General features: G+C 56.5%; 46 protein-coding genes. 18 read left to right on the top strand and 28 right to left on the bottom strand.

Features of this window, described 5'->3' with window-relative positions; translation table 11 throughout:
• Window positions 1–108 precede the first annotated feature (108 nt).
• The 4 genes from rplM (at window position 109) to ACOVRA_RS09045 (ending at window position 3,981) form a co-directional block, all read left to right on the top strand.
• Entirely contained in the window at window positions 109–576 is a 468-nt protein-coding gene (gene rplM, locus ACOVRA_RS09060; protein WP_290808187.1) for a 50S ribosomal protein L13, read from the top strand.
• Window positions 576–1,058, top strand: a complete 483-nt coding sequence (gene rpsI, locus ACOVRA_RS09055) for a 30S ribosomal protein S9 (protein WP_290808189.1) — start codon at window positions 576–578, stop codon at window positions 1,056–1,058. The genes rplM and rpsI overlap by 1 nt, the downstream gene beginning before the upstream one ends.
• An 87-nt stretch (window positions 1,059–1,145) precedes the next feature.
• Window positions 1,146–2,195, top strand: a complete 1,050-nt coding sequence (gene argC / locus ACOVRA_RS09050; RefSeq protein WP_421720005.1) for an N-acetyl-gamma-glutamyl-phosphate reductase — start codon at window positions 1,146–1,148, stop codon at window positions 2,193–2,195.
• Window positions 2,196–2,292: 97 nt separating this feature from the next.
• Window positions 2,293–3,981: a hypothetical protein gene (locus tag ACOVRA_RS09045; protein WP_421720004.1), complete on the top strand. Its 1,689-nt coding sequence runs from the start codon at window positions 2,293–2,295 to the stop codon at window positions 3,979–3,981.
• 10 nt (window positions 3,982–3,991) lie between these two features.
• Here ACOVRA_RS09045 and ACOVRA_RS09040 read toward each other — a convergent pair whose 3' ends face one another.
• The 8 genes from ACOVRA_RS09040 to ACOVRA_RS09005 all read right to left on the bottom strand — a co-directional run bounded on the left by ACOVRA_RS09040 (window position 3,992) and on the right by ACOVRA_RS09005 (window position 10,347).
• Window positions 3,992–4,837: a phytoene/squalene synthase family protein gene (locus ACOVRA_RS09040; protein WP_421720003.1), complete on the bottom strand. Its 846-nt coding sequence runs from the start codon at window positions 4,835–4,837 to the stop codon at window positions 3,992–3,994.
• Between the two features lie 63 nt (window positions 4,838–4,900).
• The gene (locus ACOVRA_RS09035; RefSeq protein ID WP_421720002.1) at window positions 4,901–5,521 is read right to left on the bottom strand and encodes a urate hydroxylase PuuD; all 621 of its coding nucleotides are present in this window, start codon (window positions 5,519–5,521) and stop codon (window positions 4,901–4,903) included.
• A 61-nt stretch (window positions 5,522–5,582) separates the two neighbouring features.
• On the bottom strand, window positions 5,583–5,984 hold the full coding sequence (locus tag ACOVRA_RS09030) for an Mth938-like domain-containing protein (RefSeq protein ID WP_421720001.1): 402 nt from the start codon (window positions 5,982–5,984) through the stop codon (window positions 5,583–5,585).
• A 5-nt stretch (window positions 5,985–5,989) separates the two neighbouring features.
• On the bottom strand, window positions 5,990–6,934 hold the full coding sequence (secF, locus tag ACOVRA_RS09025) for a protein translocase subunit SecF (protein ID WP_421720000.1): 945 nt from the start codon (window positions 6,932–6,934) through the stop codon (window positions 5,990–5,992).
• Between the two features lie 11 nt (window positions 6,935–6,945).
• Complete coding sequence (gene secD, locus ACOVRA_RS09020; protein WP_421719999.1) at window positions 6,946–8,595, bottom strand: protein translocase subunit SecD; 1,650 nt, start codon at window positions 8,593–8,595, stop codon at window positions 6,946–6,948.
• A gap of 59 nt (window positions 8,596–8,654) precedes the next feature.
• Complete coding sequence (yajC, locus tag ACOVRA_RS09015; RefSeq protein WP_290807642.1) at window positions 8,655–9,005, bottom strand: preprotein translocase subunit YajC; 351 nt, start codon at window positions 9,003–9,005, stop codon at window positions 8,655–8,657.
• A 186-nt stretch (window positions 9,006–9,191) separates the two neighbouring features.
• Window positions 9,192–9,743: a histidine phosphatase family protein gene (locus ACOVRA_RS09010; protein WP_421719998.1), complete on the bottom strand. Its 552-nt coding sequence runs from the start codon at window positions 9,741–9,743 to the stop codon at window positions 9,192–9,194.
• Window positions 9,744–9,765: 22 nt separating this feature from the next.
• The gene (locus ACOVRA_RS09005) at window positions 9,766–10,347 is read right to left on the bottom strand and encodes a VOC family protein (RefSeq protein ID WP_421719997.1); all 582 of its coding nucleotides are present in this window, start codon (window positions 10,345–10,347) and stop codon (window positions 9,766–9,768) included.
• A 141-nt stretch (window positions 10,348–10,488) separates the two neighbouring features.
• On the opposite strand from ACOVRA_RS09005, the gene ACOVRA_RS09000 reads away from it, so the two are divergent.
• Window positions 10,489–11,844 carry an amidohydrolase gene (locus ACOVRA_RS09000; protein WP_421719996.1) on the top strand — a complete coding sequence of 452 codons (1,356 nt, stop codon included), beginning with the start codon at window positions 10,489–10,491 and terminating at the stop codon, window positions 11,842–11,844.
• Window positions 11,845–11,851: 7 nt separating this feature from the next.
• On the opposite strand, the gene ACOVRA_RS08995 is transcribed toward ACOVRA_RS09000, so the two are convergent.
• The 4 genes from ACOVRA_RS08995 to miaA all read right to left on the bottom strand — a co-directional run bounded on the left by ACOVRA_RS08995 (window position 11,852) and on the right by miaA (window position 15,337).
• Window positions 11,852–12,607: a histidine phosphatase family protein gene (locus ACOVRA_RS08995; RefSeq protein ID WP_421719995.1), complete on the bottom strand. Its 756-nt coding sequence runs from the start codon at window positions 12,605–12,607 to the stop codon at window positions 11,852–11,854.
• Complete coding sequence (locus ACOVRA_RS08990; RefSeq protein ID WP_421719994.1) at window positions 12,604–13,698, bottom strand: CaiB/BaiF CoA transferase family protein; 1,095 nt, start codon at window positions 13,696–13,698, stop codon at window positions 12,604–12,606. Before ACOVRA_RS08990 ends, ACOVRA_RS08995 begins: the two co-directional genes overlap by 4 nt.
• A 95-nt stretch (window positions 13,699–13,793) precedes the next feature.
• Window positions 13,794–14,471 carry a class I SAM-dependent DNA methyltransferase gene (locus ACOVRA_RS08985; protein WP_421719993.1) on the bottom strand — a complete coding sequence of 226 codons (678 nt, stop codon included), beginning with the start codon at window positions 14,469–14,471 and terminating at the stop codon, window positions 13,794–13,796.
• Window positions 14,468–15,337: a tRNA (adenosine(37)-N6)-dimethylallyltransferase MiaA gene (miaA, locus tag ACOVRA_RS08980; RefSeq protein ID WP_421719992.1), complete on the bottom strand. Its 870-nt coding sequence runs from the start codon at window positions 15,335–15,337 to the stop codon at window positions 14,468–14,470. Before miaA ends, ACOVRA_RS08985 begins: the two co-directional genes overlap by 4 nt.
• Before the next feature lie 70 nt (window positions 15,338–15,407).
• Here miaA and serB point away from each other — a divergent pair, with 70 nt between their 5' ends.
• Both serB and ACOVRA_RS08970 read left to right on the top strand, forming a co-directional pair.
• Complete coding sequence (gene serB, locus ACOVRA_RS08975) at window positions 15,408–16,271, top strand: phosphoserine phosphatase SerB (protein WP_421719991.1); 864 nt, start codon at window positions 15,408–15,410, stop codon at window positions 16,269–16,271.
• A gap of 87 nt (window positions 16,272–16,358) precedes the next feature.
• On the top strand, window positions 16,359–17,753 hold the full coding sequence (locus ACOVRA_RS08970) for an alpha/beta fold hydrolase (protein ID WP_421719990.1): 1,395 nt from the start codon (window positions 16,359–16,361) through the stop codon (window positions 17,751–17,753).
• A gap of 30 nt (window positions 17,754–17,783) precedes the next feature.
• On the opposite strand, the gene ACOVRA_RS08965 is transcribed toward ACOVRA_RS08970, so the two are convergent.
• Both ACOVRA_RS08965 and ACOVRA_RS08960 read right to left on the bottom strand, forming a co-directional pair.
• Window positions 17,784–19,454: a phosphate ABC transporter substrate-binding/OmpA family protein gene (locus ACOVRA_RS08965; RefSeq protein WP_421719989.1), complete on the bottom strand. Its 1,671-nt coding sequence runs from the start codon at window positions 19,452–19,454 to the stop codon at window positions 17,784–17,786.
• 88 nt (window positions 19,455–19,542) lie between these two features.
• A complete protein-coding gene (locus tag ACOVRA_RS08960) occupies window positions 19,543–20,913 on the bottom strand; it encodes a S1C family serine protease (protein WP_421719988.1) in 1,371 nt (456 codons plus the stop codon).
• A 174-nt stretch (window positions 20,914–21,087) separates the two neighbouring features.
• Here ACOVRA_RS08960 and ACOVRA_RS08955 point away from each other — a divergent pair, with 174 nt between their 5' ends.
• The gene (locus tag ACOVRA_RS08955; RefSeq protein WP_421719987.1) at window positions 21,088–23,193 is read left to right on the top strand and encodes a TonB-dependent receptor plug domain-containing protein; all 2,106 of its coding nucleotides are present in this window, start codon (window positions 21,088–21,090) and stop codon (window positions 23,191–23,193) included.
• A gap of 16 nt (window positions 23,194–23,209) precedes the next feature.
• Here ACOVRA_RS08955 and ACOVRA_RS08950 read toward each other — a convergent pair whose 3' ends face one another.
• From ACOVRA_RS08950 to kdsA, 3 genes are all read right to left on the bottom strand, one after another.
• Window positions 23,210–24,991 carry a peptide MFS transporter gene (locus ACOVRA_RS08950; RefSeq protein ID WP_421719986.1) on the bottom strand — a complete coding sequence of 594 codons (1,782 nt, stop codon included), beginning with the start codon at window positions 24,989–24,991 and terminating at the stop codon, window positions 23,210–23,212.
• Window positions 24,992–25,111: 120 nt separating this feature from the next.
• Window positions 25,112–26,956 carry an ABC transporter ATP-binding protein gene (locus ACOVRA_RS08945; protein ID WP_421719985.1) on the bottom strand — a complete coding sequence of 615 codons (1,845 nt, stop codon included), beginning with the start codon at window positions 26,954–26,956 and terminating at the stop codon, window positions 25,112–25,114.
• Between the two features lie 336 nt (window positions 26,957–27,292).
• Window positions 27,293–28,138, bottom strand: a complete 846-nt coding sequence (gene kdsA / locus ACOVRA_RS08940; RefSeq protein ID WP_421719984.1) for a 3-deoxy-8-phosphooctulonate synthase — start codon at window positions 28,136–28,138, stop codon at window positions 27,293–27,295.
• A gap of 437 nt (window positions 28,139–28,575) precedes the next feature.
• Here kdsA and ACOVRA_RS08935 point away from each other — a divergent pair, with 437 nt between their 5' ends.
• Both ACOVRA_RS08935 and ACOVRA_RS08930 read left to right on the top strand, forming a co-directional pair.
• Window positions 28,576–29,325, top strand: a complete 750-nt coding sequence (locus ACOVRA_RS08935; protein ID WP_421719983.1) for a DUF6065 family protein — start codon at window positions 28,576–28,578, stop codon at window positions 29,323–29,325.
• A gap of 40 nt (window positions 29,326–29,365) precedes the next feature.
• A complete protein-coding gene (locus ACOVRA_RS08930) occupies window positions 29,366–29,863 on the top strand; it encodes an MmcB family DNA repair protein (protein ID WP_421719982.1) in 498 nt (165 codons plus the stop codon).
• Here ACOVRA_RS08930 and ACOVRA_RS08925 read toward each other — a convergent pair.
• On the bottom strand, window positions 29,860–30,540 hold the full coding sequence (locus ACOVRA_RS08925) for a DJ-1/PfpI family protein (protein WP_421719981.1): 681 nt from the start codon (window positions 30,538–30,540) through the stop codon (window positions 29,860–29,862). The two genes, ACOVRA_RS08930 and ACOVRA_RS08925, sit on opposite strands and share 4 nt — an antisense overlap.
• A 36-nt stretch (window positions 30,541–30,576) precedes the next feature.
• Between ACOVRA_RS08925 and ACOVRA_RS08920 the strand changes: the two genes are divergently transcribed.
• Window positions 30,577–31,383, top strand: a complete 807-nt coding sequence (locus tag ACOVRA_RS08920; RefSeq protein WP_421719980.1) for an SCO family protein — start codon at window positions 30,577–30,579, stop codon at window positions 31,381–31,383.
• Between the two features lie 243 nt (window positions 31,384–31,626).
• Window positions 31,627–32,907, top strand: coding sequence for a polyhydroxyalkanoate depolymerase (locus ACOVRA_RS08915; RefSeq protein ID WP_421719979.1), 1,281 nt, complete (start codon window positions 31,627–31,629; stop codon window positions 32,905–32,907).
• On the opposite strand, the gene ACOVRA_RS08910 is transcribed toward ACOVRA_RS08915, so the two are convergent.
• Together ACOVRA_RS08910 and ACOVRA_RS08905 are read right to left on the bottom strand one after the other, a co-directional pair.
• Entirely contained in the window at window positions 32,886–34,922 is a 2,037-nt protein-coding gene (locus tag ACOVRA_RS08910) for a hypothetical protein (protein WP_421719978.1), read from the bottom strand. The genes ACOVRA_RS08915 and ACOVRA_RS08910 overlap by 22 nt on opposite strands.
• 113 nt (window positions 34,923–35,035) lie before the next feature.
• Window positions 35,036–37,195 carry a PBP1A family penicillin-binding protein gene (locus ACOVRA_RS08905; protein ID WP_421719977.1) on the bottom strand — a complete coding sequence of 720 codons (2,160 nt, stop codon included), beginning with the start codon at window positions 37,193–37,195 and terminating at the stop codon, window positions 35,036–35,038.
• Between the two features lie 137 nt (window positions 37,196–37,332).
• On the opposite strand from ACOVRA_RS08905, the gene ACOVRA_RS08900 reads away from it, so the two are divergent.
• Window positions 37,333–37,695, top strand: coding sequence for a hypothetical protein (locus ACOVRA_RS08900; protein ID WP_290807689.1), 363 nt, complete (start codon window positions 37,333–37,335; stop codon window positions 37,693–37,695).
• Window positions 37,696–37,713: 18 nt separating this feature from the next.
• On the opposite strand, the gene ppa is transcribed toward ACOVRA_RS08900, so the two are convergent.
• A complete protein-coding gene (gene ppa / locus ACOVRA_RS08895) occupies window positions 37,714–38,265 on the bottom strand; it encodes an inorganic diphosphatase (RefSeq protein ID WP_421719976.1) in 552 nt (183 codons plus the stop codon).
• A gap of 304 nt (window positions 38,266–38,569) precedes the next feature.
• Between ppa and ACOVRA_RS08890 the strand changes: the two genes are divergently transcribed.
• On the top strand, window positions 38,570–39,658 hold the full coding sequence (locus ACOVRA_RS08890; protein WP_421719975.1) for an acyl-CoA desaturase: 1,089 nt from the start codon (window positions 38,570–38,572) through the stop codon (window positions 39,656–39,658).
• Window positions 39,659–39,755: 97 nt separating this feature from the next.
• Here the strand turns inward: ACOVRA_RS08890 and ACOVRA_RS08885 are convergent, their stop codons facing one another.
• Entirely contained in the window at window positions 39,756–40,259 is a 504-nt protein-coding gene (locus tag ACOVRA_RS08885) for a TspO/MBR family protein (protein WP_421719974.1), read from the bottom strand.
• 754 nt (window positions 40,260–41,013) lie between these two features.
• Between ACOVRA_RS08885 and ACOVRA_RS08880 the strand changes: the two genes are divergently transcribed.
• The gene (locus tag ACOVRA_RS08880; RefSeq protein ID WP_421719973.1) at window positions 41,014–43,926 is read left to right on the top strand and encodes a DUF2339 domain-containing protein; all 2,913 of its coding nucleotides are present in this window, start codon (window positions 41,014–41,016) and stop codon (window positions 43,924–43,926) included.
• Window positions 43,926–45,272, top strand: coding sequence for a DUF3999 family protein (locus tag ACOVRA_RS08875; protein WP_421719972.1), 1,347 nt, complete (start codon window positions 43,926–43,928; stop codon window positions 45,270–45,272). The genes ACOVRA_RS08880 and ACOVRA_RS08875 overlap by 1 nt, the downstream gene beginning before the upstream one ends.
• 302 nt (window positions 45,273–45,574) lie before the next feature.
• On the opposite strand, the gene ACOVRA_RS08870 is transcribed toward ACOVRA_RS08875, so the two are convergent.
• The 5 genes from ACOVRA_RS08870 to folE all read right to left on the bottom strand — a co-directional run bounded on the left by ACOVRA_RS08870 (window position 45,575) and on the right by folE (window position 55,177).
• Entirely contained in the window at window positions 45,575–50,449 is a 4,875-nt protein-coding gene (locus tag ACOVRA_RS08870; RefSeq protein ID WP_421719971.1) for an NAD-glutamate dehydrogenase, read from the bottom strand.
• A gap of 96 nt (window positions 50,450–50,545) precedes the next feature.
• Complete coding sequence (locus ACOVRA_RS08865) at window positions 50,546–51,682, bottom strand: AI-2E family transporter (RefSeq protein ID WP_421719970.1); 1,137 nt, start codon at window positions 51,680–51,682, stop codon at window positions 50,546–50,548.
• Between the two features lie 37 nt (window positions 51,683–51,719).
• A complete protein-coding gene (locus ACOVRA_RS08860; RefSeq protein WP_421719969.1) occupies window positions 51,720–53,894 on the bottom strand; it encodes a PQQ-dependent dehydrogenase, methanol/ethanol family in 2,175 nt (724 codons plus the stop codon).
• A gap of 111 nt (window positions 53,895–54,005) precedes the next feature.
• A complete protein-coding gene (hisI, locus tag ACOVRA_RS08855; RefSeq protein WP_421720017.1) occupies window positions 54,006–54,386 on the bottom strand; it encodes a phosphoribosyl-AMP cyclohydrolase in 381 nt (126 codons plus the stop codon).
• A 173-nt stretch (window positions 54,387–54,559) separates the two neighbouring features.
• Window positions 54,560–55,177: a GTP cyclohydrolase I FolE gene (gene folE / locus ACOVRA_RS08850; RefSeq protein WP_290801150.1), complete on the bottom strand. Its 618-nt coding sequence runs from the start codon at window positions 55,175–55,177 to the stop codon at window positions 54,560–54,562.
• Window positions 55,178–55,385: 208 nt separating this feature from the next.
• Here folE and cysS point away from each other — a divergent pair, with 208 nt between their 5' ends.
• Together cysS and ACOVRA_RS08840 are read left to right on the top strand one after the other, a co-directional pair.
• Complete coding sequence (gene cysS / locus ACOVRA_RS08845) at window positions 55,386–56,774, top strand: cysteine--tRNA ligase (protein ID WP_421719968.1); 1,389 nt, start codon at window positions 55,386–55,388, stop codon at window positions 56,772–56,774.
• A complete protein-coding gene (locus ACOVRA_RS08840; protein WP_421719967.1) occupies window positions 56,771–57,172 on the top strand; it encodes a hypothetical protein in 402 nt (133 codons plus the stop codon). The genes cysS and ACOVRA_RS08840 overlap by 4 nt, the downstream gene beginning before the upstream one ends.
• Before the next feature lie 8 nt (window positions 57,173–57,180).
• On the opposite strand, the gene ACOVRA_RS08835 is transcribed toward ACOVRA_RS08840, so the two are convergent.
• Window positions 57,181–57,648 carry a DUF3429 domain-containing protein gene (locus tag ACOVRA_RS08835; RefSeq protein ID WP_421719966.1) on the bottom strand — a complete coding sequence of 156 codons (468 nt, stop codon included), beginning with the start codon at window positions 57,646–57,648 and terminating at the stop codon, window positions 57,181–57,183.
• Window positions 57,649–57,671: the final 23 nt, after the last annotated feature.

Genomic DNA, 57,671 nt, shown 5'->3' with positions numbered 1-57,671 from the left:
TAAATCAATTTCAGCAAGCCTGTTGACATAAGTTTTGCCTCCGCCTAGAAGCGCCGCTCTCAAGTGGCCGCCCCTTTCGGGCGGTCGCGTTCATTTGGAACTAACTCCATGAAGACCTTCAGTGCCAAGACGCACGAAGCCGACCGTAAATGGATCGTGGTAGATGCCGAAGGGGTGGTTGTTGGCCGCCTCGCGACCTTTATCGCTATGCGTTTGCGCGGCAAGCACCGTCCAGATTTCACGCCTCATGCCGACGTTGGCGACCATGTTGTTGTCATCAACGCAGAAAAGGTCGTTTTCACCGGCAACAAGCTGCGTGACAAAGTTTATTATCGCCACACCGGCTATGCTGGCGGCATCAAGGAAACCACTGCTGCGCGTTTGCTCGGCGGTCGCTTCCCAGAGCGCGTGCTGGAAAAGGCCGTTCTGCGCATGATGCCAAAGGAAAGCCCTTTGGCGCGCTCGCAATTCGGCAAGCTGCGCGTTTACGCTGGCACGGAACACCCACATGAGGCCCAATCTCCAGAAGTGGTAGATTTCAAGGGTCGTAACCGCAAGAACGTCGGGGCCGCATAATGGAAGAAGTAGCAAAGAGCTTCGAAGACCTCGCAGCCATGGGCACCGGTGAAGGTGTTGTGGAAGTGGTCGTTCGTGAACCCGAAATCGACTCCTTGGGTCGTGCTTATTCGACCGGCAAGCGGAAGAACGCGATTGCTCGCGTTTGGGTAAAGCGCGGCACCGGCAAAATCACCATCAATGGCAAAGACCAAGGCGCATACTTTGCGCGCCCAGTTCTGCGCATGGTGATCAACCAGCCCATGCAAGTGACCGATCGTGCCACCGAGTTTGACGTTATCGCCACCGTAAAGGGCGGCGGTCTGTCAGGCCAAGCTGGTGCCGTTCGTCACGGTATCGCAACCGCTTTGACGCGCTTTGAGCCAGGTCTGCGTCCAGTTCTGAAGCCATTTGGCTATCTGACCCGCGACAGCCGTGTGGTTGAGCGTAAGAAGTATGGCCGCGCGAAAGCACGCCGTAGCTTCCAGTTCTCCAAGCGCTAAGACCTACGCGTCGAACATATCCATGTTTCAAGCGGGCGGCCTTAGCGGGCCGCCCGTTTTTCGTTTTGGACTTTGAAGGCAAATCCCATGACCACCCAGACCCTGAATGCCGCGATCCTTGGTGCCTCTGGCTATACGGGGGCGGAGACGATCCGCCTGCTGGCCCACCATGCCAACGTCCGCGTCGGCGCGATTACGGCTAATGCCCAAGCTGGGCGCTCCTTGGGTGATCTCTTCCCGCACTTGCACCCTTTTGCCGATCGCACGTTGGTAAAGGCTGAAGACGTCAATTGGGACGGGGTGGATGTGGCGTTTGGCTGTTTGCCGCATGGGGCGAGCGAAGAGCTGTTGGGCGAACTTCCCGCCCATGTGAAGGTGATTGATCTGTCAGCCGACTTCCGGTTTCGCGATCCAGATGCCTATGCCAAAGTCTATGGCCGCAGCCACCTCCACCCCGAAAAGACCCGCAACGGGGTCTATGGTCTGACGGAGTTTGCGCGGGCAGAACTTGCCAAGAAGCCCGATATCATCGCCTGCCCCGGCTGTTATCCAACCGCAACTCTCTTGGCGATCAAGCCTTTGGTGGAAGCGGGCGTGGTCTCGCCGCGTGACATCATTGTGGACGCAAAGTCGGGCGTGTCAGGTGCAGGGCGGGGCCTTAAGGAAGGCAATCTGTTCTGTGAAGCTGCCGAAGGCCTGCACGCCTATAGCGTCGGCAACCACCGTCATGCGCCGGAGATTGAACAAGAATTGTCCCATGCGGCCGGCTCCCCCGTACTGGTGAACTTTACCCCGCACTTGGTCCCGATGACGCGCGGTGAGTTGGTGACGTGCCATGTGAAGCTGGCCAATGGTGCGACCGTGGACGATGTGCGCGCGACATTGGAACAGCGCTATGAAGGCGAGCGCTTCATCAAGCTGGCCGCCAAAGGGGCGTCGCCCGATACGCGGTGGGTGCGGGGTTCCAACCTGTGCATTTTGGCAGTCTTCCCAGACCGGATTCCTGGACGCGTCATCGTGGTGGGCGTGATCGACAATCTGGTCAAAGGATCGGGCGGGCAGGCCATTCAGAACATGAATGTCGCCTTTGGCTTGCCTGAGTCACAAGGATTGACGATGGAGCCTTTGTTTCCGTAAAGGAGACTCTGGTCCAGATCGGGCCTTGTCGCGTGTGCGCAATGTATTGCACGCGAGGCCAATAGCCTTGTTTGGCGGATGAGAGAGTCGGGCAAATATGGCAAAACCGATCCTGCGACTGGGGCCTCTTGATGAGCTGGATGATGAGTACGACCCGCTGCTGGGTCGCTCTGTCCGCGATGAGCCAATGCCCGTTGCACAGAGTTCTGCCGTGCAATTGGATCCCGATCAAAGCGTGTTTGACGAGCCAATGCCAGTGGCTGAACCCGTGCGAGATGAGGAGACAGCGCCGCTCACCAAGCCGAAGCCAGCTGCCGAAACCAACCAACCTAGCCTGCTAGACTGGATGGAAAGCCCGGCCGAGACCCCTGCGATCGCTCAAGAGCCTGAGCCTGAAACTGAACCTGAGTTAGAGTCTAAGTTAGAGTCTGAATTGGTTGCTGAGGGTGAGCATGATGCGACAGCCTTAAACGAGCCCGTTGAAGCAGTTCTAGAAGAGCCGGTCGCACTATCTGAAGCAAAATCAAATTTTGACGATCAGACACCAGCCATTTCCGATACAGCGCCCATGGTGGACGAAGCAGTCCAAGCCGCAGAAATCGAAGCGCAGGAGATACCCGCGCCGGTTTGGGCCGATACCACGCCTGACCAGCAGGCAGCGCCTGAGCTAGAGCAAGAAGCCGACATTGCGCCGGAGCCCGTTGCCTCGGTCGACGCAGAAACTATGGACGAACTACCGCCGGCACTCGAAGCGGCACCCGTGGCAACCACTTCCGCCCCAGCAGCGCAGCGAATTGAACGTACCACAGGCCCATCACGGGCAGCACAGCGCCGGGCAAATATGAAACGCAGCCCAATTGGACGGCGCAAGGCACTTCAAAAGCTGGCTGCCACTGTGGCGGGGACAACCCTATTCGCCTTGGCCCTGTTCTTTACTATGTTGTCGTTCTTGGCACCTTTGGGCTATCCGTTTGATGCGGTTTCTAGCTATCGCTGGTATTGGACGTTACTGGCCTTGGCCGCGGGCATTTCGTGGGCTATCGGCCGTGGCCGGAACATGATGATTGCATCGGCATTGGTTGGGCTGATCAATCTCATGGTGATTGTGCCGTCGCTCGGCGCAGGGCCCAAAGGCGGACAGATTTCCAATGCGGTTGTGGCTTGGGCCAATGTTGCCGGCGACGATAAGGCGCTTGAAAAAGTGCTGGGCGAGGCAGAGCGCCAGAAAGCCGGCCTAATACTCGTCGCCAAGGCCCCTCAAAGTATTCTGACCCCACCCCAAGGCTGGAACGTGATCGAGCGGCCGAACTTTGCAGACCCGACTAGCATTGCGGTCCTTTCCCGCGGTCGGTGGCAATCGTCGACAATACCGGGTGAACCGACGATTGCGCGCACGGCCGCAGGTGATCTAACCATTATCGCCACCCTGCCCCCGCCCTCCAAAGGTGGCAAAGAAGTCGGTGCAGCTCGAGAGTCTCAGTTAAATCGCGCGGCTGTGCGCGCCGGAGACCAAGAAGGCCCCGTCGCTGTTCTCGGTGACTTTGGTGTTGCCCCTTGGGATGGTGCGATGAGCCAGTTCCGCAAATATGGCAATGTCACGCGGGTGCGCTGTGGCGGCTTTATGGGCACAACCGTCAGCCAAGCGTTCGGGCTAATCGGAGTTGCCCATGATCATGCCTATGTGCGCGATGTGAAAGTTACCCATTGCCGCTTAGGCGGGCCACTGAACAGCGGCGGCCATCGCGCGATCTACCTCTATCTCGCGCCGCTTGATCCTGCGCAATAATGATCAGGCCTTAAAGGCGTTGGCGTGAAACTGCCCAGACAAGCCGCACCTGGCGCTCTAGCAGGCTAAGGCTTGCAACTTGGCGGAATGGGTCGCTGAGCGACCTAAAGGCTTTGGCATAGGGAAAGCCCAGCGCGGCATAGGCCACAGCAGGGAAGGCTTGCCCAAAGGTAGCTTCTGCGCAGGCTTGGTTGGCCCTTTTGCGCGCCGCCAAGATTTGATCATGAGCTTGCTGGAACGCAATTGCGAGCGCACGGCTGGTTTTCCCCGCAAAGGTCGCCTCATTATCCAAGCCCGCCTGTGCCTCAATCGGCAGCCAAAGTTGGCGACGATGCGTCCAGCGCGGCCATTGCGCCATCAGGTCACAGAGACGCCACAACATGCCGGCGTGTCGCGCTACTTGGTCTAAGGACGCCGAGATGGCCGGGGCACCTGCGATCAACAAGGCCAAGCGGTTGAAATTGCCATAGGTCTGGTCGCCATGATCGGCCAGTTCCGCCCAAGTTTGAAAGGGCACGTCGTCCTGTTCGACGGCGAAGGCATCGATCAAGGTATCCAACCAAGGCCGAGGCAGATCAAAGGCGCGAATGGTTTGAGCGAGTGCTTGCGCCGTTGGCTGGGCGCGCACCGTCTTGCCGGTATAAATCTCATCGAGCGCCTCGCGCCACCATTGCAGGCGGATCGCCGCCAACATAGGCTCGGACACGGCTTGCCGGGCACGAGAGACTTCGTGGGTGAACAGAATGAGCGCGATCATCCCGGCCCGCACCTCTGGGGCCAGAAAGCTCGTGGCCAAGGTTTGGTCCGGCGCAACTTGGACCGCTTGTTCAATCATATCTGGACTAAGCGTGATCATGGCAGCTCCCATACAAAAACGGCCCGCACTGAGGCGGGCCGCTTTCATAGGATGGAAAAGGGCTTAGCCCCACATGGTTTGGCGCATGGTCATGGCGACCAACATGGGCAGCGACAACAGCATATTGGTGCGCGAAAACAGCATGGCAGTGCGCGCAGCCTTTGGCTTTGCCTCTGCAGGCGCTTCAACCAAGCCCAGCGCAATTTTCTGGTTTGGCCAGATCACGAGCCACACATTGAGGAACATGATGATCGCAAGCCACATACCGATACCGATGAACACACTGCCATCATCCAAAGCAAATCCACTGGCAGCGTTCAAGGTCAAAGCTGGAACCAGATAGCCCCGCGCCCAAGCAACTAGAATGCCGGTCACCAAGGTACCCACAGCCGCCCAACGGAACCAGAACAGCGCTTCTGGCGCGATGAACTTGCCGATAGCTGGCTTCAGTTCATCAGGGATCTTCGGCATCGTGCGGATTTGCACGAAGTTGAAATAATAGAGCAGGCCGATCCACAAGATGCCAAAGAAGACATGCAGCCAGCGCATGGCTGCGTGGCCCATCAATTCGTGCATGTTGCCCAAAGTGTTGTTCGGTTGACCAGCGAAGACGGCAATCAATGCGATAGCCAACACCAAACTGACGATGAATGTGTTTCTGAAGTTAGAGAGAAGCGCGCCCATAGTTTCCCCTTTAAGTACGGATGGCTCGATTAGCCCCTATGTAGCCTATTTCCGCGCCATGTCACGTTACAGGTAACATTGCCACTGCAAAGTGACGGCCCTCAGTGGCTAAATGATTATAGGTACGACAGGCCGCGGGCGTTGGCATGATTTCAAGCCCGATGCCGGCACCTTTCAAAAGATCGCGGAGGCCTAGGGGTGGTGGCAACATCTCGCCGCCGGTGCCAAACAACAGGAACTCGATCTCACCCTTCAAGGCCAAGATCGGCGCGAAGCGCGCGCTCAGAGATTCCCCTGCTAGGTCGGCCATCGCGAGCGGCCCCCACGCCGACGGTGTATCGGCCAAAATCAGGACCGAGCCTTCAAGACGCACATCGCCTGTCTCCAAGCCAAAGCGAAAGCCACCTGCACCATAAGCCGTGATCAGCGGGCGGCCTTTACCGGTTGCGGGGACCAATTGCATGGCGACTAGGGCCGCGCGTCTGCTTCAGTTCTGGCCGCAGCCTTCTCAGCGCCACGCTTAGGTGGCCACAGGATCAACACGGGAGCGGCGACATAGATTGAGGAATAGGTGCCGATGAACACGCCGAACAGCATGATCACGGTAAAGACCTGCATCGTTTCGCCACCAACAACCGTAAGGCCCAAAAGCGCTAGGAAGGTGGTCAAAGCCGTAATGATCGTGCGTGACAATGTCTCATTCGTTGACAAATCGATGATATCGCCCAGCGACATCTTCTTATATTTGCGCATGTTTTCCCGCATCCGGTCGAAAACCACCACCGTGTCGTTCATCGAATAGCCGATGATCGTCAGAAGTGCCGCAATCGTCGTCAAGGAAAAGTCGAGTTGCGTGATGGACATGAAGCCCAAAGTCAGAATGATATCGTGCGCCAAGGCCACAATGGAGCCAAAGCCCATTTGCAATTCAAACCGGGTCCAGATGTAGAGCACGACCAGAATAATCGCGATGCCCAAGGCCAAGGCGCCATTGGTGCCCAATTCTTCCGAGACCTTTGGCCCCACGACTTCAACGCGCGGGAATTTTACGCCTGGCATAATGGCGCGCAATTCGGCCTTGACCGAGTCCACGGTTGCCGATGCGTCCGCCCCTTCAGGTGGCAAGAAGCGGATCATCGCTTGGTTCGGCTCTTGGAAGTCTTGCACGCCGACGTCGCGCAAATTCATATTGCCAACCCGCTCACGCACTTGCGCGAGATTGATCGGCTTGTCCCAAACCGCCTCGACAACCGTGCCGCCCTTAAAATCGATCCCGAAATTCAGACCGAGGGTGAAGCACGAGACGAGCGAGGCGATGCACAGCACCAACGACACGATCGCGGCGGGGATCGAGAAACGAACAAACCCAAACTTTGTATTTTTGGGGATGAGCTTGATAAAGGGCCATTTCATGTTCGTATTCCTCAGATCGGCAGGCGCTTAGGTTTGGTCTGCCGATACCAGGCAGCGACCAAGACCTGCGTCATCAGGATGGCGGTAAAGAGCGACGTGATCACGCCGATAGAGAGGGTCCAAGCAAAGCCGCGAACGGGGCCAGCACCAAAGTAGAACAGGATGAGCGCCGTCAACAGTGCCGTCACGTTGGCGTCCATGACAGTGACGATGGCGCGCTTAAAGCCCGCATCAATCGCTAAGGCCGTTGACCTGCCCGCCAATTCCTCTTCGCGCATGCGTTCGTAAATCAAAACGTTGGCATCCACCGCTGCACCAATGGTCAAGATCAGACCGGCGATACCGGGCAGGGTCAAGGTGGCACCCACCATGGTCATAGCCGCCAAGATCAAGATCAAATTGACCGTCAGCGCCAAGATCGCAATGCCGCCAAAGACAAGGCCATAGGCCAAGACCATGAAGACAACGATCAATAGCATGGCGATGATACCAGCCGTCGCGCCCGCGTTGATGGAATCTCGACCCAACTCCGGGCCAACCGTACGCTGTTCCATGACTTTCAATGGTGCAGGCAATGCCCCTGCCCGCAGCAAAGTCGCCAATTCATTAGCGCTTTCAATCGTGAAACTACCCGAAATCTGACCATTGCCGCCCAAGATAGGCTCGCGAATGGAGGGTGCCGACAGGACCTTATCATCGAGAACAATCGCAAATCGCTTGCCGACATTTTCCGTCGATGCCCGAGCAAATGCACGTGCGCCAGCGCCGTCAAATTGGAACGTCACGGCAGGTTCGCCAGACTGTTGGTCAAAGCCGGGGTCTGCCTTGGTCAAATTATCGCCTGTCACAAGTGCCCGACGACGGACCAGAACCATTGGCTCTTCTGGGCGACCGGGTTGCTCCAACAGGATCGAACCCGGCGGAATACGACCAGCTGCCGCCTCTGCCGGAGAAACGGTTTCATCCACCATTTGGAACGTCAGGCGCGCGGTCTGACCGACCAAGCGCTTCAGCTTTTCAGGATCGCTTTCACCGGGGGCTTGTACCACAATCCGGTCGACACCTTGGCGGGTGATGGCAGGTTCCTTGGTGCCCGTTTCATCGATCCGACGACGGATGACTTCGATCGACTGGCTGACCGCGCGGCGCGTCATGGCCACTTTTGCTTCTTCGGTCAGACGAATTTCAACAACATTGCCGGGGGCGGCTTTGACCTCAAGGTCGGTGCGCCCGGTTGGGCCGGTCAAACCAATCACCGGGGATGAAAGCGTTTGGATGCGCTTGATGGCTTCTTGGACGTCAGCCGGGTTTTGAATCGTGACGCGCGCAACTTGTCCGTCCGGCGTGAGGCCACGACCTGCGAACAAAATCGGGGTCTTGGCTGAGCCAGGTTCACCCGGACGGCGCTGGCCACGCAATTCACGTGAAAGGTCGTCGGCTACGGCCTCCAAGCGGGCCTTGTAAACCACTTGGCTCTCCACCTCGAACATCAGATAGGAGCCACCTTGCAGGTCCAGACCCAGATTGACGGTCTTGTTCGGCAAAAAGCTTGGCATCGAGTCGCGCACCGATTGCGGCAGCGCATTCGGCAGGGCGTAAATCAAGCCCAGGAGGGAAACGATGATAACGGCGAGAACCCGCCAGCGCGCAACATGTAACACGTCTATCTAGCCCTTCGGCAGAAGCGGACCCGATTGAGATGGGCCTGCACTGATCTCAATTAGGATTTAGCGTCATTGGCGACGACAGGTTCGCCCTTGCCTTGAACTTGGCTCACGGTTGACTTGACCACGCGCACTGCAACATTTGGTGCGATTTCGACGGTCAATTCGTCATCTGCCACCTTGGTCACCTTGCCGATGATCCCACCGGACGTGATAACGCTATCGCCGCGGCGGATCGCGCCCAACATTTCCGTATGTTGCTTCATACGCTTTTGTTGAGGGCGGATCAGCAGGAAATAGAACACCACCAAAATCATTACGAGTGGCAAGAGTTGCATCATAATGACTTCTGGGCCTGCTGGGGCCGCAGCGCCGGCAGCTTGAGCATAAGCGGGGGTGGAAAACATAGGGACCTCAAAGTTTCTGACGGACAGAAGAATAGGCGGTTAAACGGTGCGCTGCAGGTAAGGACGCCAAACCCAAATGGCAAGGCAAACCGCAGCAAGGCGCGGGAGTTAGCATGCCAAAGACCTCTGCGGCAATGAAACTTGACACATTGCCGCGATCTCACGGCCTTGTGACTCACCCGGCCGTCAAGTCAGGCGGATGGGCGCTTCCTCACCAAGGCTTTCCACTGTCAGAGTGCCGCCAACATTGCGCAGGATCGTGACCGACGCGTGGCCGGGCTTAAAGCAGGTCACGCTGTGGGATTTCGTCGCAATCCCCACCGCCGCATTGATCGCCACAAAGTGCGAAAACACCAATGTGTCTTGGCTGAGCTCCAACAAAGCTTGGCCAATCTGGTCACGCCAATCGCGCAGCCCTTGATCGACATGGCCATCCTGCCAGGACCCACTCATGACCTTAGTCAGCCAGTCGCGATGATCGGTCACATGGGCTGGAACCGGGATTTCTGCGACGCGCGGCTCGATATGAGGGGTGAAGTCTATGGCAGCCGCACTCGGCTGCGCCGTCTCTTGGCAACGCGCCAAAGGTGAGGTGAGGAGCTTTTTGGCCCCAACGTCAGCCAAGCGCTTGGCGGCGGCTTCGGCTTGCTGATGTCCCAATTCAGACAAGCCAGGATTAGGGTGGGCACCCCAAGTGGCGGCAGGCTCGGCGTGACGCACGAGGTAGATCAGGGACATGCAGGCTCCTAGTGGAAGGGATTTAGGTATTTTGCGCCGCGTTTAGGGCTTTTTGCTCGGCGGTCCGTGCCGTCCAAGCCGCGATGATGTCAGCGGCATTGGCGGATTCTTCGGCCATAATCTCATCATGCTTGGGGTCCCGACAGGTGATTTCCACGTTGATACCATTGGGATCATAGAAATAGATTGAATGGACGAAATGATGGTCGATTGGGCCAAAGCATGGGATGCCCGCTTGGTCTAGCCGATCTTTGAAGGCCATCATGGTGGCGTGATTTTCAGCTTCCATGGCGAAATGCAAATCCATGCCCCATTTCATTTTGAACTTGCCGCTATGGGCCCCTTCGGGAACATCGAAGAAGGCGACATAATTGCCGTCGCCCAGTTCAAAGAACAAATGCATGTAAGGGATGGGCCGACCAGAACCCGGCTCTTCCTCAAACACCAGAGCAGCCTTAAGTGGCAGGCCCAGAATATCTTCGTAGAATTTACGTGTCTCTTCGGCGTCACGGCAGCGAAAGGCACTATGGTGGACGCCCTTTAAAGCCGGAGCTGGATTGATTGCTTTGGCTTTGTCTGCAGCTCCTGCAAAGTCGATTGCCATGGCCATTTCCCCGAAAAATTCTGTGTTAGGTACTACTCTATCGCAGTTTTGGCAGAGGTATAGCCAAAAGGCTGTTGAGCATGAGCGGCCGTTTAGTCCTAGCCAGTTGACAGACCCCCGGTTCCACATAACGATCCCGTGATGAAAAATCTCACGCCGACCCGTATCGCCAGCCTTTTCTTGGCTCTTTCCATGGTTTCAGCCGCAAAGGCCCCAGCGCCGATTCCAGCAGCGGAGATTAATGCTGCTTCTGACGCCATGGCGACAAAAGTAGTGGCATGGCGGCGCGATATTCATGAACATCCAGAGCTTTCCAATCGCGAGTTTCGCACGGGCGCTTTGGTTGCCGCGCATCTAAAGTCTCTCGGCCTCGAAGTGCGGGAAAATGTTGCCAAAACAGGTGTGGTCGCGGTCTTGCGCGGGGGGCGTCCCGGCCCAGTTGTCGCGCTGCGGGCGGACATGGACGCGTTGCCTGTCCTGGAAGCGACAGGCCTGCCCTTTGCTTCCAAAGCAATCGGTGAGTATCTCGGCAATAAGGTGCCAGTTGCCCACGCCTGCGGTCATGATGCCCATACCGCGATGCTGATGGGGGCGGCCGAAGTCCTCGCCAAAATGAAGGACCGGATCCCTGGCACCATTGTCTTCATCTTCCAACCGGCAGAGGAAGGGGCACCTCCGGGCGAAAAAGGCGGGGCGTCGCTGATGATTGAAGAAGGCGCGCTGCAAAACCCCGCCCCTTCGGCGATTTTCGGCCTTCATGTTTTCCCCGGCGTCCCCGGCACAATCCATTATCGTCCGGGCGGCTTTATGGCGGCGTCGGACAAGTTCCAAGTCTTCATCAAGGGCAATCAGACCCATGGGGCCGCACCTTGGGCCGGGATCGACATCATGTCGCTACAGGCTGCGATTATCCAAGACTTCAACCGCTTGGCGGCGCGCACCGTCGATGTGACGGCGACACCGACCGTTATCACTACGGCCATGGTTCATGGAGGCGTACGGTATAATATCATCCCTGAGACCTTAGAAATGGGCGGCACCTTGCGCACCTTTGACACCGCGCAACGCCAAGACATCAAGAACAAGATGGAAAAAACGGTTGTGTCCCTCGCCGCCGCCTATGGTGCGGAAGCCAAGATCGCCTTTAACAGCGGGGACCCATATGGCGGCAATAATGTCACCTTCAACGACCCTGATTTGGCGCGCGCCACCCAATCGGCGTTGGAAGAAGCAGCAGGAGCAGGCAAGGTGAATATCAATCGTCCGCCTATTACTGGCGCGGAAGATTTTGCAGACTATCAAGCCGTGATTCCGGGCGTCTTCTATCATCTGGGGGTCAGCAAAGCGGGCGTCCCAGAATCGGAATGGACCATCAATCACGCACCCAATTTCGACACCAATGAAGACGTTCTACCCATCGGAGTGCGCACCTTGGTGATGACGTCCATTCGCTATCTGGAACGCGGTGTGCCTGCCGTGCGGACGAAGGGGAGTTGAGGGCTGGCTAGCCCTCCACCTCATCCTCCAGCTCAGGGGCTGTAAAGATCGCCTCGAAGCTGGTTTGGTGCATGCCAGCCTTTAGCCAGCCGTAGGGCGTGACATTGGTGGCTTTGATAATGCGGCGCTCGATCCGGCTGACAGGATTGTCGCCCTCTTCGGGTACCAGATCAAAGTCGAGCACATTGACGCAGGCCAAATCTTGCTCAAACGGCAGCGAAGCCGACGGCCCTGCCCCGCACATCCAACCGAGCAACAACCGGTTGATGCCTTCATGGGCGACAACCAATGCGCTGCTCCAGCCCGGACGGTGTAGCAAGGCTTCGATGGAGGCCACTGCGCGCGCATAGGCATCAGCGAACAGTTCGCCGCCTTCAAAGAAGGTCGCGCCTTCCTTGCCAGCCTGTTCGAAGGTGAAGGTCAGATAGGCGCTCAATTCTTCGCGCGTCGCAAAGGGGATGAATTTGCCGGAATGGAGCTCGGTTAGACCTGGCTCATCCTCTAACACCGGTGGCGCTACATGCTGGGACAGCACGATTTCTGCGGTCTCGCGCGTGCGGCGCAAGCCTGAGCAGATCGCAATATCTAAGGGCACATGGGCAAAGGCAGCCGCCGCCGCTTTGGCCTGCTCTTTGCCCAGCGGCGTCAAGCGCGCAATCGTCGGGTCTTGCGATTTGACGACTTCACGTGAGCCATAATCAACATGGCCATGGCGCATCAAATAAATGCGGCGGCGGCCGGTTGTCCCTTCCAAAGCGCTCATGAAGAGATGCCCCAATCGGCCAAAATGTCTTGGCTATGTTGACCGGGTTTAGGGGCCACAGAGCGAATGATGCCGGGGGTTTTAGAGAAACGGGGTGCCGGTGCAGGTTGGGTGACTCCTTCGACTTCCACAAAGGTCTGGCGCGCCACATTGTGGGGATGCTGGGCTGCCTCTTCCCAACTCAAGACAGGCGCAAAGCACACATCGGTGCCTTCCATGATGGCCGTCCACTCATCCCGCGTCTTGGTCTTGAAGATCGCAGCAATCTTCTCCGACAAGACCGGCCAATTGGCGCGGTCAAACTGGTTTTGGAAGGCAGGGTCGGTGATCTCGGCCTGTTGCAGCAAGAGCGCGTAGAATTGCGGTTCAATCGAACCAATCGAAACCCATTTGCTATCGCTGGTCTCATAGCAATCATAGAAATGAGCGCCGCCGTCGAGCAAATTGGCATCGCGCGTGTCTTGCCACATGCCGCTGGCGCGCATACCCCAGAACATGGAGGTGAGTGAGGCCGCGCCATCGGTCATGGCTACGTCAATCACTTGGCCCTCACCTTTTGCGCGGGCATGAATGACCCCAGCCAACAGACCAAACGCGAGATAAAGCGCGCCACCGCCGTAGTCGCCAATCAGATTGAGTGGCGGCGCTGGGGGCTCTCCCTGCCGACCGGTTGCCCAAAGAGCGCCCGTCAAAGCAATATAATTAAGGTCGTGGCCAGCCGCTTTTGCCAAGGGTCCGAACTGCCCCCAGCCCGTCATGCGGCCATAAACAAGCTTTGGATTGCGCGCCAAAACCACATCTGGGCCGAGACCCAATTTCTCCAACACGCCGGGGCGATAGCCTTCCAGCATGGCATCGGCCTGTTCCAACAGCTTCAAGCATGTTTCGACATCGTCAGGGTTTTTCAGGTCAAGGCTGATCGAACGGCGACCGCGCCCGGTTACGTCTTTTGCCCCACCACCTGAACGCGACCGGGGGCCATCAATGCGGATGACGTCGGCACCCAAGTCAGACAACAACATGCCGCAGAAAGGTCCTGGACCAATTGCTTCAAACTCGACGACTTTGACACCACTTAATGGTCCGGACATGGCTTTCCCCTTGAGCTATTGGTTTGCGACCCTTCACGAGCCTTTGGCCAATCTGTTGCGACAATGCGGGGAAAAGCGCAATGCCCAAAGCCACTTCAGGCAGGGGATAAAGTCCAGTCTACCACCCACGGCCAATCCGGCCCACGGCGCAATATCTTAGCCGGTGCCTCAGCCCCCAAATCGCGGGCCTGCCATTCCTTAAGTCCGTCGACGCGCAGGCCTATGCGATCAAAAGCTGACAGCCAATCCTGAAACGGATGGGCAAACGCGGGCATCGTAATTTCGGTACCTTCTGCGGTTTTGAAATGCGCCGATATGCCCTGCAAGGACACAAAGGGATGGATCTCGATGATCTTGATCGTGCCATCGGCCCGCAGCAAGCGTCTCGCCTCTCGCAAGGGTTGCTCGAGATCTGCCACATGTTCCAGCGTCAGCGAGAACAGGATGAAGTCCGCGCTTTGATCCGGCAAGGGAATGGGCGCGCTCATATCTGCTTGAAATAAGGTCCAGCTCGCGTCGCGTTTGCGCGCCTCTGCCAACATGGCTGCTGACAGATCAAAGCCGATGAGACTGGAGGCCCCACGCGCTGCCAAGGCCGCCAAATTGCGCCCAGTACCGCAGCCAAACTCCAGACACGTCTTCTGAGACAGGAGAAGTGAGGCTTGGCTGAGAGCATAGCTAGCGGCAAAGACCATCGGATTGTCATAGCCATCATAGCTCGCCGCCCAGACATCATAAGCGGCTGCCACATCCAAGGTCACAGGTTCGCTCATACAGGAATGACCTTCCAGTCCGCCGCACGGTTACGGATCCACGTCATTTGCCGCTTGGCATAATGACGGCTGTCGAGGATGGAGCGCGAGATGGCTTCATCATAGCCGCATTGCTCTTCAAAGAAATCGATCAGGCCGGGCATCCCGACTGCCTTCATCACGGGCAAATCGGGCTCCAACCGACGTTGATACAGCGCGTGGGCTTCATTGAGACCGCCGTCCTCCATCATGCGTTCAAAGCGCGCCTCAATCCGGGCATAGAGCACATCGCGCTCAGGCATCAGGGCGATACCCTCCCAGGTGCCTAGCGCCAGCACGGGTGGTTGTGGGTCTTGGTGCCAGTCGGACAAGGCCCTGCCGGTTGCTTCAAAAACTTCTAAAGCCCGTGCGATGCGCACGGCGTCCTTGGGTTCAATCTTGCGGGCCGCTTTAGGGTCGACCTCCATCAAGCGTGCATGAGCAGCACGCGGATCAGCGCCAACCAGCCTTCGGGTAGAGGCCCGCACGTCCGGCGGGACAGGCGGAGTTGGCACCAAGCCTTGCGTCAAGGCATGCGCATATAGGCCTGTACCCCCCACCAGAATCGGGCGGCGACCGCGGGACTGAATATCGGCAATTGCCGCTTCGGTCTCTGCCAGCCAAGCCCCAGTCGAATAGGCGACTGCCCCGTCGACATGGCCAAACAAATGATGCGGTACGTCGCCCATTTCAGCCACGCTGGGCCGCGCCGTCAGGATTTCCAAATCTGCATAGACTTGCATCGAGTCCATGTTGATGACTTCGCCATTTTGCTTGATAGCAGCATCAATGGCATAGGCGGTCTTGCCCGAAGCCGTGGGGCCGAGAATAAGGAGGGCGGTTTGCATGGCCTGCCTCTAGCCCAAGTTCCGGCATACCGCCAATAGTCTGATGCGTATAAGCTGAATGGAGTTCGAATTGCCCTCTTTGATCCTCGTGAGCCCCACTGGCGAAAAAGTCCTTGAAGAAGCCTTGGCGCGGATCGAAGCCCTTTGGGGTGAGGTTTCCATAAAGACGATTGAAGCAGGCGAAGCGCTCCATATCAGCGCCACCGAGGGAGACGTCGAAGAGGCCATTTCTTGGCTAGACGGATTGCCACTCGATGTTTCGGCGCGCGCCCCTAAACGCATGGGCCTTCTGGTGGCAGACATGGATTCCACCATTATCGGCTGTGAATGCCTCGATGAATTGGCTGACTTTGCCAATAAGAAGGCTGAAGTGTCCGCCATTACTGAACGCGCGATGGCTGGCGAACTCAATTTTGAAGGCGCCCTGACAGAGCGGGTCGCGATGTTGACGGGCCTTGAGTTGGCGGCTTTACAAGCCTGCTATGATGCGCGCGTGGCTCTCAACCCCGGTGCCGAAGTCTTTGTGCGAACCATGGCCAGCTTGGGTGCGCATTGTGCTTTGGTCTCGGGTGGGTTCAGCTTCTTTACCAGCCGCGTTGCAGAACGCGCTGGCTTTCATACAAATCGCGCCAATCAATTACTGGACGACGGTGCTCGCCTAACAGGGAAAGTCGGGCTGCCAATTTTGGGCAAGGAAGCCAAGTTAGCAGCTTTGAAGGAAGATGCAGCGCGCCTGAACCTCGATCTCACAGAGACCCTCGCGATTGGCGATGGGGCCAACGACTTGATGATGATTGAAGCAGCAGGCCTTGGCATCGCCTATCGGGCCAAGCCCATCGTTGCCGCTCAAGCCCCCGCCCGGATTGAACATGGAACTTTGGAGAGCGCCCTCTTCTTCCAAGGCATCCCACGTAACGCGTTCGTAGCAGTCTGAAAGCCCTAAAACCTTACCTCGAATTCATTTGAGTTGCCTGCCCCTTCCCGCCTAGGACGAGCACGGGATCTATTTGAGGGGGTGTTTATGACTCGTGGGTTTTTATTGGCGACAGCCGTGCTGTCGGTGGCTTTGGCCGGAGGTTCAGCCTTTGCAGGTCAAACTGGTGGCTCGCAATCAACGGCAGAATTGACGCGGCGCGCGGCTTTGGGCGTGGCGCTTGAAAACACCAGCGACGGCCCGAAAGTGACAATAGTCACCCCGCAATTGACGGCGGCCTCGGCTGGCGTGGAACCCGGCGACATCATCCTAAGCGTCAATGGCAAGGCAACCAAAACCAATTCAGAGCTGGTTGCTGCCGCTGGGCTATTGCGCGCGGGCGATGTCGCGACATTGAGCATCAAGCGCGGCGCAGACACTAAGAATGTCACCGCGAAAGCCACCGCCCGCCCACTTGAATCCATTCTAGGTGCCGATGTCCGCTATGGGACGGTCACGTTTAAAGATGGCCGCTTGCGCGACATTCTAGTGACCCCGAAGGCAGCGGCGCCGGGTGCCCCGGTCGTCTTTTTGGTCCAAGGCTATGGCTGCGGCAGCGTCGAAGGCCCACCTACCCATCCTTATCACCTCTTGGCCAAAACTTTGGCAGAGGCGGGGATTGGGTCCTACCGGATCGAAAAGCTTGGCATGGGTGACAGCCTGACCAATACCCCCTGTCTCAAAACCGACTTTGCGTTGGAGATGGAAGGCTTTGAAGCGGGCTACCAAGCCCTCATCAAGGATCGCGGCATTAGCGCTGATCGCATCATCATTCTGGGCCATTCTATGGGCGGAATTCAAGCGCCCCTGATTGCTGCCAAAGGGCCAGCACCACGCGGCGTAATGGTCTATGGCACGGCGCTGCGCAACTGGCAGGACTATATGCAAGAGCTATTTGCCATGCAGGGTTTCTTGTCGGCCGGAGCCGACCCTGCAGAAGCCGAGCAGGCTGCCAAGGCCTTCCGGCCTCTCATGCAGCGCATTTTCAATGAAGATGTCAGCTTGAAAACCATCGCCAGTGAAAACCCCAATCATGAAGCCATGTTGCGCAGCGCGTTTGATTGGGATGGTGACGATTTGATCCTGGGCCGCAATCTTGCCTATTGGCGCGGCGTCGCCGCTCAAGACACAGTGGCGGCTTGGCGCGACACTAAGGCGCCGGTTCTGGCGATTTATGGCGAGGCGGATTTTGCTGCGATTGATGAGCGGGACCACAAACGGATTGTCGATGTCGTCAACTTCTACCGTCCGGGCACCGCGACCTATCGCTTCTTGCCTCTCACAGGTCATGGCTTTGACATTCAAGCAAGCCGGGATGAGGTGCGGGCAGCCAATCAAGCAGGCAAGCCCGTGACTGTGGCCCCCTATAATCCAGAATTGACCAAAATGATGGCGGCTTGGATTAATGCCCTGCCAACCAAGGGCCAGATTACAGCAAACTAGGTCGCGTATGTGGCAGGTGTCGCAGAGCTTTTAGCCCTTCGGCACCGGCTCACCTTCCGCAGGGGCGCGCGGCGGGCCCAAGCGAACACCGGCTGGTATGCCCCGTGTCGTCGTTTCCGCTTCAGCACCTAGATTGATGAGTGGGCAAGCCGGTGGCGCGCACAGCCAAATTTCCACCCGCCGATTGCGAATGCGTCCGCGCTCGTCGGAATTTGAGCCGACTGGCAAAGAGTCGCCGTAAGAACGCACAACGCCAGGGGTGACGCCAAGGCCTTGTAACGCCAAAGCGACGGTTTCCGCTCGCGATTGTGCTAGGCCGATATTGGTGACGCGAGCGCCCACATTGTCGGCAAAACCCAATACCGCGATCCGACGCTTATCAATCTGGTTCTTATTGATGAAGGCAACAAAGCGCTTGAGGTCTTCTTCCGCGCGTGAATCTGGCTGATTGGCACCATCATAGAAGCGAATGTCAAAATTCATCCGCTCTGCAAAGCGGCCAAAGGTTCGATAGTCATTCGGTGCATCCGGCGGGGACAAGACCTTTACCGCGCCTAACCGCAGAGGCGTAATGCCCATGCGCGCCACTAGTTCTTGGCCCGGTTGGGAAATCGCAAAATCGGCTAAATCACGTGCGTTGGGATCGCCGCCCGACGAGCCGACATAAACAAACAGCCGTTCTGTAAAGGGGTAGGTCTCGGTCGAGATCGAAAAATCATCGGCACCAACCGAGCGTGCGCTGCGTTCATTCAACGCTAGTGCTTTAACCCCACCGCTGCCCCGGCGGGTAATCCCGATTGCCTTTTCATCTCGGCTAACCGCGTCGGCCACGGCGACGGGATCATCCAAGAAAGTGACGGTTTCAGGCGGCTCACGATCGCCCAATAGACGTCCAGCTGGGCTGGAGTCGAAATCCGCACCGAGATTTTCCAATTTAATCGAAATGCGGCCGGAACCATCCTTAGAAACCTGATTCCAATCGGTGAATTCACCACTCAAAATCCGGCTCAAGGTTTCGGTGTCGATCCGATTGATCGGATTATTGCGGTTGACGACGACGAGGCTGGCATCCAGCCCAATGATCTTTTCACTCGATGCATTGGTGAAATTGCCCAAGGCCGACAGGCGGTCTGCTTCACCGGGCAGGACTTGGCGGGACGACATCACCGCCTCGAGGCGTCGTTGTGTCAAAGCTTCAAAGCCACCATGAGAGGAGCCTAGCGCAATCAGCACGCGGGCATTTTTTCCGCCCCGCGACCCGGTCACTTCAATGACCTTGTCACCTTGTTCTGCCCGCACAGAGGAATAGCCCCTTACCCGCATCCAAGCCGATACGAGATCCATCATCACATTGGGGCCCATGCTGGACGCGCCACCGATCCGGAATAGCACGTCGGCTGGCTTGGCCTGCCCTGCTGCAAAGTCCTCAGTGATTGGAATTTGCCCTTGGTCCTGCGCGGCAACGCGCTGCCCTTCGGCTTGAAACAGCCAAGACATATAAAAAAGCACCAGAATGCCGACAACAATCACCAAGCCCGTCACAGCCATCAACCAACCGAGCAAATCAAGCTTCAAGTTGAAACGCGGCATTTTCGGCAAGGCTGGGCCTTTGCGAGGCGCTGGTTTTGCGGGTTTCCTTGGAGAGTCTGGATTGATCACCTTATTCCAGTCATAAGGCACATCGTCGCGGCCGTCTGCCATCCAGAATTCCCCAGGTTACCAAGTCTGCTATTTCGCGTGCCAAGCGATAGTCGAGGCGGACTGAAAGGTCTAGCTTCGCTGCCTGTTACTAGCGCGTTGGACGCAGCGCCCGATAAATCGGCTGCCCATCCCGATACAAGCGAATAACGACAGCATCGCGTTTGCGGGCTGCAGCCTGCAGCGCCGCCCGCGCTTCTTGTGGACTCGCGATTGCTTGACCTTGCACTTCAAGCAAGCCATCGCCTGGGCGAACCTGATCCTTGCCAGGCCCAAACGGATCGAGAGCTGTGACGACGACCCGCACTTCGGGCGGCAGTTTTGGACGATCAGACGGGGCGGCTGCACGCAATACCAAACCCATCACAGAGACCGTGGGCATCGCTTGCGGCGTGGGTGCCCGCACTTCGGTGGGAGCGCGCCCGATAACCAGATTGGCAAAAATGGCTTGTCGCCCGCGGAATCCCTCGACCTTTATTTTGGAACCCGCCGGTGCTGCTGCGGCGAAGCGAGCTAAGGCACGTGGATCTGTCACGGGCTGACCTGCCCATTTCAAGATCCGATCTCCCATACGCAAACCAGCCTTGGCAGCAGGCGAGTTGGCTGCGACGTCGGCAACAATGACGCCATTCTGCCCGGTACCGCCTTCCTCAGGCGTCAATAGGCGCGCGCGCAGCCCAATCCATCCGCGTTGCACGCTGCCGGTTTGAAGTATGTCGGACACAATTTTGCGCGCCAAATTCGACGGCACCGCGAAGCCAACCCCAACCGAACCACCTTGCGTGCCGCCGGGCGAGACGATGGCTGTATTGACGCCAATCACTTCACCGCGCGCATTGAACAAAGGCCCGCCGGAATTGCCACGATTGATGGCTGCATCGGTCTGCAAGAAGTCGTCATAGCGCCCGGCCTGCAAATCGCGGTTGCGAGCCGAAATCACGCCGACCGACAAGGAATTACCAAGACCAAACGGGCTGCCAATCGCGATGGCCCAATCGCCAACACGTGCCGCGTCACTATTGCCCCAAGTGACGCTGGCCAAACGCTGTGCCCCCGTAGTGCGCAGAACGGCGAGATCGGTCTCCGTATCGCGTCCGACCAAGGTGGCAGGCAAGGTGGTGCCATCCACTAGAAAAATCTCAAACCGGTCGTTGCCTTCGATGACATGGTTATTGGTGACGACAACGCCGCGCGGATCAATCACAAAGCCCGAGCCCGTTGAAGCCCCCCCTGCAGCTGCATGCACGGAATCGCGCGGGGCACCGACTAAGGAGCGCTTAGCCCGGATCGCAACGACAGCAGGCTGAAGTCGGGCGGAAAGATCAGCGAACCCGTTGCCCAACCCGACGGCGGGGCCCGCTGGTGCTGGCCCTACGCTCTGCGCACCCACAGGCTCAAGGCCTGAGAGGCCAAGCCCGACTACAGAAATCCATAAACAAGCAAGCAAGCGCGCAGTGGTCATGAGCTACGACTTAGACCGGAGCGGGCAATTGGGAAAGTAACCCCCTGCCTCAAAGCGCACGCAAACTCATAAGTCCCTCAATTAAAAAAACTTCATGACAGCCTTTTCACGGGTATTTGAAGAAATAATCGGGGATAGAGGGGTCAATTGTTTTGTTTGGGCGGGGAAACACCCATGACACCTATATCTAATCGCACGCTTGCTTTTGCGCTTGCACCTCTTGTTCTTGTCGGCACATTTTGCTTGACGCCCGCCTTGGCGCAAACAGCAGCTAGTCCCGGCCCAACTTCTGGTGCGGCCAATGCCTTGCCGGACTTGGTTGATGGTAAGCGCACCTTCCAGCCAGCATACTTCACTGACATTTTGCCCCAAACAGCCGCCGACATGGTGGTTCGCATTCCAGGCTTCAACATTGATGATGGCGAGTCTGTTCGCGGATTTGGCGGGGCCGCCGGCAATGTGCTGATCGACGGCTCACGGCCAACGAGCAAGAATGAGGGTCTATTCTCCATACTTGCGCGGATTCCGGCCGGAAATGTTGAGAAGATCGAACTCTTGGAAGGAGCCGCCGCAGGTGCATTAGCACCGGGCAAGAGCCTCGTCGTCAATGTGATCCGCAAGGCCAACAATAAGGCTAGTGGCAAGTGGGAAGTGCAAGCCACGGGCGTGGGGAGTGGCCGCATCAAGCCCAAACTCGACACATCTTATACCTCAAAGCTGGGCGGCTTTAATGTCACCACGGGTCTGCATGCCGAAATTGAAAATGTTGAAGACTTCATCGGCTATGAGGGCCTATTGACGCCCTCCGGCGTTTATACCGAGCGCGGGCCAAATGATGATCGTCGTCGCTCAAAATATGCCCAAGCGACCTTTGCGATGGACGGCAAGATTGGTGACACCAAGCTCAATGCCAATGCCAGCTATATGGAAGGCAAGTTTAGCCGGAACTGGGTCCACTTGGCATTTAGAGCGAATGCTATTGTGCCGTTTCGGGTTGACGAGGGTAAGGAAGAAGGCTCGACCAGGCGCTGGGAAATTGGCGGCGACTTAGAACGTGATGTGGCCGGATGGACCGGCAAGCTTGCGCTATTGGCAAAGGCTACGGAGGACGAAAACCTTGATCTCGCAGGCTTTAACACCGTTGGGCAGACCAAAAATTTCGGTCGCTTCATTGCCGACTCCACCAATGAAGAGCGGGTGGTGCGCCTAACATTCAAAAAGAAATTCGGAGCCCACCAAATCGAGACTGGCGGCGAACTGGCTTACAATAGTCTGGATTTCGTCGGCCAATATGCTGAAGGCAATGGTATTGTCTTTGTGGTTCGCCCGTCCGACATTTCCTCGACCGAGGTGTCGGAGAACCGGAAGGAAGCTTTCATCAGCGATTCATGGACTTTGTCGCCCAAGCTAACCCTCGAATCCACCCTTACGGGAGAATGGTCGACCATTGAGCAGACCGGGGCTTCTGGCAAGAAGCGCTCTTTCTTCTATCCAAAACCACGGATCAAAGCCGCTTGGAAGCCCCATAATGGCTGGACCTATCGGGTCGAGGTTGAACGTGTCGTAGGGCAATTGGACTTTGGAGCCTTTGCGGACTCAGCCTCTGTCGGTGACAACAATCAGAATAGCGGCAACCCCGAACTGCGGCCCGAGCAAGTGTGGTCGAGCCTGATCGGCGTGGAGCGACGCTGGGGCAAGCGTGGGGTGATCAATGTCTCCCTCGTTCAGGAAAAATTTGAAGATCAATTGACTCTCGTGCCGACCCGCAATGGCGGCGTGGCTTTAGGCAATGTGCCGGAAGCAGAGCGCTGGGGCTATAATGTTTCTTGGACCATCCCTTTAGCCGCACTCTTGGAAGGCCTAGAGATTGAAGGCAATTACCGTTGGCGCGATTCAGAGCTGACAGACCCAATTACCAATAAGACCCGGCCATTCTCTGGCTGGAATGGCAAGAATTTCAACACCAACATCACCTATGAAATTCCCAAAAAGAAGTTGCGGCTGGGTGCGTGGTACTGGCGCGGCAATAATAACCGCGAATACCGCCCCGACCAGACCTTTTTGTGGGACACGATCCAGAATTGGGGTGCGTGGATTGAGACCAAGGCTTACAAGAATTTGAGCCTAGAATTTGGTGTCGAAGATCCAAATGGTACGACCTTCAACCGTCTGCGGACAGACTTCACCCCCGACCGACGGTCAGGGGTGGTGCGTCAAACCCAATATCGGGAGCGATCCAAGGATGGGGTCTGGTATCTTCTGGTCAAAGGGACGTTCTGACCAGAAGATACCAACCTTATTTCACGCCGTGAGCCAGCTTCTTCAGAAGTGGAGAAGCCAAGGCCATCACGATCCCGATCCCAATCGACCACAGACCAATGGTGCTGAAAACTTCCAGCGAGGTCGCCAAGGCCTTGGCAGGATCGGTGACTTGACCCGCCACTGTCTCGGTCGCAGTCAATTGCGCGATGATGCCACCTAGATATTGCGCGCCAGAGCTTGCCAAGAACCACGTTGCCATCAAGGTCGAAAGCAGTTTTGGCGTGGACAATTTCGTCATCCAGCTGAGGCCTACGGGGCTTAAGCAGAGCTCACCGGTCGTGTGGAGCAAATAGGCCAGTGCCAAGAAGATCACGGGCACGCGGGCCTGGTCATCGGCAAACTTCGCGCCCCAAACCAAGATCAAGAAGCCAAGACCCACTTGCACCAAGGCGATTGCGAATTTCATCGGCGCCGATGGGTCCATATTGCGCTGACCCAGCTTCACCCAGAGCCACGCAAAGGCGGGGGCAAAGATTAGAATAAAGCCTGAGTTGAAGCTTTGGGTTTGCGGCGCGCTGATGCTGACAAAGCCATTATTCGGCAAAGCCACGTTGGTCGCGGTAAAGAGTGACAGCGACGAACCGGCTTGTTCAAACAATGTCCAGAACACAACCGAAGCCGCGATCAAGACCAAAGCCAAGATTAGGCGGCCAGCCTCTTCTTTGCTGCATGCCGTCATCATGTGATAGACGATGTAGATCAGGACGGCAGCCGAGCCCAAGGCCAACATATTGCCGACCAATTGGTTGTTTTGTACCAAGAACCAAATCGCAGGCACCGAGACAATCGCCCCGATATAGATGGCGGTCTCAAGATTGATCGGCCCCAAGACTTTCTTCTTCAAGGCTTCAGGATTGGGCGGTTCGCCCTTGCCGTCCAAGCTGTCCTTGCCGCGCACAAAGGCGATATAGCCCGCCAACATGCCGACGCCTGCAAGGCCAAAGCCTGCCCACCAGCCCACAACAGTCCCTAAGGCACCGCAGAGAATAGCGGCCCAGAATGCCCCCAAATTGATGCCGTAATAATAGAGGGTGAAACCTGGGTCTCGACGTGGGTCGCCCTCCGGATAGAGTTGACCAACAATGGAGGAGATACTGGGCTTCAAAAAGCCCACGCCCAGAATGATCAAGGAAAGAGCGATGTAGAAGATGATCTCAAACGGACCTTCCGACTTCACCTTCTTCAACTCATAGCTGCCAGCCGGCAGGAGGGCTGGAACTGGTGCGGTAGCAGGCAGATCCTTGATCTCAATGCCCTTTTCCGAAGCACTATAAGCATAGGCTTGTTCGCCAATCTTCAGCTTGGCAACATAATCCTCGTTGCGTCCTTGGGTGACGAATTCATACGTCGCGCCCTGATAGGTCAAGGTCTGGGTGGTGGGCTTACCTTCAAATCCCATCGCAAAGTGGCCAAATACCAGCGCCAAAGCCCCGAAAGCAATGGCCTTGCGCGTGCCTAAGAAGCGGTCTGCCAACACCCCGCCGACCAAGGGCAAGAGATAGACCAGCGTCGTATAAGAGGAATAGGTCTTCTGCGCGTCGGCCTGGTCAAACAGGAAGTGCTGGACCAGATAGACCGTCAGCAGGCCACGCATCCCGTAATAGGAAAAGCGCTCCCACATTTCGGCAAAGAACAAGACGCGCAAGCCTTTGGGGTGATTTTTCATTTCTCTGGCGACGGGGAAAATCGTTCCCAACGTCACCAAAAGCCCACCGGCAAACACGATGTTCCAAATAACACCCCAAAGATCCGACATGATAACTCCCCCTGAGCGCTGTCTATAACAGCCCCGTGATCTGTGGCGCGCACATGATCACGGGATTGCGATGAGGGCAAGGGCAGTTAAGCGGCTGGCATTGCACACTTATCAGTCGCCTTATGGGGCATGCTGGACGGGCAGCTCGGCATGCAAATCCAAGTCGCCGCCCAGTTTATCACCAACCGACAGCGCATTGAGGCGGGCATAGGCACCACCTTTTGCCACCAAGGTGTCATGTGTTCCCTGCTCAACGATACGTCCCGATTCAAACACCAAGATTCGATCCGCCTCACGCACAGTCGAAAGGCGGTGCGCAATCAGGATGGTCGTCTTATCCTTTGCTAAGGCCTTCATCGCGTCTTGGACGTCTCGCTCTGTCTGTGTGTCGAGTGAGGATGTCGCCTCGTCCAAGATTAAGATACGGGCATCGGCCAAGAAGGCGCGCGCCAGTGCCACTCGCTGACGCTCCCCACCGGACAATTTAACCCCCCGCTCACCCACTTGGGTCTCAAGCCCCTTCGGCAAACGACCAATGAAGTCAGACGCGCGCGCATCCCGCGTCGCCGCTTCTAAGTCTGCCAGACTGGCATCCGGGCGGGCATAGGCGATGTTTTCCCGAAGGCTGCGGTGAAACAAGGCTGGGTCTTGTGGCACCAAGGCAATGGAGCCGCGCAGACTATCTTGGCGTACATGCCGCACATCTTGGCCATCTATCCGGATGGCACCGGCATCCACGTCATAAAGACGCTGCAACAGCTTTACGAAAGTCGACTTGCCAGACCCGGTTTGACCGACCAGTGCCACGGTCTCTCCCGGCTGAATGGTCAATGAGAAGTCTTGGTACAAGGGCTCGCTCTGCCCGCGATAGCCAAACGTGACCTGATCGAACACGATCTCGCCATTGCCTTGCACAAAGCGCTTGGCATCTGGTGCATCCGCCACGTCTTCGACTTCCAAGCTATAGGCGACGGCATCTTCAATATCGGCAAAGCCACGCTGAACTTGCTGTACTGTTTCGCCTAAATTACGGAGATAGCTGGCGATCAAGAAATAGCTGGTCAAAGCAAAGGTCGCATCCCCGGGGCTTGCCCGGCCTTCCCGCCATTCGATCAGCACCAGCCCCAATAGCCCGACTTGAAGCGACCATAAGATGATGTTGGACACGGCCCAACCGTCAGCATAGCGCATCCAAGTGGTGGCCACGAGGCCGCGCCACTTTTCCACCACGCCGCCAAAACGGGCTTCTTCGCGGGCTTCTGCCCCAAAGGCTTTCACTGTAGGGTTGGCCGAGACAGCATCCGCCAGTGAGGCCCCAATGGCTGTATCAGCGGAATTGGATCGCTCATTCGCCTTCTGGATATAGAACCGCGCAATCAGAATACTGGCCAACGTGAACAGCGTGATCGACCCACCGACATAAAGGCCAACCATTGGCCAAGTTGCCAACATCATCCCAGTCAAGCCAAGCAAGACAATGGCGGCGGGCAGGATGAACCAGAGGAAATTGTCAGACAGCGTGTCATAGGCCCACATGGCACGGCTAACCCGGCGCACCGTCGCACCCGCGAAATTGTCGCTGTGCCATTGGCTGGAGAAACGCTGGACGTCCCGAAAGCTAGAGCTCGTGATATTGGCCATATTGCGCGCGGCAAACAGGTTCCAAACCCGCACCAGAATGTTGCGCAGAACGAACATGCCAGCCGCAATCGCCGCAAAAATCCAGAATAGTTCAAAGGCCCGATCGGCAGCTTGCGGACCTTTCGTCAAAGTCTCAACGATCCGCCCGGACAAAGCGGGCAAGAGAAGCTCACACGCTGTCGAGGCCATCATCAGCACAACAACGGCGAAGAACTTCAAAGGCTGGCTGGACCAATGCCGCCAGAGGTAACGCATAATCTGGCCGATATGGGCCTTTTGCTGACGCGTCGAGGCGTCGTCTTCATCATCAAAAAAGTCGGACATGGGTCACACGAAATCAGAAACAGCCAAGCACCGTATGGTGTGGTTTAAGGTGTTTGCTGTTTGAATAAACTCAAGCAAGGCCGATGGACGGCGAAGCCACGAAGGAATTGAAGTGCGACGCGCGTGGGTCGGCTCAAATCAATGAGACAAACCATCGTTGGATGGGCGGCGTCGGCAATCGCCCCGTGTCAGTTCTCAGTCATGCTTAAGTTGGTCCCTTCGAGAAGTGTGCAGCGTGGTTAACGGCAGTGCGCGTGCGGGTAAACCCGGTCAGGCCAGAAACATGCTTGGTTTGACTAACTTGGCGAAGACCTGTGGCCCGAAGGTCACAGGAACCTAATAGCCCTTGGTGATCTTGTCGTGGGCGATAATGCCCTGCAACACATCTTCCAATTCAGCAAACGGCACCATATTTGGGCCGTCAGACGGGGCTTTGTCGGGATCTGGATGGCTTTCCATGAAGATGGCTGCGACACCAACGGCCGCTGCGGCACGCGCCAGATATTTGACCATCGTGCGGTCCCCGCCAGAAGAATCACCCTTGCCGCCTGGCTGTTGCACCGAATGAGTTGCGTCAAACACAACCGGCGCACCAAAAGCAGCCATCGCCGGCAAACCGCGGAAATCCGTCACCAAGGTGTTATAGCCAAAGCTTGCGCCACGCTCAGTCACCATGACATTGGGATTGCCAGAGCCTGTGACTTTAGCGATCACATGTTTCATGTCCCAAGGGGCTAGGAACTGGCCCTTTTTGATATTGACGACCTTGCCTGTCTTGGCCGCAGCAATCAGCAAATCCGTCTGACGGCACAAGAAAGCCGGGATTTGTAGGACATCGACGACTTCGCCCACGATGCGGCAATGCTCTTCGGTGTGCACATCAGTCAGAACTGGTAGGCCCAATTTGTCCTTAATCTCTTGAAACACCGCCATGGCATTATCGAGGCCAAAGCCGCGCGCGCCCGTCAGGCTCGACCGATTAGCCTTGTCATAGCTAGACTTATAAATGAGGCCAGCGCCCAATTTGCCATAGGTTTCTTTCAGCCATTGGGCCGTTTCCAGCGCATGTTCGCGGCTTTCCATCGCACAGGGCCCGCAGATGAAACTGATTGGCAAGCTGTTGCCGACCTGCACAGCGCCTGAGCCAGCACCGACGGTTACGATGGGGGCGGGATTGGTCATCTTTACATCTCCGGCGGCGTGGCGACCGCAACTTTGTTTGATTGGCCTGATCTCAGGCTGACGCGCGCCGCTTTTGGCATAGCTTTGCGATGAAATAAACAGATAGGGATTAGGACAATGCCTTTCGATGGGGTTTGGTTAACACATGCATAAGGTTTCGCAGTTTTAATGGCTCCATGACCCAGTTAGAGTCTCCCTTTCCCCGCAAGCTTGGGTCGGTTTCACGGCCGCCCATGGCTGTTGCACGTGGGTGTCGGGACGACGACGTTAGCAAGCAGAAATGGTCGTGGCAGCAGACGATCGTCTTTGCGCTGCTCGCCTCGAGCGGTCTTTGGGGTTTGATCTTTTGGGCCATCCGCACACTGCTGGCTTAAGGGTGCGAGGCTTGCGCCATTAGGACTAGACAAATCGCCTCCAAAGACTGAGGAAGCTTAGCCATGAAACTGATCTCCTACACCCTTGGCTTTCCTCCGACGGAGATGCGTCCGGGCCCCGCCCAGCGTCCTTGGATGGACTCCACCTCCGACCGCTTCGCCTATCGTTGCTTGCCATTGAACATTGCCAACCAATACGGCTGGGAATTGTTGTGCCCGTGCTCGTTTGAGGTGACGTGGGATGGCGGGCCGAGTCCCGACGCCATGGTCGTGGAAATTTTAGAAGACGGTTGGCCCCACCCGACCAGCCACTTTGGCCACGGCGTGTTGACCTTCCATGTGAACCAGATTTTCCGCACCGAGCCCGGCACCCAACTCATGACGACCGGGCCAATGAATAATCCCAAGGATGGGATTGCCGCCCTTTCTGGTATTATCGAGACCGACTGGTCGCATTACACGTTCACGATGAATTGGGTAATGACGCGCGCCTTCCACCCCGTCCGCTTCCAAAAGGGCGAGCCGTTTGCCCATATCTTCCCGGTCAATTTGGCGGCGATTGAGCAGATTAAGCCCGAATTCCAGCCTTATGAAACTGAGGATAAATTGAAGGAATCCTATGAGGCTTGGCAGGATAGCCGGAATAACTTCAATCAAGAGCTTGAAATTCCCGATTCCCAAGCCCGCAAAGACAAGTGGCAAAAGGCTTATTTCCAGGGTCTAGGGCCGGATGCAAGGCCGACGCAGAAGGCCCGTCATTGGACCAAGCTGGATGTTCAGCCGTGGCCGGGCTCTAAAGCAAAAAAGAAATAGGGCCACTCGACAAAAGAACATAGATGGAACATGATGGATCATGCTTGATCCACTCAGCCCTGATCTTTTGTCTTACACCTCCACAGAAACAGTGGGTTCGGCTGCCATGCCAGCGGCACGGCCCGACGTTACCTTGGCCGTTCGCAATGGCGCAACGCGCTGCCTGATCCATGCGGGCTATGCGCCCATTTGGGAGTTTAAGCTCGCCAATAGTCGTCGGGCTGATATTTGCGGCCTCAGCCAAAAGGGCGAATTGGTGATTGTAGAGGTCAAATCCGGGGTTGAGGACTTCAAGACCGATATGAAATGGCCCGAATATGCGCCCTATTGCGACCTATTTTATTTCGCGGTCGCGCCGGACTTTCCCATCGATTTGATCCCCGCAACCGAAGAGCAAGCGCCCGGCCTGATTGTTGCCGATAGCTTTGGGGCAGAGATTGTGCGCCGCGCGCCGCGATTTGACCTGGCACCAGCGCGGCGCAAAGCCGTGACCTTAAGCTTTGCCCGCCATGCGGCGGTGCGGGCGCTGCGGATTTAAGCGCCAAAGCGCTCGAAGGCTTGTGTCACAGCAGGCCCAAACTCCAGATTGCGCTTGGCATAGAAGCCCGCAAGCCCTGCCAGAATATCACCCGGCGTGGTTTGTGGTGAGCCGCCCACGAACGGGGGCGCGGGATCATATTCAATCGACAATTGAATGCGTTGAGCCACGGCTTGGCTTGCGATTTCGGCGACAATCGTCAAAGCAAAGTCGATCCCGGCCGTGACGCCGCCGCCGGTGAAGACACACCCGTCGCGCACCACACGGCCTTGAGTTGGAATCGCACCAACCTCGGCCAATAAGCTATGATAGGCCCAATGCGTGGTCGCCTGCTTGTCCTTCAATAAGCCTGCCGCGCCAAGGACAAACGCGCCGGTGCAGACGCTCGTGATATAGCGCGCTTGACCTGCCTGCTGCTTCAAAAAGGCAATCAGGACCGGGTCTGCCATCGCCTGTTCGACGCCAAACCCACCGGGCACACAGATCAAATCCAGCGGCGGACAGGCTTCAAACGTCGTTGTCGGCACCAAGGACAGCCCGCAATCACTAGGCACCGGCTCTAAATTGTGGCTGATGATATGGACTTGAGAGTCCGGCAGGCGATGCAAGACCTGCAACGGTCCTGTAAAGTCCAACTGCGTGACATTGGGAAACAGGATGAAGCCGATTTGAAACATGGGTCCGTCCAACTAAATTGACGCTAAGCCCCTAACATGATGCGGCGGGACCTGAAAGACGTGTTTGAGCCGCTTTCCGGACAAACGGTCGCAGGCAAAACTGTCGAAGCGTGCTTGCCAGCACCCGGAATAAGTGGTGGATCACGGTCCATGTCGAAACCGTCTGAAACGCCACCCGCCAAGCCATCTACCCCTCTGCCGCGCCTGATCGCCATTGGCGCGCTTGGCCTTGGGTTGGTGGTATTGGGCGCGGCCTTTGTACAAAAGGGCCTGAGCTCAAAGCCTGCGGAAGTGGTGTTGCCTGAAGGCTGTAATGCCCGGGCTTTTGCGGAGATTGGCGGCCCATTCAGTCTGGTCAATCAGGACAATTTGGCGGTGACCGAGAAAAGTTTCTTGGGCAAGCCCGCTTTGATCTATTTCGGCTTTACCTATTGCCCGGACATCTGCCCGCTGTCGCTGCAAACCATGCGGCTGGCTTTGGACGAAGCCAAAACGGTTCCAGGCTCTAAGGCGGGTGACATTCAGCCCCTATTGATCAGCTTGGACCCAGAGCGCGATACGCCAGCGGCCTTGAAAGCCTATGTGGCGTCGGCAGGTTTCCCAGAAAATCTGCAAGCCCTAACCGGCAGCGTGGAGCAAGTCGCCGCAGCGGCCAAAGCCTATAAGGTTGGCTTTCGCAAGTCCGTGCCAGAGGGCTCTGCGGCCAAGGATTATCTGATCGACCATACTTCGATCTTCTATTTGGTGGATCGTCAAGGCAAGCTTTCCACCTTCTTTTCAGCCGATCCAGACCCCAAAGTGATGGGCCAATGTCTGGCAGCCCTGTCAAAGAACGGCCTCTGAAAGACTCACCGTGCGGGCCATTGCCGTCGGTTTTGTTCGAAATCCAGTCCACCTATCGGTTGTGCACCTTGCACAACGCAGTTGCAGCATTCTTGTAAATATCTGTTTTTGATAGTTAAATTTACATTCCCTAGCGGCAAGCAGGCGAAATATGCTGCGTGATATGGTTGCCAAATCTTCATAGATACCATGCAATCATCGCTGATCTGGCTGCCACATGTGGTGCGTACAGAGGGAGCGACCATGCTTTATTCCATAGTTGAGATGCAGCGTGCCGCTCTGATGCCTTGGCGAGTGGCTGTAAATTTCCAGCGCGCCATGCTGGCCAACCCGCTGAATCCCATTGCGCAGACGCCCTTTGGCCGCAACCTCAGCGCCGCGTCAGACCTGTTTGAGGCGATGACCCGCCGTTATGAAAAGCCAGATTGGCGGATCAATTCTACGATAATCAATGGCATCAAGGTCCCGATCACGATTGAAACCGTCTGGTCGTCTGCCTGGTGCAGCCTCGTTCACTTTAAGCGCGACAAACAGGCATTGACCGAAGCGCGCGGCCCGGATTGGGTTGAGCCCCGCGTTCTAATTGCAGCACCTTTATCGGGCCATTTCGCAACTCTGCTGCGCGGTACGGTCGAAGCCTTCATCCAAGATCACGACGTCTATATCACCGACTGGCACGATGCCCGCGATGTGCCGATTGGCATGGGTCGCTTTGATCTGGACGATTATATCGAGCATATTCGCGAGATGCTGGTGCAAGTAGGCCCGAAAGCCCATGTGGTAGCCGTTTGCCAACCCGGCCCACCGGTTCTGGCCGCTATCGCTTTGATGGCCGAGGACAAGGATCCTGCCTTACCTGCATCCATGACCTATATGGGCTCGCCCATTGATGCGCGTTGTTCGCCGACGGTGACCAATAAGCTCGCGGAAGAAAAGCCGTTTGCTTGGTTTGAGTCCAAGATGATCCAGACCGTGCCGCCCATATTCCCCGGCGCATTCCGGCGCGTCTATCCAGGCTTTGTGCAATTGGCGTCTTTCATGCAGATGAATATGGATCGCCATATCGACGCCCACCGCGACTTCTTCAACCATTTGGTGGCGGGCGATGGCGACGAAGCGGAGAAGCACCGCGAATTCTACGACGAATATCTCGCGGTTCTCGACCTGTCAGAGGAATTCTACCTCCAGACGATCCAGAAAGTGTTCCAAGAATACCATCTGCCGCGCGGCATCTTGATGTGTCGCGACCGTCTGGTGAAGCCCCAATTGATCAAGACCGTTGCACTGATGACGGTTGAGGGCGAGAAGGACGATATATCTGGCATCGGCCAGACCCAAGCAGCCCACGACCTGTGCACCGGCATTCCGAAAAAGATGCAATATGATTATGTGCAGGAAGGCGTCGGCCACTATGGTGTGTTTAATGGCCGACGATTCAAGAGCGAGATTTACCCGCGCCAAAAGCAATTCATCCGCACCTATTTCAGTGCGGATAAAGAGCGTCAGTTCTTAGCGGCTGGCTGATTGGTGAAGGTAAGCCCTACCCGGGTTGGCAGGTCCTTGGGATCTGCCAGTGTCGGCACATCAATCGGGGCCGGCGGCTGCATCACGGCAGCCATCACACCGCCAACCTCAATCCAACGGGCTAAGGAAATCAGGAACTGACGTTCGAAGAGCGACTTATTCTTCTGGGCGGCTTGGTCACGAAGCGGTTGCGCCCAAGACTGACGAATTTGAGCCATCGCTTGCGCGTCTTGTTCAGCCGAACGGCTGGTTGCGCCTTTGGCAGGCGGTGCCATCATAGAGGCAAACACGCCAGCAGCTTTGGCAATGCCGCCCTGATCACGCAGTTCAAGCGCGCCATTTAGGAAGCGCACACCCTGATAAATCGCTAGTGTTCGCTTGAGTTGCTCCATATCATCAGGCTTTTTGTTGCCTTTGCCCTTTGGCTCACTGGCCTTCTTTAGGTCCGCAGCAATTGGTGCCACAAGCGCATCAACGGTTTGTTCGCGATAGAATTTCGCAAAGCCATCCATCGACATATCAAGATTGAAGCCCGCCCAACCATTGAGCGTGTAGTTCAAATCATTGAATTTCACGAGATCGGTCGCGGGCTCATAGGTGGCTTCAAACCGAATGGCCAACTCAATCCCATCAGCAACTAATGGCGCAAACATCGCCACTGGGCTATCTGGCTGGTTCAACAACGCTTCGGGAATGGTCAGTTTCATCGTGGTGGGCAACATCCGCGATCCGGTGATGATGCCGTCAGCATTCCGGGTCAAACTGGTCGCAACTCTGTCTATTGTAAAATTGAAGCCTTGAACTTCAAAGCCAAACTTTGACATTGAGATCGCCCCAATGCCGCTGTCGAGCGGACCACCAGGCAACAAATCCTTGAGCTTAGGACTGGGTGTGGCAACTTCAGGTGCCTTGGTTGTGGCTGTGGCCGCCGCCGCAGCTGTCCCAGAGGCTAATTCTGCAAAGCCGAGGAGCGCGGAACGACCGCTTGGCTTTGCATCGTCTTTTGGCATCAACTTGGCGAATGCACCACCAAGAGCCGAGAAGTAAGCGACATTGATGTCGTCCAAGGCGAAGGATTCAAGGCTCATATCAAACCGCTTGTCGCCCTCGCCGGACGTAGCCTTCATGCCGGACATGGCAAATTTGACGATCTTCTTGTCGGTCCAATTCGCCAATTCCATGCGGTCCATTACGAACTTGAGGGTCTCAGCGCTTTTGTCTTTCTCAGCCCGGGTCAGAATGTCCATGCTGACGCCTTCAATCAACATGTTGCTTAGAGACAACTTCTTTAAATCGAAGTCCCCAGACTCAACGGCGGCGGCGTTCTGAAAGGACTGCCAGCCATCGCTTTTAAAATCAGTTGCAGAAATCTTGCCAAGTTTAATAGCCACTTCTGAATCGACGACCGCGAGATTCACCATCTCAATCGTTTTGGCCGACCAACCAGCTTCGGAGAGCCCAAGACCCAGCACATTGAAGTCGCCCACTTTTACATCAGCGATTTTGCCTGTGGCGTCTTTGGTTTTGGTGGACATGTTTGAAACATAGATATCGCCATCAAAATTGGTCCCAGTGGCCGGCGCTGCGCCAACGCCTAGGGTGCCACCATTTGCCCAATTGGCGAAGGATGAGAGATTGGTAGACGTCGTCAGGCCACGGAGTTCCATTTTGCCAACTGCGATCTCTTCGCCAGCTTTTTGGGATACGGTACCGTTCAAAAAGCTGACGGTGAACTTGGCCTGATCCGAGGCGGCATCCGTTTGAGGCAAGCGTTGAATGATCATTTGACCAAAGCTCACATCGCTCTTCTTGGTGGTTGGATTTTTGAAGACAACATTCTCCAGCACCGCGCGATCTTCGCTAACGCTCTTGGTCGCAAATTGCGCGTTCGCATTGGGCTTATCCAATTGCCAAGTCTTTAAGACGTCGCGCATTGTGGGAGCGGTTTGCGCATAAGCTGGCGCAATCATCACAGAACACAGCGCCGTTGCGGCCAATAAGTATTTCAATTTCATATACACACTCCCCCCGAAGGACAGCGGCAAATTGGCACAATGCGGCATCTCTGCCAACGGCAGAACTGTCCAATCGAAGATTACAAAACGTTAAACTCCAGTCGGGTCGCGCCTTAACGGGGCGGGCCGCTGGCCTCGGCTGGCCTTGCCTGAACATCCTTCACAATCTCATCGAGACTGCGGGTTTCAGGTGCTGTACGGGCTGGCGTAGGAGCTGATGGTTGAGCCTCAGGGGTTTGGGAAACGGGCACAGGTGCACCGTCACCGCCCGCGGGCATATCCATTGGATCGACTGGCAGGGTTTCGACATTCTCGTCGGTTGGCTCTGCCAAAGCATTTGGATCTGGGGCGGGGGCAAGGGGCAAGGCGAAGCCGCGCGGGGCAACTCCTTTCATGGTTGGAACCATAAAGGCGCGCCAGATGCGAGCAGGCGCAGAGCCACCGGTGACCCGATTGGTTTTGACGGTGAAATCATCATTGCCGACCCACACGCCGGCTACATATCCGCCCGTAAAGCCAATGAACCACGCATCAGCATAATCACTCGTCGTGCCGGTCTTGCCACCAACAGGACGGTCAGACAGTTGAGCAGTCCGGGCTGTTCCTGCCGAGACCACTTGAGCCAGCATTAAATTCATATTGCGCAAGGGCCCGTCTTCGATAGCACGACGGGGTGCGGGGGGTGTGCGTTCCCACAGGATTTTCCCAGACCGCGTGCGGATGCGCTTGAACCCATAGGGCGTGACTGCCATGCCGCCATTGGCGAAGGGCACATAAGCTGCCGTCAATTCAAGTGGGGTCAAAACCTCGGTGCCCAAGGCCAATGTTGGCTGGGGGTCTAAACGCGATCTGATGCCCAAGCGACGCGCGGCGCGGATAACTGAATCGCGCCCAACTTCTTCGCCAAGACCCACAGCCACCGTGTTGATCGAGCGGGCAAAGGCGCTGATCAACGGCATCGCGCCCCTGAACTTGCCATCATAATTTTGTGGTGCCCATTCGCCAACTTTGATCGGCGCATCAACTCGGACGGAATAAGGCGTTTCACCTCGCTCCATGGCGGCCAGATAGACAAAGGGCTTGAAGGCCGAACCGGGCTGGCGCTTAGCGTCAGTCACGCGGTTGAACTCGCTCTCCTGATAGTTCCGCCCACCGACCATGGCGCGAACACCACCGTCACCGGCAAAGGCGACCAAGGCCCCTTGGCCCATCCGCATGGCTTTGCCATTCTGGCCAAGCTCCTGCGCAAGCGCGGTCTCAGCATTTAATTGGGCGGCCAAGTCGAGTGTGGTCTCAACAATGATATCTTCTTCGGGCTCTCCCACGATGGAGCCCACATCCTCGGCGATCCAGTCAAGGAAATAAGCCGCACCGCCACCGCGTGAGGTTGGCACAAAGCGCAAGGGCTGGCTGACCGCCTGCAGGCGCTGTGCTTTGGTGATGACGTTCTGCGCCTCCATCACATCGAGGACGACCGTCGCGCGATCCGAAGCGCGTTGAGCGCTCGACACCGGGTTAAAGCGCGAGGGTGCCTTCAAAAGGCCTGCCAGCAAAGCAGCTTCTGAGATGGTGAGGTTTTGTGGCGGCTTGTCAAAATAACGGCGTGCGGCCTCATCAATGCCATAGGCACCCGAGCCAAAATAAACGCGAGCGAGATACAGCGCCAAAATCTCGTCTTTCGTAAAGCGGCTTTCGAGCCAAACGGACAACAAAAGCTCTTGGGCTTTGCGCTTTAAGGATTGCTCCGACGACAGGAAAAGATTTTTGGCCAATTGCTGGGTTAGGGTCGAGCCACCTTGGACCACACGGCCTGCGCGCGCATTGACATAGAAAGCCCGCGCCAAACCTTCAAAGTCAAAGCCCCAATGGCGGTAGAATTTCCGGTCTTCAATCGCCAACACGGCTTGCGGCACATAGGACGGCAGGCTCTTCAAATCGATGGGCGGGGAATCTGGCGCGCCGCGTCGATCCACGACTTGGCCGCGAATATCAACATAGGTGATGGAGGGGCGGTCGGTCTTCTTCCATAGGGCTTCGGGGTCTGGCAGGTCTGAGGCGACCCAGATAAAGACGCCGACGCCAAAAACGCCCATCCACAAGACCATGACGGCACCCCAGTAGAAGAGTGTGCCGAAGAAGCCGCGCCCTTGACGGGGACGGGTACCACCAGACCGCGACGGGCCGCGACGACGCGGCGGTGGACCATCTTGATAGCTGCCGCGACGACCGCCACCATTGGAATTTCTTCCATTGCCTGCCCCGCGCCCTGCCAAGATCGTAACCTTTCGTAAAGTCTATCAGAAATGTCCTGCCTGATTGGGGTTAATCACAAGTGAATCAGGCAAATCCAAGGACGCTTCGAGACCACTCCAAGGCAAAGTTTTGGCATTGTTTTTGCGCCGACAATGCCATGAGCACTTTTTCGGGACAAATCATTCTGGTCGGCACCGCCGTTTGCGAGGGCTATAACCACAAAGTGGCCAAGGGCGCGCGCTGCGCCATGGTCTGCGTATGCGATTGCGATCGCATGGAAGGCATGGGTCTTTTGGAGCTCTATGAGACGGAAGATGGCCTCGACGCAGGTCGTCTTCTGGACGAAACCTTGGGCCGTCATGGCTGGTGCGACATCACCATCAAAGCCTGCTTACCCGTGGCCGATAAAGCTGACGGCTGGGAGCCAGAGCTTGAAGCCCTGATCGGTGCCGCCAAGCGCCTTGGGGTGGCCCATATGGTGTTTGAACCTGAGTCAGACCGCCCCAAAGTGCTGCATTAGCTGCTTTAGCTAGGCGGCTTAACCGGCCTTATACCCAAAGCCAGCGGCATTGGCGCGCTCAACGCCTTCCATGATCATTTTTTTGGCCACATCGGCATCCTGCCAGCCTTTCAGCTTGGTCCATTTGCCGGGCTCCAAGTCCTTATAATGAGCAAAGAAATGCTCAATCTGGGCGACCTGGATCGCGGGTAAATCCTTATAGCTGTCGACGCCATCGTAGAAAGCGGTCAGCTTTGGAATGGGAACAGCCAGAATTTTCTCGTCTTCGCCAGCTTGATCTTCCATCAGCAAAACGCCAATCGGCTTCACGCGCAGGACGCAGCCCGGGATCAAGGCGCGACGACCGATGCAGAGCACATCGACTGGGTCACCGTCGCCGGACAAGGTGCCGGGGATGAAACCGTAATTGGTTGGATAGCGCATGGGGGTATAGAGAAAGCGGTCGACGAACATCGCGCCGGATTCCTTATCAATCTCGTACTTAATCGGCTCACCACCCAGCGGCACTTCAATCACGACATTCACATCATGAGGCATATCGTGGCCGGGCGGAATTTTCTTGATATCCATGGGGAGGATTCCTGTGTTCTGAAAACTGTACTTTTGGCAAATCGTTCGCGCGCCCTTGATCTAGGCCGCAAACCTGTGCGCGCGGGGTTTAGACTAAGTGACGGCACAAAGCCATCTTGCGATGCAATCAATTTTTGGAAATTTACGACGCTGATGAGCAACAGCCATCTGCGCCGCCCTGTGTAGAAACCACCAGCCTGGGGACGCTGACATCTTCCCCAACCTCGGCCTAGTCTTTAATCTTGTCTTCACGGAGCTTGATGCAGGCTCACGCCCAAGGCAAATAGTTTGGAGCGCCGGTGAGATGAACGATGAAGTAAAGCGGCAAGTGACCCCGACAATCAAGAGCCATAATGATACCGAAACTCCTAATCCCATCCCATTTTACTTGCTGCATGTCTCTGCTTTAGCAGCCATTTTTACAGGCGTTCATGCTTCTGATCTTTGGCTGTGCTTAGGTCTTTATCTTTTGCGCATGTTTGGTGTGACCGCAGGATATCACCGCTATTTCGCCCATAAGAGCTTTAAAACCAGCCGGGTGTTCCAATTCATTCTGGCCTTCATCGCCCAAACTTCAGCCCAGCGCGGCATCTTGTGGTGGGCCAGCCACCACAGAAACCACCACCGCTTCTCCGACACCGCGCAAGATGTCCACTCTCCGGCCAGAACCAGCTTTTGGTATGCCCATTTCGGCTGGGTGATCGACCCGAAGAATCACGAAACCGACTATGATGGCATTGCCGATTTCACCAAATATCCAGAGCTGGTCTGGCTTGAGCGCAATCCCTATTTGCCGCCTGTCATTCTGGGTATTGTGGTGTGGCTATTTGCTGGGTGGTCAGGCTTGGTCGTTGGCTATGTGTGGAGTTTGATCGCCTGCTATCATGCGACCTTCTGTATCAATTCACTGGCCCATGTGCATGGCCGCCAGCGCTTTGTAACGGGCGACCACTCGCGCAATAATTGGATGTTGGCCATCGCAACAATGGGCGAAGGTTGGCACAATAACCATCACGCTTTCCCCAATGCAGCCCGTCAAGGCTTTAAGTGGTGGGAGTTTGATTTAAGCTTCTTGATCCTGCGCGTCTTGTCTTGGTTCGGGATCGTTTGGGACTTGCGTCATCCGCCCAAGGAAATGGTGCAAGGCATTCATTTGCCAGGCCCTGCCCTAATGGAAAAAGCGGCGCATCAATTGTTGCAAGACTTTGCCGACCGCCTTGCCAAGGCCCGCGAAGGCTGGCGCGTGCCGACGGTGGAAGAGTTACGCGCCATCGCTGTGCGCAACATGCCCAAGAACCCGCATCTGGATGCCATTTTGGCGCGCGCCGAAGAACTGGCAGCCGAATGGATGCCCGCTTGGCTGGCCCAACAAACAGCACGTCAGCCGATCTAATTGGCCTTTGGGGAGTCGCAGCAGGAAAGCGAGAGGATGTGCCTGTTGGTTCGCCCAATAGGCCTAGAAACTAACTGTCAGGGGCTGACCGGTGCCCTTAGTGCCCATCTTTTGTTTTGCGTGTCTGGCTCTGAAAAGGTCCATTGAGTTTCACGATCTCATAATTGAGGTAGGTCGCGAAACTGACCCAGAGCACATAGGGCAGCAGCAACCCGCTTGCGAGCGCAGAATAAGGCAGCACACCAACACAAAGCGCGACAACTGAAGCCCAAAGCAATACCGATTCCTTCAAAGCCCAATCAGGACGTTTGAGCCCAAAAAACAAGGGTGACCACAAGAAATGAAAGATGAAGTTCGCGACATAAAGTCCGATCACAATCTTCCGATCGGCATCGGTGGTAGCCCCTTCCCAAGCGAGAATGGCTGCCCAAGCCGCCGACGATAAAATCACCGTCCAAGCCGGACCAAACAACCAGTCGGGCGGCTGCCAGCTTGGCTTTCTAAGATTTCTGTACCATGGGCCAATGCTGGTTAGTGCGCCGCCCGCGCCAGCCAAAATGAGCGCCCATACAATCGCTGCTATGATATGTGGTTCGAGCATAGGCCGTATATGCGACCCTTCGCCTTATCTAGCAAGCAGCAACCTCCAAGCCACAAAGCCATGGCTTCAGGATTTCCCTAAGCACAGTGGCGATTACAAGGTGCATCTGCCCTCTATCTAGGCACCAGAAGAAATTGTCAGGACCGAAAAACCCGAGATGACCAGACTCTAAAGACCACAGCCAGAAGCAAATTGTCGTCTGCTTTTGGCTGATTGCGGGCGGTCTGGTTTGGGGGTGAAATGGCTCCAAAGCGGACGTTCATCAGAACGGCATAATCTAACTTGCTATTGCCGAATTATGAGCGGTCACATTGGATCCTTACTCAACGCTTGCAAAACCGTATGCTAGCCGCTCAAACTTAATCCAAAAAATTGGGCCAACCCTCCGCCAATCTATGCACCCTTTAGTGCCAAATGTTCCGACAACGCACCATCAGGCTGCTCAAAACGAGATAGGTGGTCTAGATTTCGAATTGGGCGCATGTTCACCCATATTTTTAGATTATTGTTTGACTGAGGATTCCTGTTCTGTTTACCAAGCCTTTGTTATGATAACCTCAGATATGAGCTTCTTATGAGGTGCACTAGAGCATAAATTATTCGAAGAGCGTCAGAAAGCACGTTCAATCGAAAGACAAACCGATGCAACTTTAAGAGCTCGGTTGGGCAACTCCTCAAAAAGCATCATTCTATTGGTCAAAACTGAGATCGCCGGGGGCAATCAGTGTATTTTTGGACAGCAATACTTGGTGGAATGATCGGTTGGCTCACTACCGGCTTAGAGGGCTATGGCTTTTTCTTAGGCTGTTTCGTGGGCGCAATTTTTGGCTGGGGCTTAAGGGCGGTCATTCGGGCCGAAGTGGCCCGCGCCACCGATGCCTTGTTAGCCAAACTGGACGCTAGGCAAAGGCCTGTTTCGAATGAAGTCATCCGACGATCTTGGGGAGACGAGGCACCTGTTGCAAGCGCTAAGCCCGAAGTGCTCGTTCCACCACCAGTTCCAGCTGCACCACCCCAGCCCGAAGTTCCGAGTAGCGTCGAATCGATTGTAACGCGTTCTGAAGCGACAAAAGACGACCTGATTAAAGAAATGGCCTTTTCCTCGCCCTTCAAGGGTGACAGGACCGCAGGGTCAAATGATGCCACTTCAAATCGAGCCGACGTTCCGGACGTATTCGATAAAGCGCGAAACTGGTTGTTTGGCGGGAACACAATTGTGCGCGTGGGTCTGGTTGTGCTTTTTGTCGGCCTGTCCTTTCTGGCCAGCTACGCCGCTTCAGCGGGCCTGTTCCCGGTTGAATTGCGCTTGGCACTCGTTGGCCTTTTTGGAGCCGGGTTGATCGCCTTCGGGTTTCGTACCCGCCAAGAAAGACCCCAATTTGGGCTCGCGCTTCAAGGCGGCGGCATCGCGACGATATATCTGACGCTTTTTGCCACTACTAAGCTGATCGATACCGCTTCGCCGGTTGCCGCCTTTGCGTTGATGATCCTCGTCTGCGGGCTTGGCTGTGCGCTGGCCCTACTCCAGCGATCACAAGCCTTAGCTGCAACATCCTTCATCGGTGGCTTTGCGGTACCCCTCCTCTTGAGCACTGGGGGCGGCGATGTGGTGGGTCTCTTCGCCTATTACACCATTCTGAATCTGGCAATTTTATTCATTGCCGTTCAGCGGTCGTGGCGCATTATAAACTTGATCGGTTTTGCTTCCACTTTCGGCATCTTGACCTTGGTGGTAGAGGCCGGGGCTGGAACCAAGCAATTTTTGGCCACCCAAGTTTTCCTGATTATTTCCGTCTTGGTCTATGTTGTTACGGCCATTCTTTATACGCGCATCACTCCCAGCCAAGCCCCTAATCAGGACACCGATAAAGCTGCAAAGCAATTTGGCAACATGGTGGATACAACACTTTTGTTTGGGACCGCGCTCATCGGTTTTGCTTTGGAAATTAGCCTCGTCGGAGACCGTCCATTTGGGTCCGCCTTTGCCGCACTGGGCTTTGCTGGCCTTTATCTTGCGCTTTCTGCCTACACCGCGCGCTATCTACCACATGCCAACCGGCTATTGAGTGAGGCGTTGTTGGCCGTTGGAGTGATCTTCATCACCCTTGCTGTACCACTCGCGCTTGGGGCTCGCTGGACGTCAGCGGTCTGGGCGCTGGAAGGCGCTGGCGCTTTCTGGATCGGCATGCGCCAAGGACGGTGGCTGCCGAGACTTTTCGGCGTGGTCCTTCAAGTCCTTGCGGCCATTTCCTATGTCGTAGGTGTAGGCCCCAATGAGACCGCAATTCCATTGGCGAACCCGGCCTTTATGGGAGCGATGTTAGTCGCGTTACCGGTTCTGCTCACGGCCTATTGGCTGCGAAGCGCTCTGCGCCATAGTGGATCAGCGCTTGCGACCAGTTATGCGCAAAGCGAAGCGAGTTTAGCAAAGCCTGCCTTCTTTCTTGGATTTGCGTTTTGGTGGTTGGCGTGGGGGATGGAAGTTCACCGCATGCTGCCAGCAAACATAGCAAATCAGGCAGCGGACTTTGTGTTCCCGTCCGATCTTTTGCTGATGCTAACGATGCTCGCTTACTTGTTAAGCGCATTAGGCTTTCAGATTCTTGGGCGGCGTATGCAATGGCAAGTTGCCATTTGGCCCAGTGCGGCAAGCCTAATTGCCTTGGGGATTTGCTTATTGGGCACCCTGAGTGCGGGCAGCCATATTCTATACACGCCCGATTGGCTCCTTTGGATTATCGCCATCGGACTCCACGGGTGGATGCTCTATGTGAATGATCATGACACCGTCGTGTCGCGTCCGATAATAACTGGCACCCATATTGGCGGCGTTTGGTTTGGCACATTGTTATTGGCCGATTGCATGGATTTTGCGATAGATAGCGGCAGACTTTGGGATACATCTTGGGCCGCAGTGGGCTTCCTAGCCACCTTAGTGGCCGTACTTATTGGTCTATCTTGGACGGCAACCCGCCGCATGAACCCAGACAGCCCCTCCCTCAAATGGCCGCTTGACCGACACAGCCATGCTTATGGTTGGCACGCCGCAGTGCCGATTGCGCTCTTCGTCACTGCAGGCACATTTGCGACTGCGCTCCTTGCCTCTGGCAACGCCGCTCCTTTGCCCTATGTGCCTTTGGTAAACCCTGTCGAGCTGACCGTGGCTTTGGCGCTCGCCGCTTTGATGTTGTGGCGTCACTATGTAATTGCAGCGCAACTAGGGTCCATTGAGGCAAAGTGGTTGGGCGGACGTGAAGCGCTGGCTGTGTTCGCCGTCATTGTCTTCATTGCGATCAACACCGCTTGGCTTCGTGTTACGCACCAGCTTCTGGGCGTTGAATGGTCAGGAAACGCCCTTTTTGAGAGTTTCTATGTCCAGACTGGTCTCGCCATTCTGTGGACGGTCCTTGCCCTGCCCTTGATGGTCCTCGCTCATCGCCGAAGCGACCGCCGCATGTGGCTCATTGGTGCCAGTTTGCTCGGATTGACGGTGGCAAAGCTGATGCTGGTGGATCTCAACAATTCGGGCGGGGGTGCCCGGATCATTGCCTTCATTGCCGTTGGCGTGCTGATGCTCATTGTCGGCTATCTGGCACCTTTGCCGCCACGGGTCAGGAATCCAGAAGTGGCACCAAAAGAAGACGCATCGCAAGAGGGTACCTCGTGATGACCAAGCATAAAAATTGGCTGATCGCCATCTCCGCAATTCTGTCGTGTGCGGCAGGGCCAGCCGGATCGGATAGCGACCAAGCATCCTTCCAATTGCGACTACCCCTCACGCCGGTTGGTGCAGCTCCGGTACAGCGCATTCGACTGCCTTTGGAAGTTCTAATCACCTCAAAGAGTGACGGACTGTCGGATATACGAGTTTTTGATGGTAATGGCCGAGTGGTCCCGATCGCCCGCATGCCTAATTTACCAAGTCCCATCCTCAACATCAACTTGCCCGCTATGCCGATCCTTGGTCCTCAAAAGGCACTTCGAGAACCCGACGTGACGCTGAAAATTGAAAGCGAAGGGCGTGTCCGAACGGTCGCTGTAGATGGCAAACCCGTCGCTGATGACGAAACAAGCGGGGTGATTGGCAGCCTGTTTGATACGCTTGGCCATAGCGGCGACATTAAGAAGCTAGTTTTGGACGCGAGCGTCCCTGAAGGTCAGCCAGTTACCTTTACGGTTGAAGCGAGTGAAGATCTGAAATCTTGGCGGTCTCTCGGTGAGGCGGTTGATTATCGTCCGCCAGGTGGCGCGGAAAAAGATCTAACCATTGCTGTCGCGGGTACCTTGCAAGGCGGCACAAAGTTGCGGGTTACATGGCGCAGCGACGCGCAATTGCTCACGCCAGTGATTGTCCGCCAAGCCATGATTTCTGCCTCGCGGGCTGCGCTGGAAACGGGGGCGATCAGAAGCATTTCCGCCACTGTGCCGCCACTACTCGACGCCTACAGCCTCGAGTTTGCAGTACCCTTTGCCGTACCAATTCAGACAATTGCCGTCGACGCCAAGGGTGGCGAAGGATTGGTGCCAATCCAAATTCTAGGCCGAAACGCTATGGAAGAGCCTTGGTCGCTACTAGGTCAAGGGCGGGCGGAAGCCAGTTCTAGCGCCATTTCATTACGCCAACGGCCGATCCGCATGATCCGGATCGAAGCAGACCGACGCGTCGGGGGTTTTGCTGCCGTACCTGCTGTTCGCTTTGGCATTGAGTCGCCAGAGATTGCGTTTGTGACAAGCGGCAAGCAACCCTTCACCTTGGCAGTCGGCCACCCGGATGCCGCCGACGTGTATTTACCCATCGGCGACATTGCGCGCGCCAATCCCAGCGCCATTCCCGAAGCCAGTATAATTGACGCAGCCATCGGCACTTTGACTTTGTCAGCCGTCAGCGCAGGCAGCGCGCCCAAGCAGACCATGGTCCTGTGGGCGATCCTGCTGGGCGTAACGGTACTTCTGGCAGGTATTGCATGGCAACTTTGGTCCAATAGGAACACGGAAGCGCAGACACCAGGCTAATTCCGAACGCGTGAGCTTTGGAGATACAAGTTCGACGTTAGCCAAGGCACAGCCTGCAGCAATGCGCTCCACGTGTTAGGGCACACTCCAACTATGGAATGCGCCTAGCTCAAGCACTACGGGAAGTTCATTAGTGGCGACCAAGTCACTCATTGAAGTGCCCGCAGTCTTCGGCTTCCTCAATGTCCGCTTCCGGGCTCAGTTGAGTTGCGCGTTAGTGACCTAGTTTAGTTCAAACCAGGCACGAAATTGCCATTGCCTCGCTTTGAGCCGGCCCTCCGCGTCTCGCTCAGCCAGCGCCTCTAAGAGCGCGCTGTTTCGGACAATTCTTTCAACTGCGTATTGGCGATGGCGAGTTTGGCGAAGCTCCAGCCGCCTTGGCTGGCGCGCAGTTCGCCCAATGCAGAGCTGGTACGCCGCAGCTCTGCTTCATTCAGCTTTGCCCAGCTTTCAACCACGGCCTTGGCCCAAGCCGCATTGGTGCCGGCTTGGCCCAGCTTGTGGGCATGGTCGCACACCGTGCCGGTCAAGCCTGCCTGCTCACCCATGAACTCTTCAATCAGGCGACGCGTTGCAACCCGATCCCAATGATCGGGGGTGGCGGTTTGCCCCGCAGCGGCGCGGATTTCGTCAAAGCCCACGGCTGCCCCTAAGGCGTGATAGAGGCGGGCGACCGCTTCAACCGGCAAGTTTTTCGTTGCAGCAATGTCGACAATATCGGTCGCAGAAGTCAAAGGCAGAAGCCCGGCGATGGACTTGGACAAGGCCTCTGGTGCCCCTGCCGCCTTCAGCGTCGTGCAGCGCGCTTCGATGCGGGCCTTTTCAAACGGCGAGACAACCTCGTAGATCATGCTGGCCAAGCTTTGAACGCCCGTGGCATAGGTTGCGACCAGATCGCCGACAGAGCGCAGCCCTGCCCCGTCTCCACGGCTGGCGCGACGGGCAAGCCAGAAGCTTTGCCGACGCAGGACGGTCAAAATCTCCATCATCAAGTCCAATTGGACGGAGGCAGGGACCTTCAAATCCAGCGCATTGACCGCATCAATCGCGTCATCCAGACCAAAGATGGACCGGGCGGCGGCAAAGGCGCGCACGATGGAGCCTGTATCGGCGACCGCACTTTCGCGCACGCGGTCCATAAAGGCCGCCCCACCGAGATCGACCATCTTGTTGGACAGCACGGTCGCAATGATTTCCCGGCGCAGGCGGTGATTGGCCATAGCGTCTTTGAACTGGCGACAACCCGGCGGGAAATAAGTCACCAACGTATCTTCAAACCACGGATCATCGGGTGCGTCTGAGGCGATCAGATCGTCAAACAGCGCCAACTTGCCATAGGCGGTTAACACCGAAAGCTCTGGCCGCGTCAGGCCGGTGCGATTGGCCCGACGGGTGCGGAATTCCTCTGTTGAGGGTAGGAATTCGACTTTGCGTGACAGGCGACCAGAGGCCTCCAACCGCTCCATAAAGCGCTCATGCGCGTCGAGGTCTTGGCGTGCCGTGGCTTCTTGCAGGCTGATGGCCAAGGTCTGGGCATAATTGTGCCGCAAGACATGAATGGCAACATCATCGGTCATTTCTGCCAACAGAATATCGCGGGCTTCAACGGTCATTCTGCCGGCGCGGACAAGGCCATTCAGCAGGATTTTGATATTGACCTCATGGTCAGAACTATCCACACCGGCCGAATTGTCGATGGCGTCCGTGTTGAGGCGAACGCCTGCTTGCGCCGCCTCGATGCGGCCGCGTTGGGTCAGACCCAGATTAGCGCCTTCGCCAATGACCTTACAGCGCAGGGCCTGACCATCGACGCGGATGATGTCATTGGCCTTATCGCCGACTTCGGCTTGGCTTTCGCCTTGGGCTTTCACATAAGTGCCAATGCCGCCAAACCACATCAGGTCGCATGGCGCCTTCAAGAGGGCATGCATAATGTCGGTGGGCGAAGCCTCTTGGCCTTCAAGACCAGTTAGCGCTTTGAGCTCAGCCGACAGCGGGATGGACTTGGCGCTGCGCGAGAACACACCACCGCCCGGCGAAATCAGGCTTGCATCATAATCGGCCCAGGACGAGCGCGGCAAAGCAAACATACGCGCCCGCTCTTCAAAGCTTTTGGCCAAGTCTGGATTGGGATCGATGAAGATGTCGCGGTGATCAAAGGCAGCAACCAGCCGGATCTGCTTAGACAACAACATACCATTGCCGAACACATCGCCCGACATGTCGCCCACCCCAATGACGGTGAAGGGTTGGGTCTGGGTGTCATGACCCATTTCCCGGAAGTGGCGCTTGACGGCTTCCCAACCACCGCGCGCGGTGATGCCCATCTTCTTATGGTCGTAGCCAACTGAACCGCCCGAAGCGAATGCGTCACCTAACCAATGGCCATAATCGGCGCTGATGCCATTGGCGATGTCGGAGAAGGTCGCGGTGCCCTTGTCGGCTGCGACCACTAGATAGGGGTCATCCTGATCCCAACGCACGACATGGCGCGGCGGCACAATGCCACCGTCGCCCGCAATATTGTCGGTCAGATCTAAAAGTCCGCGCAGGAAGGTTTTATAGGCCTCAATCGCAACAGCTTGGATTTCGTCGCGATTACCCCCGCGTGGCAGGGTTTTCGGGAAGAATGCACCTTTGGAGCCCACGGGCACAATGACGGCATTCTTAACTTGTTGGGCCTTCACCAGACCCAATACTTCCGTGCGGAAGTCATCACGGCGATCCGACCAACGCAGGCCACCGCGCGCGACCGGGCCAAAGCGCAAGTGCGCGCCTTCGACTTGGGGCGACCACACCCAGATTTCCCGGTACGGTTTGGGATCGGGCACTTCGTCAATCTCGCGCGTCGCGATCTTGAAGCTCATATAGGACTTATGTCCGCCAGCAGCGTCGGGCTGGTAGTAATTGGTGCGTTGGATGGCCATGACCAATTGCGCCAAGCGGCGCAGGACGCGGTCGGCGTCCAAGCTGGGCACGCCGTCGAGCATGGTGAGGATGGAGGCCATCTCCGCCTTAGCGGCGGTCTCGCGCGTCTTTTTCGCGCCAAAGTCTGGATCAAAGCGGATTTTGAACAGGTTCAAAATGGCGCGGGTAATTTCAGGATATTCGGCCACCGCCTGTTGCTGCACGGCTTCGGACGGATCGAGGCCAGTCTGACCGCGCCAACGGGCGAGCGCCCGCACGAGGGCTGCTTCCCGCCACGAGACGCCGAGCTTCAAGATCAGGCGGTTAAAGCCATCATTCTCAGCCCGGCCTGCCCAAATCGCAGACACCGCTTCCTCAAACGAACCTTCCACGACCGCGAAGTCGAGGGCGCGGCCGTTAGCCGTCCGCATGGAAACATCTTGCACCCAGACAAGTTCATCGCTGTCGTTCACAGTGCGCTTGATCTTGTGCGGGGTCTCGCTGACAACATAGAGACCCATGCTCTCAAAGATCGGCACGGCCGCCGATAGAGCCGTTGGATCGCCCATTTTATAGAGCTTGGCCCGCAACGCAGTTTCGTGGTCATCCTCACGGCGATAGGCGCGCACGCGCACATCTTCGCCTTGAACTTGCTCCAGCTCTTCAATGTCCCGCAGTGCTTCTGCGGCACTAAAGCCATCGCGATAGCCGGCGGGGAAGCCACCAATATAATGTTGGACGGCGCGCGTTTTGCCTTCGGCCAAGGCCTCAACACCATCTTCCCAAGTCCGAGTGATATCGGCGATACGGGCTTCAAGCGTCTCCACATCGGGATTGGCGTGCTGGTTGGCGGTAACGCCAATCACATAATGGACGCGCGCCAAAGGGGCGTCACCAAATAAGGGATAGAAGGCAGAGAGCCGACCGCCATAGGCCTCGGCTAGGGCGGTACCAATCTTGGCACGCACATCAGAATTGTAACGGTCACGCGGCACAAAGACGAGGATCGACATAAAGCGATCAAAGCGGTCGCGACGCACAAACACTTTCGTGCGTGGTCGGTCCATCAGATGCTGAACGCCCAAAGCAATCCGTGTCAGGTCTTCTTCTTCAATCTGGAACAATTCGTCGCGGGGATAATTCTCCACGATATTGCGCAGACGCTTGTCATTATGGCTGCCGGGGACGAGGCCCGCCCGCGAGATCACCCGCTCAGTCTTGCCGCGCAGCAAGGGCACATCGCGCACCATCTGGTCATAGGCTTCGGCAGTGAACAGGCCGACAAAGCGGTCTTCGCCCAAGACCTCTCCGTTTTCGCCAAAGCGCTTCACACCAATATAATCCATCACCGTGCGGCGATGCACGCGGGAGCGCAGATTGGACTTCGCCACAATAATGGGCTGGGGTTCTTCGATATAGGCGCGGACGGCGTCACTTAGCACAGAAGGCTCATTCAAGCGGCGCAGAACCATGCGCAACGGATCGCGCAAAATACCTAAATTCAGATCTTCGCGAATATCGGGCTCGTCCTTGATCCACGCGCCATTCTTGTCGCGGGGATAATCATAAGAGCGCACACCAAAGAAAACGAAATGATCGGCAGCCAGCCACTTTAGGAAGGCGATAGATTCAGCAATCTCATCCGCTGTGGCCTTGGTGTTGGCCACTGCCAATTCCTTGATCGCATTATTCATCCGGCTCTTCATGGCCTGATAATCAGAAACTGACAGGCGCACATCCTGCAAGGTCTCGCGCACGCCCATCAAAATCGCATCGCGCTTGGAAGGCGGCGTGGGTGGCAAGTGAACTTGGATGAAGGATTCGGTTAGCGGCACCCCGCCAGGTTGACGCATGCCATCGGGGTCACGGCTAGAGGAGACAATCGGATGGAACATGGCGCGCACTTCCACGCCTTGCGCGCCGATTTCACCCATGACGCTGTCGACCAGAAACGGCATATCCGGACCGCAAATTTCGAGAATATCGCGACCAAGCGACTGGCCCTGCGCGCCCTTGGCTTCAATCAGGCGAATTTCTTGGGCGTCTGCCCGCTTGTGTGACGTCCAGCGCCAAAACCCATTGGCGAGTGCGGCAAGATCCGCGGAGGTCAGGCCCTGCACATCATCTTCAGTAGCGTCTTGGGCTATCTGGGTGAGAAAAGATTCGGCGGCCGCTTCGAGATGGTCGCCTGACTTAAAGCTTGGAAAAGCCAGAGCCGCTGAAATCAGATCATCTGGTGAGATCCGCCGATCCGTTGCGTCTACCGACATCGCTATCCTCCCGTGCCTGTCCCGCAGGCTATACTTTACGTCCCGCTCATAACCCGAACCGGGCTCGGCAGGTTTTTAGGCCAGGTTCAGCCTAGTTTAAACCTTATCATCGCTGGAAGTTGTGGTTTCTTCCTTAACGTCACCCTGATTGGATACAGCAGCACTCGATGCAGGTGGGTCGTCCGCATCGACACTCGTGTCGGGGTTGCCATTGTTGGACAGCATCACTGCGATCCAGCGTGTGGATGGGAATTGCGCCAGCACAATCATCAACATCACGGTCATGGGAACAGCCAGGAAAGCGCCAGGACCGCCCCAAAGCTTGCCCCAGAACACCAAGGACAAAAACACCACCAAGACTGAGATGTTGAGACTGTCGCCCGTCATGCGCGGCTGGATGATATTACCAACGACGAAGCCGATCCCTTGCGTACCAGCCAGAATGACCAAGGCAGGCACAGGGCTTGTGAATTGAACCAGCGCAAAGAGGGCTGGCAGCAGACTGCCTGCGGCACCACCCACCACGGGAATATAGCTCAATACAAAGATGATGGCGGCCCAGAACAGGCCATTCTCAAGCCCGACCACAGCAAACAAGGCCCAGCTTGCAACCGCAATCATCAGACCGGTAATCGTCTGCACCCACAAATATTGTTCCATCGAGCGGGCAATAGCTTTACCGATTTTGGCCGCCCGACCACGCTCTTTCTCGTCCTGAAAGATTTGTTCTAGCTTAGCTGGCATGCTGGCTTGGGCTGCGAACAAGCAGGCGACATAAATGATGACGAACAGGGCTTGGCCACCAAAGCTTTGTAAGGCATCGGCAACCCCGCGCAGGATCGCGCCCGGATTGAGGTTGGCGAATAACTGTCCAACCGTTGGCGGTGCGGCAGACATATTCGCGAGATCATAGCCTTGGCGGATCAACTCATCCAAACGGACTTGATAGGCCCCAAGTGAGCGCGAAAAGACCGCTGCATATTCAATAACGAAGCCGACAATGGCGGCAAGACTGATGAAGACAATCAGAATGGCCACTGGCACCGCGGCTGCGCGCGGTAGAAAGCTAACCCGCTTGCTCAGCGATTGCGCGAAGGCATCAATCGTAAGCCACAGGAAGATTGCCAGTGCCAAGGGCGTCAGGAGGTCAGCAAACCAATAAAGGCCCGCAATGATCGCCGCGGCTGCTACCAGCATCCGCGACGCGCTCGATGGGGAGTCAGTTTTCGTCATGGGTGCAAAAAGAACTGCATCGCACCCAAGGTCAACCCTATTTGCTCGGGTTCACTTTCGGCTCCGTGCCCACTTGCGTGTAATGCACCTTGGCCTGTTGAACCACATAGGCACGGATGTCCTCCATCTCCTTTTGGTTCAGCCAAGAGCTAAAGGACACCATCCCACGGCTGGCATTGGCCCCATCCCAGACGATGGACTTCCAGGTCGCCGCATCTTGGATGGCAGGGGAATAGCGCAAGTCGGGCAAGAGGCCGCCGGTGGCACTATGGCCGTGGCAGACTTGGCAGTGGCGCATGAAGATATCAAAGCCGGCCTTGGGATCGCCAGCCACCGTCGTGGTGGAGAGATCGAGGGCGACTTTTTCGGGCATCTCATATTTCGCTGCTGTCGCCGTGCCGCCCAGTTTAAACACCATCAAGCGGCCCTTCAGGCTGATGGGTCGATCCGGTGCTGCCAAGGGGGCCACGATAATCGCCCCACCATAGCCGACCATCACTGCCACATATTGCTCCCCATCGATGCGATAACTCATGGGTGGGGCAATGATGCCGTTCTGGGTTTCATAAGACCAAACTTGCTTGCCCGTGGCCGCATCAAAGGCTTCCAAGAAGCCTTCCGAAGTGCCTTGGAAGACAAGGCCGCCCGCTGTGGCGAGAATACCGGAGTTCCAAGGGAATTTGCGCGGTGCCATCCAGCGCGCTTTGCCCGCAACTGGGTCCCATGCCACCAACATGCCCGTCAGCATCGCGCGCAGACCTTTGCGCTGGCCTTCATCGTCGGGCAGCGCCGCCAAGCTCATATTGACGCCGGTGTTCCAAGCCCCCGCCACTTGCTTATAAGGGCCGACCTGATCGCCAGAGGCGGCAGGCACCAGCATGGCTGGCACATAGACGAGGTTTTCCTTCGGGCTCATCGCCATCGGATGCCAATTGTGCACCCCAAACGGGGCCGGGAACACCAAAGCTGGCGCCTTGGCATAACGGGCCGCCGGGTTCTCATTGGGACGACCCGTCTTCAAATCAACCGAATGGGCCCAAGGGATCGGCATGCCCGCAGGCACATCGGCTTCTTTGGGCATAGGGAACAAGGAATTGGCCGACAAAAGCTCACCCGTCGCGCGATCAATTACATAGAAGAAGCCGTTTTTGGGTGCCTGCATGATGACTTTGCGCGGCTTGCCGCCAATCGGCAGCTCAGCCAGCATCAAATGCTGGGTCGCCGTGAAATCCCACGAATCCCCCGGCGTGGTTTGATAATGCCAGACATATTCGCCCGTATCGGGCTTTACTGCGACGATGGAGGAGACAAACAAATTGTCGCCCTTGCCGCCGGAACGGATTTTATGGTTCCAGGGCGAGCCGTTGCCGACACCGAAATAGAGCAGGTCTAGATCGGGATCATAGGCCATGGCGTCCCAAACGGTGCCGCCACCGCCAGACTCTTTCCACGCGCCATCGCTCCAAGTGGCATCGGCCTTTTCCTTCAGGATTTTGTCTGATACCGCGCCATCAGCCTCACCCTTGGGATTGGGTGTGGTGTAGAAGCGCCAAGCCATCTCGCCAGTCTCAACATCATAGGCGCTGAGATAGCCGCGCACGCCATATTCGGCACCGCCATTGCCGATCAGGACTTTGCCCTTCACCACGCGCGGCGCGCCGGTGATCGTATAGGACTTGCCCTGATCCACGGTGACCTTAGACCAAATTTCCTTGCCATTGCGGGCATCGAGCGCGATCAGGCGACCGTCGAGCGAGCCGACAAAGACCTTGCCGCCCCAAACCGCAACACCGCGATTGACCACGTCGCAACAGGCCTTATGCGCTGTTTCGCCTGGAACCTTGGGGTCATAGGCCCACAAGAGATTGCCGGTCTTGCCGTCAAAGGCAGACACTTTCGACCAAGATGTGGTGGTATAAATGACGCCGTCAACGACAATGGGCGTGGCTTCATGGCCGCGATCTGTATCGAACTCGTAGCTCCAGGCAAGGCCAAGCTTTGAGACATTGGTCAGATTGATTTGGTCAAGTGGGCTAAAGCGCTGCTCGTCATAGGTGCGGCCATAGCTCATCCAATTGTCGCCATCGGCCCCGGCGGCTGTCAGACGTGCGGCATCGACCTTCGCAGCTGGACTATTGGACGTATCGGGTGCGCAGCCACTGGCCAGCAATCCCACGAGCAACGCACTGGTTGCAACGAGCCTTTTGATCATCATATCCTCCCTGACCGGTGGAACGCCTGTGGCGCGTCCATCTCTATGTCATATGACAAGACAGTATCGGCTTTGCTGATTTGGGCAATAGGTTGGCGTACAAGCCCAGCTTTAAATGGCAGGGTCTGGCGCAACTTGGATCAGACGCCCATCCTTGTCGGCCACGGCGCGATAGAAGCACGACTGAAAGCCGACATGGCAACATCCACCGTCGCCATCGACCTTTACTTTCATCACCACCGCATCTTGATCACAGTCGATGCGCAATTCCTGCACCTGTTGAAGCTGGCCCGAGGTCTCGCCCTTCTTCCACAAGCTTTGGCGCGAGCGGGACCAGTAATGCGCAACCCCCGTCTCCAAAGTCAAAGACAACGCCTCTGCATTCATCCACGCAAGCATCAGGACCTCACCGGTCTCTGCCGATTGCGCGACAGCCGGGATCAGGCCGTCAGTATCAAAGCGCGGCATCAAGGTGAGACCGCGCTCCAACATGCTAGGTGAAGTGGCTTGTTGAAAATGCGCGGAATTGGCCACAGCTCTACCTTTTACTGGGTTGCGGCCAAGCTAATCGGCTCCGCCTCGATAACACTGACAAAGGGTCAAACAAAAACGCCGGACCCGCAAGGGCCCGGCGCATTTATACACCAAATCCTGGAGGGGGGGATTTAGTTGTAACCTGCCAAACGCAGGAAGCGGTCTTTCAATTCACGGTCCGTCTTGAAGACGCCGGTGAATTGGGTGGTTATGGTTGCCACATTGGGGTGGTGTACCCCACGCGTGGTCATGCACTGGTGCTTGGCATCCAACAGAACGGCGACACCGGCCGGACGCAGCGCATCGGTGATGCAGTCTGCAATCTGGGCGGTCATGGTTTCTTGGGTTTGCAAGCGCTTGCCGAAGATTTCAACGACGCGGGCAATCTTTGAGATGCCAACAACGCGGTTGGTTGGCATGTAAGCAATATGCGCCCGGCCCAAGATTGGCACCATGTGGTGCTCACAATGGCTTTCAAGGTCGATGTCACGCAGCATGACGATATCATCATAGCCTTGGACGTCTTCGAACGTGCGGCTCAATTCTGCGGCTGGATCCATTTCGTAGCCAGCAAAGAATTCGCGGTAGGCTTCCACCACACGCTTTGGCGTGTCGATAAGCCCTTCCCGGTCTGGGTTATCGCCAGCCCAGCGCAGCAAGGTGCGCACAGCAGCCATCGCTTCGTCGCGGCTTGGTCGGTCTGTTTGTGCAACCTCAGAGATGAGGCGCGGATCTGTAATCGCGTCCATGAGCTTCTGCCCCTTTCAAAGGGGTCGGAGGTCGAGCCGGAAAACCGGTCTTAACGCCCGCCCTGATTTTAATTCATGCGTCTACACATGTAGGCGCACCGTTTATGCCGTCTTCGCGTCAGCATCATTTCAGTCTAAGGGACTGGAGCAATATCAAACACTCAAACCACTGAAGAGTCTACGTTGGCTCTTCGTCTTGGATCACATGATGCGTGAAATAGAACTGTTCAATACCCTGCAACGTGAAAAAGTGCGCTTTGTGCCGCAAGACCCAGACCGCGTCACGCTCTATGTTTGCGGGCCGACTGTCTATAATTTCGCGCATATTGGTAATGGTCGCCCGGCCGTTGTGTTCGACACCCTCTTCCGGCTTTTGCGCGCCATTTATGGCGAAAACCATGTGATTTACGCCCGAAACATCACCGACGTTGACGACAAGATCAATGCAGCGGCGTTGGAACAAGGCGTAGATATCAGCCAGATTACAGAGAAGTTCACCGCGATTTATCGCGCAGATATGGCCTCACTGGGAACATTGTCACCGACTTTGGAACCCAAAGTCACAACCCACATGGATGGCATTATTTCTTTGGTTGGCCGCCTGCTAGATAAGGGTCATGCCTATACCACGCCAGATGGTGTCTATTTCCATGTGCCGTCTATGCCGACCTATGGGCAGCTGTCGAACCGCAATTTGGAAGACAATGAAGCCGGTGCCCGCATCAGTGTTGATGGCAATAAACGCGACCCGGCTGACTTTGCCTTGTGGAAGGCTGCAAAGCCTGGTGAGCCTGCATGGGATGCCCCCTTTGGTTCCGGTCGCCCCGGCTGGCATATCGAATGCTCGGCCATGATTGAGACCAATCTGGGCCTGACGATCGACATTCATGGCGGCGGTCATGATCTGATCTTCCCGCATCATGAAAACGAGATTGCCCAATCCGTCTGCGCTCATGACGGCACACCTTTGGCCACCATCTGGATGCACAATGGCTTTCTGACCATGAATTCCGACAAGATGTCGAAGTCGCTCGGCAATGTGGAATTGGTGCACCAATTGGTAGAGCGCTGGCCCGGCGAAGCGCTGCGGCTCGCCCTACTCTCAGCCCATTATCGCGCGCCTTTGGATTGGACCGACGAATTGATCCTGCAGTCCATGAAGACGCTGGATCGTCTCTATCGTGCTTTGGACGGGGTTTGGAACGAGCGGGTGGAGCCAGTCTTGCCCGAAGGGATTTTGGCCGCGCTGTGCGACGACCTCAATACGCCTAAGGCCCTCGCAGAACTCTCCATGTTGGCACGCAAGGCCAATAAGGCTGAGACCTTCGAGGACCGCAAACGCGCGAAGGCTGAATTATTGGGAGCAGGCCTGTTGCTAGGCATTTTGGGGCAAGAGCCGCAGGCTTGGTTGTCGCGCGCTGGCACGGCAGTTGAGGACGATGTCACGGCCGAGATCGAAGCGATGGTGCAGGCCCGCTTTGAAGCCCGAGCGAACCGCAATTGGGCTGAAGCTGACCGCCTGCGCGCAGAGCTAGCTGCTCGTGGGGTTGAAGTGACCGACGGCAAGGACGGCGCGAGCTGGCGGTTTATCTCGTGACCGCACGGGGCAAACCTCTTGTGCTGGGACTGATGCTGGGGATTGGTCTAGCAGGGTTGGTGGGCTGCAGGCCCGCCAAAGAGGCATCGGCAACGGCAGAGGCCCAAGTGGAAGCAAGGCCCGATGCGACCGCAACGGCGGATGTGGACAGACGCGCGACCTTGGCCTTGAAGCAGGATTTGGTGACGCGCTTTCCCCAAAACAGCCCGACCGCCAAAGTCGAAGCGGGTCTCATCAAGGATGGCTATAGCTGTGGCCCCAATCCGATGAAAGCCGACGAACGGGCCTGCCTAAAGGCCGTTCGCAAAGGGGCGTGTGAGGAAAACACGATCGTTCGCAGCAAACCCTATCTGCCCGAAAAAGCCCAGTTCATCCGCATTTGCGAGATTGCGAAATAGGCCTGTCTCTAGACTTGCATGGTCAGGTAAGCTTTTCCCGTCAGAGCCAAGAGTGCGCCAAGCGTCAAGGTTGCGCGCAAGGGCCGGTACCACAGCGGCCAGCGTCGTGTGCTGCCACCCGTCGACACAAAGTCCCAAACCCACATCAGGATGAAACCACCTGCCAGCATGCCGAGGCCAACAAGCGGCGCAACATATTGCGTGACGATCGCCAAAGCTGCGATAAGCGAGGGTAGGACGGCTGCTGACAAGGTCAAAAAGCCAGGCGCTTCTGGCCGCGCCCCAATTTCAAAGCCCCAGCGAGCACCGCCCAAAAACGATAAAATCACGCCAGAATAGGCAAAAAACAGGGTGGTAGACACCCCGTCATAAGGCGATGCCGCTAAGACGCTGCCAGCCAATGTGCCGAAAAATGGCACGAGCCCTAAGACGCCAAGGATCCAAGGGGCTTTCGGGGCAACATCTCGACGGCGCATGCTTGTCTCCTTGCGCCATCACA

It is taken from the genome of Aquidulcibacter sp. (genome assembly GCF_049239865.1).
Classification (GTDB): domain Bacteria; phylum Pseudomonadota; class Alphaproteobacteria; order Caulobacterales; family Aquidulcibacteraceae; genus Aquidulcibacter.
The sequence above is the reverse complement of the archived record's forward strand: the minus strand, read 5'-3'. Positions and strand labels throughout refer to the sequence as shown.

What these genes read in the sequence shown, in the direction of transcription:
- ACOVRA_RS08995 (WP_421719995.1), bottom strand. Translation starts at nt 12,607, where the DNA reads ATGAGCGCTTTGGAAGGGACAACCGGCCGCCGCCGCATTTATTTGATG.
- cysS (WP_421719968.1), top strand. Translation starts at nt 55,386, where the DNA reads ATGCGTGAAATAGAACTGTTCAATACCCTGCAACGTGAAAAAGTGCGC.
- argC (WP_421720005.1), top strand. Translation starts at nt 1,146, where the DNA reads ATGACCACCCAGACCCTGAATGCCGCGATCCTTGGTGCCTCTGGCTAT.
- ACOVRA_RS08890 (WP_421719975.1), top strand. Translation starts at nt 38,570, where the DNA reads ATGAACGATGAAGTAAAGCGGCAAGTGACCCCGACAATCAAGAGCCAT.
- ACOVRA_RS09035 (WP_421720002.1), bottom strand. Translation starts at nt 5,521, where the DNA reads ATGGGCGCGCTTCTCTCTAACTTCAGAAACACATTCATCGTCAGTTTG.
- ACOVRA_RS08945 (WP_421719985.1), bottom strand. Translation starts at nt 26,956, where the DNA reads ATGTCCGACTTTTTTGATGATGAAGACGACGCCTCGACGCGTCAGCAA.
- ACOVRA_RS08875 (WP_421719972.1), top strand. Translation starts at nt 43,926, where the DNA reads ATGACCAAGCATAAAAATTGGCTGATCGCCATCTCCGCAATTCTGTCG.
- ACOVRA_RS09045 (WP_421720004.1), top strand. Translation starts at nt 2,293, where the DNA reads ATGGCAAAACCGATCCTGCGACTGGGGCCTCTTGATGAGCTGGATGAT.
- rpsI (WP_290808189.1), top strand. Translation starts at nt 576, where the DNA reads ATGGAAGAAGTAGCAAAGAGCTTCGAAGACCTCGCAGCCATGGGCACC.
- ACOVRA_RS09010 (WP_421719998.1), bottom strand. Translation starts at nt 9,743, where the DNA reads ATGTCCCTGATCTACCTCGTGCGTCACGCCGAGCCTGCCGCCACTTGG.
- ACOVRA_RS08935 (WP_421719983.1), top strand. Translation starts at nt 28,576, where the DNA reads ATGAAACTGATCTCCTACACCCTTGGCTTTCCTCCGACGGAGATGCGT.
- ACOVRA_RS08970 (WP_421719990.1), top strand. Translation starts at nt 16,359, where the DNA reads ATGACTCGTGGGTTTTTATTGGCGACAGCCGTGCTGTCGGTGGCTTTG.
- ACOVRA_RS08910 (WP_421719978.1), bottom strand. Translation starts at nt 34,922, where the DNA reads ATGAAATTGAAATACTTATTGGCCGCAACGGCGCTGTGTTCTGTGATG.
- ACOVRA_RS08885 (WP_421719974.1), bottom strand. Translation starts at nt 40,259, where the DNA reads ATGCTCGAACCACATATCATAGCAGCGATTGTATGGGCGCTCATTTTG.
- ACOVRA_RS08950 (WP_421719986.1), bottom strand. Translation starts at nt 24,991, where the DNA reads ATGTCGGATCTTTGGGGTGTTATTTGGAACATCGTGTTTGCCGGTGGG.
- ACOVRA_RS08835 (WP_421719966.1), bottom strand. Translation starts at nt 57,648, where the DNA reads ATGCGCCGTCGAGATGTTGCCCCGAAAGCCCCTTGGATCCTTGGCGTC.
- ACOVRA_RS08870 (WP_421719971.1), bottom strand. Translation starts at nt 50,449, where the DNA reads ATGTCGGTAGACGCAACGGATCGGCGGATCTCACCAGATGATCTGATT.
- ppa (WP_421719976.1), bottom strand. Translation starts at nt 38,265, where the DNA reads ATGGATATCAAGAAAATTCCGCCCGGCCACGATATGCCTCATGATGTG.
- ACOVRA_RS08925 (WP_421719981.1), bottom strand. Translation starts at nt 30,540, where the DNA reads ATGTTTCAAATCGGCTTCATCCTGTTTCCCAATGTCACGCAGTTGGAC.
- ACOVRA_RS08955 (WP_421719987.1), top strand. Translation starts at nt 21,088, where the DNA reads ATGACACCTATATCTAATCGCACGCTTGCTTTTGCGCTTGCACCTCTT.
- ACOVRA_RS08860 (WP_421719969.1), bottom strand. Translation starts at nt 53,894, where the DNA reads ATGATCAAAAGGCTCGTTGCAACCAGTGCGTTGCTCGTGGGATTGCTG.
- miaA (WP_421719992.1), bottom strand. Translation starts at nt 15,337, where the DNA reads ATGCAAACCGCCCTCCTTATTCTCGGCCCCACGGCTTCGGGCAAGACC.
- rplM (WP_290808187.1), top strand. Translation starts at nt 109, where the DNA reads ATGAAGACCTTCAGTGCCAAGACGCACGAAGCCGACCGTAAATGGATC.
- ACOVRA_RS08990 (WP_421719994.1), bottom strand. Translation starts at nt 13,698, where the DNA reads ATGTCCGGACCATTAAGTGGTGTCAAAGTCGTCGAGTTTGAAGCAATT.
- ACOVRA_RS09030 (WP_421720001.1), bottom strand. Translation starts at nt 5,984, where the DNA reads ATGCAATTGGTCCCCGCAACCGGTAAAGGCCGCCCGCTGATCACGGCT.
- folE (WP_290801150.1), bottom strand. Translation starts at nt 55,177, where the DNA reads ATGGACGCGATTACAGATCCGCGCCTCATCTCTGAGGTTGCACAAACA.
- yajC (WP_290807642.1), bottom strand. Translation starts at nt 9,005, where the DNA reads ATGTTTTCCACCCCCGCTTATGCTCAAGCTGCCGGCGCTGCGGCCCCA.
- ACOVRA_RS08880 (WP_421719973.1), top strand. Translation starts at nt 41,014, where the DNA reads ATGATCGGTTGGCTCACTACCGGCTTAGAGGGCTATGGCTTTTTCTTA.
- ACOVRA_RS08915 (WP_421719979.1), top strand. Translation starts at nt 31,627, where the DNA reads ATGCTTTATTCCATAGTTGAGATGCAGCGTGCCGCTCTGATGCCTTGG.
- ACOVRA_RS08985 (WP_421719993.1), bottom strand. Translation starts at nt 14,471, where the DNA reads ATGAGCGAACCTGTGACCTTGGATGTGGCAGCCGCTTATGATGTCTGG.
- ACOVRA_RS09040 (WP_421720003.1), bottom strand. Translation starts at nt 4,837, where the DNA reads ATGATCACGCTTAGTCCAGATATGATTGAACAAGCGGTCCAAGTTGCG.
- ACOVRA_RS08965 (WP_421719989.1), bottom strand. Translation starts at nt 19,454, where the DNA reads ATGGCAGACGGCCGCGACGATGTGCCTTATGACTGGAATAAGGTGATC.
- ACOVRA_RS08960 (WP_421719988.1), bottom strand. Translation starts at nt 20,913, where the DNA reads ATGACCACTGCGCGCTTGCTTGCTTGTTTATGGATTTCTGTAGTCGGG.
- kdsA (WP_421719984.1), bottom strand. Translation starts at nt 28,138, where the DNA reads ATGACCAATCCCGCCCCCATCGTAACCGTCGGTGCTGGCTCAGGCGCT.
- hisI (WP_421720017.1), bottom strand. Translation starts at nt 54,386, where the DNA reads ATGTTGGAGCGCGGTCTCACCTTGATGCCGCGCTTTGATACTGACGGC.
- secF (WP_421720000.1), bottom strand. Translation starts at nt 6,934, where the DNA reads ATGAAATGGCCCTTTATCAAGCTCATCCCCAAAAATACAAAGTTTGGG.
- ACOVRA_RS08930 (WP_421719982.1), top strand. Translation starts at nt 29,366, where the DNA reads ATGCTTGATCCACTCAGCCCTGATCTTTTGTCTTACACCTCCACAGAA.
- ACOVRA_RS09005 (WP_421719997.1), bottom strand. Translation starts at nt 10,347, where the DNA reads ATGGCAATCGACTTTGCAGGAGCTGCAGACAAAGCCAAAGCAATCAAT.
- ACOVRA_RS08920 (WP_421719980.1), top strand. Translation starts at nt 30,577, where the DNA reads ATGATGCGGCGGGACCTGAAAGACGTGTTTGAGCCGCTTTCCGGACAA.
- ACOVRA_RS08865 (WP_421719970.1), bottom strand. Translation starts at nt 51,682, where the DNA reads ATGACGAAAACTGACTCCCCATCGAGCGCGTCGCGGATGCTGGTAGCA.
- ACOVRA_RS08900 (WP_290807689.1), top strand. Translation starts at nt 37,333, where the DNA reads ATGAGCACTTTTTCGGGACAAATCATTCTGGTCGGCACCGCCGTTTGC.
- ACOVRA_RS09000 (WP_421719996.1), top strand. Translation starts at nt 10,489, where the DNA reads ATGAAAAATCTCACGCCGACCCGTATCGCCAGCCTTTTCTTGGCTCTT.